Raw genomic sequence first — 55559 nt, forward strand, 5'->3', positions numbered from 1 at the left:
ATGCGCTGCTCGCGGGCGAGCGCGCGAAGTCGAACAACCCGAACGATTTCGTGATCGTCGGTGCGCCGCAATCGCATGAAGCGTACGGCTGCATGATCCGCAAGAACGATCCGGAGTTCAAGAAGGTCGTCGACGACGCGATCGCCAAGGTCGAAACCTCGGGCGAAGCGGACAAGATCTACAAGAAGTGGTTCGAAAGCCCGATTCCGCCGAAGGGTCTCAACCTCAACTTCCCCGAAAGTGAAGACATGAAGGCTCTCTACAAGAGCCCGAATGACAAGGCAATCGACTAACCGGTTCGGTAATCGAACAGACGAAACGGAAGGAGCTTGCTTCTTCCGTTTCTTTTTGGAGTGAGTCCATGTCTTATCACTGGAACTGGGGCATCCTGCTGAGTCCGGTTTCGACCGGCGAGCCCACCACCTATCTCGGCTGGCTGATTTCCGGCTTCTGGGTGACGATCACCGTGTCGCTCGCGGCCTGGGTGATCGCGCTCGTGGTCGGCTCGTTGTTCGGCATCTTGCGCACGGTCCCGAATCGCACGCTGGCGGGCATCGGCACCGTCTACGTCGCGATCTTCCGCAACATTCCGCTGATCGTGCAGTTCTTCGTCTGGTATCTCGTGATACCGGAATTGCTGCCGCCTTCCATCGGCAACTGGTTCAAGCAACTGCCGCCCACCGCGCAGTTCTTTTCGTCGTCGATCATCTGTCTCGGGCTTTTCACTGGCGCACGCGTGTGCGAGCAGGTGCGCTCGGGCATCAACGCGCTGCCGCGCGGACAGCGCAACGCGGGTCTCGCGATGGGCTTCACGCAATGGCAGACGTATCGCTACGTGCTGATGCCGGTCGCGTACCGCATCATCGTGCCGCCGCTTACGTCCGAGTTCCTCAACGTGTTCAAGAACTCGGCGGTCGCGTCGACCATCGGTCTGCTGGATCTGTCCGCTCAGGCGCGCCAGCTCGTCGATTACACGGCGCAGACGTATGAATCGTTCATCGCGGTGACGATCGCCTACATGCTCATCAACCTCGTCGTGATGCAACTGATGCGCTGGGTCGAGGCGAAGACGCGGTTGCCTGGCTACATCGGAGGCAAATAAATGCATCAGTTCAACTGGAGCGGTGTGCTCGCGTCGTGGCCCACGCTGATGACGGGCGCGAAGATCACGCTGCAGATCACCGTGCTCGCCATCGTGGTCGGCATCATCTGGGGCACGATTCTCGCGCTGTTCCGCCTTTCGGGCGTGAAGCCGCTGCAATGGTTCGCGAGCGCGTACGTCACGCTGTTCCGCTCGATTCCGCTCGTGATGGTGCTGCTGTGGTTCTTCCTTATCGTGCCGCAGCTGTTGCAAAACGTGCTCGGACTGTCGGCCGACATCGACATCCGTCTTGCCTCGGCGATGGTCGCGTTCTCGCTCTTCGAAGCCGCGTACTATTCGGAAATCATCCGCGCCGGCATTCAAGCGGTGCCGCGCGGTCAGGTGAACGCGGCGTTCGCGCTCGGCATGACCTACGGCCAGGCGATGAAGCTCGTCGTGCTGCCGCAGGCCTTCCGCGCGATGGTGCCGCTCTTGCTCACGCAGGCGATCGTCCTGTTTCAGGATACGTCGCTCGTCTACGTCATCAGTCTCGCGGACTTCTTCCGCACGGCGACGAACATCGGGGATCGAGACGGCACGTCCGTCGAAATGGTTCTGTTCGCGGGCGCGTGCTATTTCGTGATTTGCGTGGTGGCGTCGGCGCTCGTCAAAAGTCTTCAGAAAAAGGTCGCAAGATGATCTCTATCAAGAATGTTTCCAAGTGGTACGGGCAGTTCCAGGTGCTCACCGACTGCACGACCGAAGTGAAGAAGGGCGAGGTCGTCGTGGTGTGCGGCCCGTCGGGTTCGGGCAAGTCGACGCTCATCAAGACCGTGAACGGCCTGGAGCCGTTCCAGAAGGGCGAAATCACGATCAACGGCCAGTCGCTGACGGACAAGAAGACGAATCTGTCGAAGCTGCGTTCGAAGGTCGGCATGGTGTTCCAGCACTTCGAGCTGTTTCCGCATCTGACGATCACGCAGAACCTGACGCTCGCGCAGATCAAGGTGCTCGGCCGTTCGAGCGACGAAGCCACGCAGAAGGGCATGAAGCTGCTGGATCGCGTCGGCCTGCGCGCGCATGCGGACAAGTTTCCGGGCCAGTTGTCCGGCGGTCAGCAGCAGCGCGTGGCGATTGCGCGCGCGCTGTCGATGGACCCGATCGCGATGCTCTTCGACGAGCCGACGTCCGCGCTCGATCCGGAGATGATCAACGAAGTGCTCGACGTGATGGTCGAACTCGCGCAGGAAGGCATGACCATGATGTGCGTGACGCACGAAATGGGCTTTGCGAAGAAGGTGGCGAATCGCGTGATCTTCATGGATCGCGGGCTCATCGTCGAGGACGATCAGAAGGAAGCGTTCTTCGCGAATCCGAAGTCGGATCGTGCGAAGGATTTCCTCGCGAAGATCCTGCACTGAGTCTCGGCTCGGCAAAGCAAAACGGCGCTTCCGAAAAGAAGCGCCGTTTTTTATTCGATCCCGAGTTCCGATTCCATCGCCGCTGTCGTCCGTATCTCGTCGATCTTCAGCGCGGATCCGATGCACGCCTTCGCGAGCGGCTCGGCCGCTTTCCTCGCCACTTCCTCCGGCACCGGAATATTCGTCGCGCGGGCGAGATCGCCGCACTGGAACATCGCGAGATCGCCGGGGGCGAAGCGCGTCCAGATTTCGTTGTCGGTGAGCGGCGACGTCGCGATCACGGCGACGCGGTCTTCCGGCGTCGTGTACTTGGCGAAATCGATCGACATGTCGGCATCGATCAGATGCGCGGTCGAGAACGGCCAGCTACGCACCAGGTAGTACAAATGCGTCGAGCAGTGCGAGAAGAGCGCCTGCCCGTTCGACATCAGAAAGTTGAAGACGCCGTATTGCGTGATGTCGCGGGTAAGTTCGGCGAGCGCGTCGAACAGTTCGTCGAGCGGCGGCTGCGAGCACGGAAACGCGCGCCGCAAGCCTTGCAGCAGCGCGCAGAAGGCAAGCTCGCTGTCCGTCGTGCCGACCGGCTGATATACGCCGGTGAGTTCGGGTGCGTGGCCTTTGAGGTCGCCGTTGTGCGCGAAGATCCAGTGCCGGCCCCACAGTTCGCGCATGAACGGATGGCAGTTCTCGAGCAGGATATGCCCCTGCGTCGCCTTGCGGATATGCGCGATCGTGTTCTTCGACTTGATCGGATAGCGCTTCACCATGTCCGCGAGCGGCGAACTGGCGGACGACTGATGATCGATGAAAAGCCGGCAGGCCTTGTCCTCGAAAAACGCGATGCCCCAGCCGTCGGCATGATGATCGGTGACGCCGCCGCGCGCCGCGAAACCGGTGAACGAGAACGTCACGTCGGTCGGTTCGGCGCAGTTCATTCCGAGAAGTTGGCACATGATGCTGAGGCGGTCGGCTTTTGGCCTGTTGTTACAATACGTCCGACAAGCATATCACCGAGACCGAATCGAAAAAAACGCGCAAACGCTCGTCGATGCGCGCGTTGTGGAAATTCCACGGCGATTTTTTCCGGTCCTTGCGTGGACTTGCGCCATTCCAACGTTCCCCGTCATCTCGCCATGTCCGCTACTTCATCCTCGCCCAATTCGCTCACGATCGCGCGTCCCGACGACTGGCATCTGCACGTGCGCGACGGCGCGACGCTCGCGGCCGTCCTGCCGCACACGGCGCGCCAGTTCGGCCGCGCAATCATCATGCCGAATCTGAAGCCGCCCGTGACGACGACGGAAATGGCCGCGGCCTATCGCGAGCGCATTCTGGCGGCGCTTCCGAAGGGCGCGCGCTTCGAGCCGTTGATGACGCTCTATCTCACCGACAACACGCCGCCCGACGAAATCCGCCGCGCGAAGGAAAGCGGCTTCGTGCATGGCGTGAAGCTGTATCCGGCGGGCGCGACGACCAATTCCGACGCAGGCGTGACGGATCTGCTCGGCAAATGTGCGAAAACGCTCGAAGCGATGCAGGACGTCGGCATGCCCTTGCTGACTCACGGCGAAGTGACCGATAGCGACATCGACGTGTTCGATCGCGAGAAAGTGTTCATCGACCGCGTGATGACGCCGCTGCGCCGCGATTTTCCCGCGCTGAAAGTCGTGTTCGAGCACATTACGACGAAGGACGCCGCCGATTACGTGCGCGACGCGGACGGCGAGATCGGCGCGACGATCACCGCGCATCACCTGCTGTACAACCGCAACATCATGCTGGTCGGCGGCATGCGTCCGCATTACTACTGCCTGCCGGTGCTGAAGCGCGAGACGCATCGCGTGGCGCTCGTCGAAGCGGCGACGTCGGGCAATCCGCGCTTTTTCCTCGGCACGGACAGCGCGCCGCATCCGAAGGGCTTGAAGGAGCACGCGTGCGGTTGCGCGGGTTGCTACACGGCGCTGCACGCGCTCGAACTCTATGCGGAAACCTTCGACAAAGCCGGCGCGCTCGACAAGCTCGAAGGCTTCGCGAGCTTCCACGGCGCGGACTTCTACGGTCTGCCGCGCAGCAAGGAATCGGTGACGATCGAGCGCGGTACGTGGACGTTGCCCGCCGAATTCACCGCCGGCGATTCGACCGTCGTGCCGCTGCGTGGCGGCGAATCGATCGGCTGGCGTTTCGTGGACGCGCAGTAAGCACGCCGACGTGAGCGCGGGTTTCGCCGATATCGACTGGGCGCGGCCTTGGCTCGCGTCCATCGAAGCGCGCGGCAGGCGCTGGCAGACGGCGGCGCTCGCGGGTTTCGACAACTATCTCGCGGCATTGAACGACGACGCCACGGCCGCCGCGCAGGTCACGGGCCGCGGCAAGCCGCTTGCATTCATCGCGCAGGAAGCGCTGCCTTCGGGTGCGTCGTACGAAGGTCACATCGCGCAGACCGGCTGCGTGCCGACGCGCCACAATCTCCACGATTTCTTCAACGCCTCGATGTGGTTCGCGTATCCGCGCATCAAGGCGGCGCTCAACGCGCGGCAGGCCGAGCAGATCGATACGCTCGGCATCGGACCGACGCGCGGCGGCGTGCGCGACGCGCTCACGCTCTTCGATGAAAACGCGGTGTTCTTCGCCTGCGCCGATGCATCGCTTGGACGCGCGCTGCGCGGTTTCGGCTGGCGCACGCTCTTCGTCGGCGAGCGCGCGGCGTGGGGCACGCGCTGCGAGGCGCGCATTTTCGGGCACGCGTTGCTGGAAAAGCTCGTCGCGCCGTACAAGGCGTGTACGGGGCACGCGTGGATCGTCGATGTTCCCGCCGACTATTTTTCGCTCGACGATGCCGCGCGCCGCGCGTTCATCGACGGATGCGTGTCCGAACGGCTGAACGCCGCGCCGATCGACAGCCGCGCGTTCGCGCCGCTGCCGGTGATGGGCGTGCCGGGCTGGTGGGACGCGAATGCATCGCCCGATTTCTACGACGACGTTTCCGTCTTTCGACCGGGCCGCCGATCGCGCGGATGCTAAAATGACGAGTTGCAAAGCGGGCCAGGCAATCGCGGCCTCCGAGGTGAAAGCCGAAGAGGGCGAGGAAAGTCCGGACTCCACAGGGCAGGGTGATGGCTAACGGCCATCCGTGGCGACACGCGGAACAGGGCAACAGAAAGCAAACCGCCGATGGCTCCGGGCGCAAGTCCGGAGATCAGGTAAGGGTGAAACGGTGCGGTAAGAGCGCACCGCGGACGTCGCGAGACGTTCCGGCACGGTAACCTCCACCCGGAGCAATTCCAAATAGGCAGGCGCGCATCTTCGCGATGCAGGACGGGGCCCCCGTTCGTCTGCGGGTAGGAAGCTTGAGCGCGTCAGTAATGACGCGTCTAGAGGAATGATTGCCACGCGCGTCGCTTTCGGGCGGCGCGTGCACAGAATCCGGCTTATCGGCCCGCTTTGTCGTCATTCAAAAGAGAAGAGCCGGCGTCTCGCGACGTCGGCTCTTTTCGTTTTTGCTTCCGATGAAACTTACGCTTCGACGATCTCGAACGAATGCGTCAGCTCCGCCGATTTCGCCAGCATGATCGACGCCGAGCAATATTTGTCGTGCGACAGGTTGATCGCGCGCTCGACGGTCGCCGGGTTCAGGTTCTTGCCCGTCACGGTGAAGTGAAAGTGGATCTTCGTGAAGACTTTCGGGTCTTCGCTCGCGCGGTCGGCCTTCAGCGTGACCGAGCAGCCCTGGATTTCCTGACGGCTCTTTTTCAGGATCATCACGACGTCGTAGGCGGTGCATCCGCCGGTGCCGAGCAGCACCATTTCCATCGGGCGCGGCGCGAGATTGCGGCCGCCGCCTTCCGGTGCGCCGTCCATGTTTACGAGATGGCCGCTTCCCGTCTCGGCGGCGAAGGCCATGCCGTCTTGTCCCATCCAGCTAACTTTGCATTCCATGCTCAGGCTCCAGCTGTTCAGCGCGTCGTTACAGAGGCTACATTGTAGCGGTTCGGAATTTTTCCACCGGTCGCTGCTTACGAGCATCTACCGGTTGACGAAGCGTAAATCGGCGCGGCGATTCTGATCCCGGCCGTGAGCGCGCCAGTCGAGGATGAGCTCTAAAGGCTCATCGCGACGGCGTTCAGGCAGTCGCGGCCCGTAAACAACTGAAAATAAAAGGCTTTCGGGGGACATGTCCGTTGTGCTCGGATTCCAGATTATGAAATCATATTCCACCATGCAAATCTTCTTGCTTTGCAGCATGACCGTGCCTATACTCGTTTCTGTCTCCTCCACCTCCTCCTTTGGTGGATTAAGCCCGAGCCAAGCTGCTCGGGCTTTTTTTCGTCCTCGCGCCTGTCGAAGCATTCTTTTGACGCGGCGACCAAATTCCCTTTATAATTCAAAGTTCTCTTCGCCACACGCCCGCGGAGAGAGGCTTGTGAGAGCCTGCACGCGCCCGGTTTCGACCTGAGCGCACTCATATAAGCAGGGCCGAACAAGACACAGTTCAAGGGCAGATCAATTTTTTGGATCGATCATGAAGACGTTTTCCGCAAAAGCCGAAGAGGTGACGCGCGAATGGTACGTGATTGACGCGACGGATAAGGTTCTCGGCCGTGTCGCCAGCGAAGTGGCACGCCGTCTTCGCGGCAAGCACAAGCCTGAATTCACTCCGCACGTCGACACCGGTGATTTCATCATCGTCGTCAATGCCGGCAAGTTGAAGGTCACCGGCAACAAGACCACGGACAAGAAGTACTATCGTCACTCGGGCTACCCGGGCGGCATCTACGAAACGACGTTCGGCAAGATGCAAGAGCGTTTCCCGGGCCGCGCGCTCGAGAAGGCTGTCAAGGGCATGCTTCCGAAGGGTCCGCTCGGCTACGCGATGATCAAGAAGCTGAAGGTCTACGCCGAAGCAACGCATCCGCATACGGCTCAACAGCCTAAAGCGCTCGAGATCTAAGGGGAGCCCACATGATCGGTAACTGGAACTACGGTACGGGCCGCCGCAAGAGCGCCGTCGCTCGTGTCTTCATCAAGTCGGGCAAGGGCGAAATCATCGTCAATGGCAAGCCCATCGCCGACTACTTCTCGCGTGAAACGTCGCTGATGATCGTGCGCCAGCCGCTCGAACTCACGAACCACGCCACCGCGTTCGACATCAAGGTCAACGTCAACGGTGGCGGCGAGACGGGTCAAGCCGGTGCGGTTCGCCACGGCATCACCCGCGCGCTGATGGACTACGACGCTACGCTCAAGTCGCAACTGTCGAACGCAGGCTTCGTCACGCGTGACGCGCGTGAAGTGGAACGTAAGAAGGTCGGTTTCCACAAGGCACGCCGCCGCAAGCAGTTCTCGAAGCGTTAAGCGTTTCTTGCCGGACGGGTTCCGGCGAAGCTGCAAAAGCCGCCCGCACGCCCTGTGCAGGCGGCTTTTTTCGTTTTGGCGCGTTTGGGCTGGACCATGTCGAATTTTCATATAGCCCATTGATTCCATGGACATTCGGCACGATATTGAGATCAGCCCTACAATAGCGGCTAGAAGCTTAATTGGAGAATTCGAATGAGCGCTGTCAGCGACACCCCCACGACCGAAATGCCGATGCCGTTCGTCTTCACCGACGCGGCCGCGGAAAAGGTCAAGTCATTGATCGATGAAGAAGGCAATCCGGATCTGAAGCTGCGCGTGTTCGTGCAAGGCGGCGGCTGCTCGGGTTTCCAGTACGGTTTCACGTTCGACGAAGAAGTGAACGAAGACGACACCGTCATGGACAAGGCTGGCGTGCAGTTGCTCGTCGATTCGATGAGCTATCAGTATCTCGTCGGCGCGGAGATCGACTATAAGGACGACATCAACGGCGCCCAGTTCGTCATCAAGAATCCGAACGCCACGACGACTTGCGGTTGCGGTTCGTCGTTCTCGGTCTAAGCGTGCATTTCTGACGCTGAAGAAAACGGAGCCTCAGCGGCTCCGTTTTTTGTTAACGCGGATAAATCGCGCCGAGCACGCGCTCGCCCGCCGCGCCCGTCACCGCGGGCAGATTGCCCGGCTCGCGCGCGACACAGCGCATCGCGAGCCACGCGAAAGCAAGCGCTTCCACTTGTTGCGGCGGCACGCCGAGCGCCTCGGTCGTCATCACGGGAACGCCTGCGATTTTGCTGTCTTCGAGCGCCTGCTGGAGCATCTTCATCAACACAGGATTGCGTGCGCCGCCGCCGCACACGTACACGGCGCGCGTGTCCGGCGCGTGTCGCGCGATCTCGCGCGCGACGGTCGTCGCGGTGAGGGCCGTGAGCGTCGCCTGGACATCGGCGGGAGCGAGGTTCGCGAAGGCTGCGAGCTTCGCGTCCATCCACGCCGGATTGAACAGATCGCGCCCTGTGCTCTTCGGCGGCGCGAGGTCGAAAAACGGTTCGTCGAGCAGCGCGTCGAGAAGCGATTGATCGATTCGGCCTTTGGCTGCGAACTGCCCGCCGTCGTCATAGGCGCGCTGTGTGTGGCGCAAAGCCCATTCGTCGATCAGCGCGTTGGCCGGGCCGCAATCGAAGCCGCGCACGTCTCCGTTCGCCGCGAGAATCGTGATGTTGCTGATGCCGCCGAGGTTGCACACGACGCGCGTCTCGTTCTTTTCGCCGAACACGGTCGTGTGGAACGCCGGCACGAGCGGCGCGCCCTGGCCGCCCGCGGCGACATCGCGGCTGCGGAAATCGGCGACCACGTCGATGCTGGTCATCTCAGCGAGCAACGCCGGATTGTTGATCTGCCGTGTGTAGCCTTTGTCAGGCCGGTGCCGCACCGTCTGGCCGTGCACGCCGATCGCGCGCACCTTCGTCGCCGAGCACCCGCTCATGCTCTGCAGTTCGTGGCAGCAGACGGCATAGCGTGTCGCGAGCGCATTCGCGGCGAGCGCTTCGCGTTCGAGTTCGTTGTCGCCGGGCGACTGCAGTTCGAACAGCGCATCGCGCAAGCCTTTGGAAAAGGAGACATGCGCCTCGCCGAGCACGACGGGCGGCTTGCCCGTCGCGAACTGGACCGCGACACCATCGACGCCGTCCATGCTGGTTCCGGACATCAAACCGAAGTACACGCCGTCCGCCTTGCCGGTTTCGATTGCTTCGGTTTTCTTTCCCACGCTGATCTCCTCGTCGATGCCGATGTTGCCAATCAGCGGCGATTATCCGCGTTACGGGGCGAATCGTTAAGACGCGATTCCACACTCCTGAGCGCCGAATGCCGCGCAAAACCGCGCGATCAGACACGAAAGGGCGCGAATGCCCGCGTCATCGCGTAAAATCGTGAGCCTGAACAAGCAATTGCGCGCGATTTCGTCATTTTCCGCGCCCCACTTCTCGACGCGGCATCTGCGCAGGCCACGCCACCGCATCGCCGGTCATCGAACCCTTTTGACTTCACAAGCCGCAAGCATGACCACTGATTCCAACGCGCCCAGCTTCCCGATCACCGAAGATGTCAAAAGCGCGCTCGCCATCGCCAAGCGCGGCTGCGACGAACTGCTGATCGAAGACGAATTCGCGCAGAAGCTCGCGCGAAGCGCCGCGACGGGCAAGCCGCTGCGTATCAAGCTCGGCCTCGATCCGACCGCGCCCGACATTCACATCGGCCATACGGTCGTGCTGAACAAGATGCGCCAGTTGCAGGATCTCGGCCACCAGGTCATTTTTCTGATCGGCGATTTCACGTCGCTGATCGGCGATCCGTCTGGCCGCAACGCGACGCGCCCGCCGCTCACGCGCGAGCAGATCGAGATGAACGCGAAGACGTACTTCGAGCAGGCGGCGCTCGTGCTGGATCGCGAAAAGACCGAAATCCGCTACAACAGCGAATGGTCGATGCCGCTCGGCGCCGACGGCATGATCAAGCTCGCATCGCGCTACACGGTCGCGCGCATTCTTGAGCGCGAGGACTTCACGAAGCGCTTCCAGGGCGGCGTGCCCATTTCGATCCACGAATTCCTCTATCCGCTGATGCAGGGCTACGATTCCGTCGCGCTCAACGCGGATCTCGAACTCGGCGGCACGGACCAGAAGTTCAATCTGCTCGTCGGCCGCGAGTTGCAGAAGCAGTACGGCCAAGAACAGCAGTGCATTCTGACGATGCCGCTGCTCGAAGGTCTCGACGGCGTCGAAAAGATGTCGAAGTCGAAGAACAACTACGTCGGCATCAGCGAGAAGCCGACCGAGATGTTCGGCAAGCTGATGAGCATTTCGGACGTGCTCATGTGGCGTTACTTCGAACTGCTGTCGTTCCGCCCGATGAGCGAAATCGAAGGCTACAAGCGCGAAGCCGAAGGCGGCCGCAATCCGCGCGACTTCAAGGTGATGCTGGCGCAGGAAATCGTCGCGCGCTTTCACTCGCCGGCGGATGCCGAGCGGGCGCTCGAAGACTTCAATCATCGCGCGAAGGGCGGCGTGCCCGACGACATTCCGACTGTCACGCTCGCAGGCGCGCCGGTCGCGATCGGCCAGCTGCTCAAGCAGGCGGGACTCGTGCCGTCGACGAGCGAAGCGCTGCGCAACATCGAGCAGGGCGGCGTGAAGATCGACGGCGCGACGGTCTCCGACAAGGGGCTGAAGGTCGAAGCGGGCGAGTTCGTCGTGCAGGTGGGCAAGCGCCGCTTCGCGCGCGTCACGCTGACGGCGTAAGCCGATGATCGCGCTCATTCAGCGTGTGAAGCGCGCCGATGTGCGCGTGGGCGAGCGTGTGACCGGCGCGATCGACGCGGGCCTGCTCGCGCTGGTCTGCGCCGAGCGCGGCGACAGCGAAGCCGCCGCCGACAAGCTGCTCGCGAAGATGCTCGGCTACCGCGTGTTCAGCGATGCAGCGGGCAAGATGAATCTCTCGGTGCAAGGCGTTGCCGGCGGCTTGCTGCTCGTCTCGCAGTTCACGCTTGCCGCCGACACGAACAGCGGCTTGCGCCCGAGCTTCACGCCCGCCGCGCCGCCCGACGAAGGCAAGCGGCTCTTCGATTATTTCGTGACGCAAGCGCGCGCGAAGCATCCCGTCGTCGAAACGGGCGAGTTCGGCGCGGAAATGCAGGTGTCGCTCGTGAACGACGGGCCAGTCACTTTCTGGCTTCAGGTACGACCATGACGACTCAGGTTCTCTTTATTCGACACGGCGAAACCGACTGGAACCGCATCAAGCGCATTCAAGGGCATATCGACATCCCGTTGTCCGAACATGGCTTTCTGCAGGCGGAACAGCTCGGCCGGCGTCTGGCGCACGACGGGCGCATCGACGCGGTCTATTCGAGCGATCTGCAACGCGCGCAGCAGACGGCGCGTCCTTTCGCGGATGCGCTCGGGCTCGACGTGCGGTTATCGGAGAACTTGCGCGAGCGTTTCTATGGCGCGTTCCAAGGCCACGACAGCGACGAGATCAACGACAAGTTTCCCTCCGAATATATCGAATGGCAGACGCGCGACCCCGGCTTCTCGCCACCCGGCGACGGTGAATCGCAGCGCGTGTTTTATCACCGCATCGTGCATGCGATGGAACCGATCGTCGCGGCGCACGCGGGCGGGCGCATCGCGGTCGTCGCGCATGGCGGCGTGCTCGATTGTGTGTACAGGTTCGCGATGAACCTGCCGTTGCAGGAGCCGCGCAACTGGCCGCTGCTCAATTGCAGCGTGAACGTGGTGGACTATGCCGATGGCGGCGCGAAGGTCGCGTCGTGGGGCGATATCGCGCATCTGTCGACGGACACGGACGACGACAATCTGCGCAAGCGGGCCTAGCCGTTGTTCGTATCCCAAAGATCCCGAATCGGCCCCGCATCCGGCGCAGCAAGACCGAAGTGCCGATACGTGAGCATCGTCGCGACCCGTCCGCGTGGCGTGCGCTGCAAAAAGCCCTGCTGAATCAGATACGGCTCCAGCACGTCCTCGATCGTGTCGCGCTCCTCGCCGATAGCCGCAGCGAGGTTATCCACGCCGACCGGCCCGCCATCGAACTTGTGCAGGATGGCTTCGAGCAGCTTGCGGTCCATCAGATCGAAGCCGACGGGATCGACGTCGAGCATTTTCAGCGCTTTGTCGGCGACGTCGGCGGTGATCATGCCGTTCGCCTTTACTTCGGCGTAATCGCGCACGCGGCGCAGCAGCCGGTTCGCGATACGCGGCGTGCCGCGCGAGCGCTTTGCGATTTCCAGCGCGCCTTCCGGCACGATCTCCGCCTTCAACAACGACGCCGATCGCGACACGATGCGCGCCAGTTCGCTCGCGTTATAGAACTCCAGCCGCGACACGATGCCGAAGCGGTCGCGCAGCGGGTTCGTCAGCATGCCCGCGCGCGTGGTCGCGCCGACTAGCGTGAACGGCTGTAGATCCAGTTTCACGCTGCGCGCGGCCGGCCCTTCGCCGATCATGATGTCGATCTGATAATCCTCGAGCGCCGGATACAGGATTTCCTCGACGACCGGCGAAAGCCGATGAATTTCGTCGATGAACAGCACGTCGTTCGCTTCGAGATTCGTGAGCAGCGCGGCGAGATCGCCCGCGCGCTCGAGCACCGGTCCCGACGTCTGCCGCAGATTCACGCCCATTTCCCGCGCGATGATGTGCGCGAGCGTCGTCTTGCCGAGACCCGGCGGCCCGAACAGCAGCACGTGATCGAGCGCTTCGGAACGGCGCTTCGCCGCCTCGATGAAGATTTCGAGCTGGCCGCGCGCCTTTTCCTGCCCGATGTATTCATCGAGCTTGTGCGGACGCAGTGCGCGCTCGAACGCTTCCTCGTTCGGCGAGACGGGCGAGGCCGAGATGACGCGTTCGGCGGCGAGTTTGTCGGTTTCGATCATTTTTCGATTGTACAGCGAGCTTTTGCGCGACGAAGCTGGCCGAATGGCCTAGGCAATCAGCCCTTCGAAAGCGCCTTCAACGCCAGCTTGATGCCCTCGGACACGCCCGTTCCGGCCGGCACGTTCTTGACCGCGGCGAGCGCTTCCTTCTCCGAATAGCCGAGCGCGAGCAGTGCGTTGAGAATGTCGGACGCGTGATCGGACTGCGAAACCGTGCCCGCGATCGCGCCGAGATCCGCGCCGAGCTTGCCTTTCAGTTCGAGCAGCAGGCGCTCCGCCGTCTTCTTGCCGATGCCCGGCACGCGCGTGAGGCGCGCGGCGTCCTGCGTCGTCACGGTTTGCGAGAGTTCGTGCACGCTCATGCCCGAAAGCACCGCGAGCGCCATGCGCGCGCCGATCCCGCTGATCTTCAGCAACTCGCGGAACGTCGAACGCTCCTGCGCGGTGAGAAAACCGTACAGCAGATGCGCGTCCTCGCGCACGATCAACTGCGTGAGCAGCACGACCTTCTCGCCGGCATTCGGCAGGTTGTAGAACGTGCTCATCGGCACGTCGATTTCGTAGCCGACGCCGTTGCAATCGACGAGCAAATGCGGCGGATTTTTTTCCAGCAGAACGCCGGCGATGCGACCGATCATGTTTGGTATTCGTAGAGGAAATTAGCCGATGAGACGACCGCGCCGCACGCGCAAGCCCTTCTTGGCCAGCCCCGGCGCGATGCCGCCCAGGGCCGCGAGGCCGGTGCCGCCGTGCGCGTGACAGATCGCCATGCCGAGCGCATCGGCGGCGTCGGTGCCGGGCACGCCGGAAAGCGACAGCAGACGCACGACCATCTGCTGCATCTGTTCCTTGGTCGCGCGTCCGTAGCCGACGACCGCCTGCTTCAGTTGCAGCGCCGTGTATTCGGCAACCGGCACGCCGCTCGCGACGAGCCCGCAGATGGCCGCGCCGCGCGCCTGCCCGAGGAGCAGCGTCGACTGCGGATTCACGTTGACGAAGACTTTTTCGATCGCCGCCTGATCCGGATTGTGCTGCGCGATGAGCGTCGAGATGCCGCTGAAAATGGTGTTGAGGCGCGAAGGCAGATCCGCCTCGGCCGTCTTGATGACGCCGCTCGTCACGTAGTTGAGCGTGTGCCCCGTCTTCTCGATGATGCCGAAGCCCGTCACGCGCAGGCCGGGGTCGATGCCAAGGATTCTCATTCGTTCGCGTTTCGCGGCTCGTTGAAACTAAAAAGGCCTGTTTGCGCCGTTCGAAGCGCAAACAGGCCAATCTTAAATGAAGCGGCCGCGATCAATGGCGGAAATGACGCGTGCCCGTGAAAATCATCGTGATGTTGTGCTCGTCGGCGGCGGCGATCACTTCGTCATCGCGCATCGATCCGCCTGGCTGGATCACGCAGGTGGCGCCCGCGTTCACGACGACATCGAGGCCGTCGCGGAACGGGAAGAACGCATCCGATGCCACCGCCGAGCCGTTCAACGTCAGACCGGCGTTCTGCGCCTTGATGCCCGCGATGCGCGCCGAATCCACGCGGCTCATCTGGCCTGCGCCGACGCCCATCGTCATGCCGTTCGCGCAAAACACGATCGCGTTCGACTTCACGAACTTCGCGACGCGCCACGCGAACATCAGATCGTCCATTTCCTTCGGCGTCGGATGACGCTTCGTCACGACGCGCAATTCGTGCGGCTGCACGTTCTTCGCATCGAGCGATTGCACGAGCAGACCGCCGCCGACGCGCTTCAGATCGAACGCGTTGTGGCCGTCGCCGAGCGCGATCTGCAAGAGACGCACGTTCTGCTTCGCCGCGAACACGGCGCGCGCCGCCTCGCTGAACGACGGCGCGATCAGCACTTCGACGAACTGCTTCGCGACAGCCTGCGCCGCCGCTTCGTCCACTTCACGATTGAACGCGATGATGCCGCCGAACGCCGAAGTCGGGTCCGTCTGGAACGCCTTCGAATACGCTTCGGCCGCATTCGCGCCGAGCGCCACGCCGCACGGATTCGCGTGCTTGATGATGACGCACGCCGGCGCGTCGAACGTCTTCACGCACTCCCACGCGGCGTCCGAATCGGCGATGTTGTTGTACGACAGTTCCTTGCCCTGCAACTGCTCGTAGTTCGCGAGCGCGCCGGCCGGCACGCTCAGATCGCGATAAAAGGCCGCGTTCTGATGGGGATTCTCGCCGTAACGCAAATCCTGCACTTTCTCGAACGCGAGGTTGAACGTCGCCGGATACGTATTGCGGCTCGAATGCTGCAGCTCTTCGGTCAGGCTCGTCAGATAGTTCGTGATCGCGCCGTCGTACTGCGCGGTGTGCGCGAAGACTTTCGTCGCGAGACGGAAATTCGTCTTGTAGCCGACGTTGTTGCCGTTTGCGCGCATCTCGTCGAGGACGGCGGAGTAATCGGCCGGATCGACGACGACCGTCACGTCGCGATGATTCTTCGCCGCCGAGCGCAGCATCGTCGGACCGCCGATGTCGATGTTCTCGATCGCGTCTTCCAGCGAGCACTCTTCCTTCGAGACCGTCTGCACGAACGGATACAGATTCACCACCAGCAGATCGATGGTCGGAATGTCGTGCTTTTCCAGCGCGGCCATGTGCTCGGGCAGGTCGCGGCGCGCGAGAATGCCGCCGTGAACCTTCGGATGCAGCGTCTTCACGCGCCCGTCGAGCATTTCCGGAAAGCCGGTGTAATCGGCGACTTCGGTCACGGGCAGGCCCGCGTCGGCGAGCAGTTTCGCCGTGCCGCCGGTCGAGAGGAGCTTGACGCCAAGCGCCGACAGCGATTTGGCGAAATCGACGATGCCGGATTTGTCGGAAACGGAGAGGAGCGCTTGCTTGATCATGATGAACACTGAAACCGAAAAGGGAAACCAGGCCGGACCAAGGCGCGCGCCTCAGTCCGATGAATCAAATCAATCCGTGCTGCTGAAGCTTCTTGCGTAAGGTGTTGCGGTTGATGCCGAGATACTCGGCCGCGAGCGATTGGTTTCCGCCCGCCTGCTCGAGCACCACTTCGAGCATCGGTTTTTCCACGCACGAAATCACCATGTCGTACACGTCGTGCGGGTTGGAGCCGTCCAGGTCCTGAAAATAGTTGTCGAGGCTCTGGCGGACGCATTGTTCGATGTTATGTCTGCTCATGCGGCAATCAGTCGGTCTGTCGTGTTGTTGAGCCCGCCGCACGATTCTTCCCCGTCCGCGTCCTCGGCGTCACCGGCCTCGTCCACATAGACGAGACGGTCCGACAACGCCTTTTGCGCGTCAAAGAATTCGTTGACAGCGAGCAATTGTTCTTTGGTCGTGTCCAGCGTATTCATCCGGTGCCGGAAGGTGTTGGCGCCGGAAAGGCCGCGAGTGTACCAGCCGATATGCTTGCGCGCAGTCCGAACGCCCGTGAATTCCCCATAAAAGGCGTAGTGATCTTCGAGGTGCTCGTTCATCACCTGCTGGATCTCGTCGATGCGCGGCGGCGGCAGGCGCTCGCCGGTATTCAGAAAGTGTTCGATCTCGCGAAAGAGCCACGGACGGCCCTGCGCCGCGCGGCCGATCATGATGGCGTCGGCGTGCGTGGCGGCGAGCACGTCGCGGGCTTTTTCGGGCGTGGTGATGTCGCCGTTCGCGACCACCGGAATCTCCACCGACGCCTTCACTGCCGCGATGGTTTCGTACTCCGCGTCGCCCTTGTAGAGATCGGCGCGCGTGCGGCCGTGGACGGTGAGCATCGAAATGCCGGCTTCCTGCGCGATCCGCGCGATGGTCAGCGCGTTCTTGTTCTCGCGATTCCAGCCCGTGCGAATCTTGAGCGTGACCGGCACCGCGTCCGGCCCCACGCCGACCGCCTGGACGACGGCCTCCACGATGCGCGCGACCAGCGGCTCGTTCTGCAGCAGCGCGGAACCCGCGGCCACGTTGCAGACCTTCTTCGCCGGGCAGCCCATATTGATGTCGATGATCTGCGCGCCGTTCGCGACGTTGTGGCGCGCGGCCTCGGCGAGCATCTGCGGATCCGCGCCCGCGATCTGCACGGAAATCGGCTCGACCTCGCCCGCATGGTTGGCGCGGCGCATGGTCTTCTCGCTCTTCCACAACTGCGCGTTCGACGCGACCATCTCCGACACCGCGTAGCCCGCGCCCATGCGCTTGCAGAGCTGCCGGAACGGGCGGTCGGTGACGCCTGCCATCGGTGCGACGAACAGGTTATTGCGCAGGACGTGTGAACCGATTGTGGGCATGAAGGCTAAACGATCCGCGCTGTCGGTGCCGGCGAGAAGCCGCGTCAGGCGGATGCAACGTTGCTGAAGGGAAACAGCTATTTTAACGCGAAGAGCGTGCTGAAATTAAGAGCAATCGCGTGCAAGTCATTAAATCTTCTATGAAAGAACGGCCGGCCATAGAGGATAAGTTCCCGGACTTCGCCTGGACGATTGCCCTTTTTTCGTGCTCGATCAGCGCCTTTGACCGAACATCATCTGACGGGCGAGGGCCGTTTTTACCGGCGGAAGGAATTCGAGAGCGGTCAGCGCGAGGCCGCGCATCGCCGCAAACGGCGGGAAATCGACCGTGAAGATGCGCGCGAGCGTATCGGTGGCGCCGATCGTCAGGCGCCGGTCCAGCGCACGGCGCTGCGCGAAACGGGCGAGCGCGAGCGGCCGGGGGCCGTCGGCGGACAGCGCGTGGGTGAGCGCGAGCGCGTCGCGCAGGCCGAGATTCAGGCCCTGTCCGGCAACCGGATGCAGCGTCTGCGCGGCATTGCCGATCGCGACGGTGCGCCGGTCGACGAGCACGTCGAGCGCGGTCAGCCCGAGCGGAAACGCCGCGCGTGACGCGATGCGCGTGAAACGGCCCATGCGCGTGCCGAACGCAGCGCCGAGTTCGGCGAGGAAAGTGTCGTCGTCGAGCTGCATGCGGCGCGCGGCTTCGTCGGGCGAGCAGCACCAAACGAGCGAATAATCCGCGTGACGCTGGCCGCCGCACGGCAAAAGCGCGATCGGCCCTTCCGGCGTGAAGCGCTCCCACGCGACATTCGCGCGCGGATCGGACACGCTTACCGTGCCCACGATGGCCGTTTGCCCGTAATCGCGCGCGCGGCGCTCATCGGATGACTCGCCTTTCTGATAAAGACCGCCTTCCGCGTTCACGAGCACTTTCACGCGGACGGAGCGCTCGCCTTGCGCCGATTGCAGCGGCAAGGTGACGCCGTCGTTGTCCTGCAGCGGCGCGAGCGCGGACGTGTCGGTGAGCCAGTCGACCTTCGTTGCGCGCACCGCATCGGCGAGCGCGCCGACGAGCGAACCGTAGCGCACCACGTAGCCCAGTTCGGGCAACTCGTGCTCGTCGTGCTCGATCAACGTGCGGCCGAAATGCCCGCGCTGCGAGACATGGATGCGGCGGATCGGCGTGGCATCGCCCGGAAAGCCGAGCGGCTGCAGCATCACGCGGCTTCCGTGCGAAAGCGCGAGCGCGCGCGGATCGTTGGCGGCGGCTGCGGGCGTGCGCGCGTCGATCAGCGCGATGGACAGCCGTGACGTCGCGCTGCGCCGGGCAAGCCAGCCGGCGAGCGCGAGCCCGACCGGCCCCGCGCCGACGATGGCGATGTCGTAATCGAAATGCGGTTCGATGCCTTGAACGTCGCTCATGGTCAATTTGCGTTTGATTCGCGCATCAGCGCTTCGATTTCGTCGGCGGCGACGGGCACTTCGCGCGTGAGCAACTCGCAGCCGTTTTCGGTGACGATGGCGTCGTCCTCGATGCGAATGCCGATATTCCAATATTGTTCCGGCACGTCTTCGGCGGCGCGCACGTAGAGACCCGGCTCGATCGTGAGCGCCATGCCGGGCGCGAGCGCGCGCCATGGTCGTGCGCCTTGCTCGTCGAGCGGGCCGTCGGCTTCGCGGTATTCGCCCGCGTCGTGCACGTCCATGCCGATCCAGTGTCCCGTGCGATGCATATAGAAGCGCGCGTAGGCACGTTGCGCGAGGACGTCGTCGACGCTGCCGAACTTCGCCTTGTCGAGGATGCCGGTATCGAGCAGGCCTTGCGACAGCACTTTCAACGCAGCCTGATGCGGCGCGTCGAAGCTGACGCCGGCGCGTGTGGCATCGATGGCCGCGGCTTGCGCGGCGAGCACGATTTCGTACAGTTCGCGCTGCGCCGGAGTGAAACGGCCGCTAGCGGGGAACGTGCGCGTGATGTCGGATGCGTAGCCGTCCAGTTCGCACGCGGCGTCGATGAGAATCAGGTCGCCGTCGCGCGCGATCGCGTTGCCAGCCGGATAGTGCAGCACGCAGGCGTTCGCGCCCGCCGCGACGATCGATCCATACGCCGGCGACTGCGCGCCGTGGCGGCGGAACGTGTACAGCAATTCGGCTTCGATTTCGTACTCGCGCATGCCCGGGCGGCACGCGCGCATCGCGCGACGGTGCGCTTCGGCGGAGATCGATGCCGCGCGGCGCATGATCGAGATTTCGTGCGCGTCTTTCACGAGCCGCATCTCGTCGAGAACCGGCAGCAGGTTCTCCGCGCGGGCGGGAGCGCGCACGCCGGTGCGGCTTTGCGCGCGCACGGCGGCGAGCCAGGCGCGCACCCGGGCATCCAGTTCCGCCGATGTGCCGAGCGCGTAGTGAAGCGCGGGCTTGTCGGCGATCAGGCGCGGCATCTCTTGGGCGATCGAATCGATGGCAAACGCGGCGTCGAAGCCGAAAGCGTCGCGCGCGGCGTCGGGGCCGAAGCGGAAGCCTTCCCAGGTTTCGCGCTCCGCGTTCTTCTCGCGACAAAAAAGCATCGACACGGGCTCGCCATCCTGCGCGCTCGCGTTCAGCACGAGCGTCGCTTCGGGTTCGTTGAAGCCCGTCAGATAGTAGAAGTAGCTGTCGTGACGGAAAGGGTAGTCCGTGTCGCGGTTGCGCAGGACTTCCGGCGCGGTCGGCACGATGGCGACGCCGCCGCCGCGTGCACGCAACGCGGCGAGCACGCGCTCGCGACGCGCACGGTAAATGTCGACGGCGATGGGGCTGGCGAGTTCGGTCGATGAGTTCATGCGCCGATTGTAGCGCCGGCTTCACGATGCGCGCACTCGGCCATTCGACATAGGCCAAAACGACGGCGACGCGTGAATTTGCCTATGCCATTCGGCCTAGTGGCGCGGCGAGTGACCGCGCCGCATACTCATTCGCCAGCGGGACGATTGCGCACGCTGCCCGCGATCAGATCGAAGCGAAACAGGCGGCATTCGAGCGCGCCGTTGAAAAGCGGCGTTTTCGTCGATTCGCGCAGCCGCAGCAAGCCCGGCAACTTGCGGTCGGACGTGAGCACGTAGGCGCGCCATCCCGGAAAGCGCTGTTTGAGCGCGTTGCCGAAGGAGACGAAGAACTCGGTGTCGGCCGGATCGGGTTGCGCGCGGGCGAAGGCGTCCTCGTCTTCGCGGCGGGAGCGCGCCGTATCGCGAATTTCGCCGCGCGGGCCGCGTCCGCGCACTTCGATACGCTCGCCGTACGGCGGATTCGCGATCAGAATGCCGGGCGCGTCGGTCGGCGGGACCATATTGCGGGCATCGACTTGCTTGAGCGAAAGGTCGGTGATGCCCGCGCGGGTCAGGTTCGCGCGCGCTTTTTCGAGCATGTCGCCGGAAATGTCGCTGCCGAAGATGCTCAACTCGGCTTGCGACGCACGCGCGGCGCGGCGTTGTTCGAGCGCGGCCGTCTTGAGCTTCTGCCACATGCCGGGATGGAACGGCTTCAGCTTTTCGAAGCCGAAGCGCCGATCGTTGCCCGGCGCGATGTTGAGCGCCGTTTGTGCGGCTTCGGCGAGGAACGTGCCGCTGCCGCACATCGGGTCGAAGAGCGGCGTGCCGGGCGTCCATCCGGTCAGGCGCAGAATGCCCGCGGCGAGATTCTCGCGCAGCGGCGCGGCGCCCTTGTCCAGGCGCCAGCCGCGTTTGAAGAGCGGCTCGCCGGAGGTATCGAGATAGAGCGTGCACTCGTTCAGCGTGAGGAACGCGAACACGCGGACGTCGGGCTGGGCGGTGTCGATGCTCGGGCGCGCGCCGGCCACGTCGCGCAGGCGATCGCAGACGGCGTCCTTCACGCGCAGCGTCGTGAATTCGAGGCTTTTCACCGGCGATTTGATTGCGGTGAGATCGACGCGCATCGTCTGGCTGGGCGTGAACCATTGCTCCCAGCGCTGACGATGCGTGAGTTCGTAGATGTCTTGCTCGTTGCGATAGGGGCCTTGCGCGACTTTGAGAAGCACGCGGCTCGCGATGCGCGAATGCAGATTCGCCGCCATGCCCGCGACCCAGCCGCCCCGAAAGTGCACGCCGCCGGGCACTTGCGTGCCGACGATCAGCGATCCGCCGCCGGAAAGGGGCGCGTCGGCCACGTGCCTTTCCCCGATCTCCGCCAACTCGGCGGCAAGCGGTGCTTCGAGACCGCGCGGGCAGGGGACGAACCAGTCGAAGAGGGGGGAGGCCATGTGGTGCTTGATTGAATGTTCAAAGAACGTATTGTACGCGGGCAAAGGGAGCCGGTCAGACCGTACAGGTCGGGCGGCGCGGCTTGGTTGAAGGGGGGCGGCGGTTTGCGGCCGGAAGCGGCTTCTTCTAAACAGCGCAAAAAATCATCGCAAATCGAGCAAGCGCACTCGGACGGGCGTTATGCTCCGAGTTGCTTTTCAAAGGTAATTGCGTGTGAACTACCCAGATCTTCGTCGTCGGGCGTCTGGCCCTTACCGCGATTCACGCGTTCATCGCGCTGCCGAACTACTGTTTGGCGGGATCGCGAAGGCGACGATGCTCCTCGCCCTTCTGTGTGTTGTGGCGCTGGCAATCGTAGGCGGTGAAGTGCCGGACGTTGTAAGCGGGTCCACGATCCGAAGGCGGCGCTGGATCTATGTGCTCTTGCTGGCGATCGGCGTCGCGCTCGGGGTTTTCGTTTGGCTGATTCTGCGCCGTTCACGTTGAGCGCTACGCTTCAGAAGCGCAAGTGGCGATCCGGACTTTGTCCGGATCGCCACGCGATGATGGAAATCAGCAGCGTGCCTAATCCACCGCCTTCATCATCTCCTCGACCACCTTCTTCGCGTCCCCGAACACCATCATCGTCTTGTCCATATAGAACAGTTCGTTGTCGAGGCCGGCGTAACCTGCCGCCATCGACCGTTTGTTCACGATGATCGTCCGAGCCTTGTACGCTTCGAGAATCGGCATCCCCGCGATCGGCGATTTCGGATCGGTCTTCGCGGCCGGGTTGACGACGTCGTTCGCGCCGAGCACGAGCACCACGTCCGTCTGACCGAACTCGCTATTGATGTCCTCCATCTCCTGAACCATCTCGTACGGCACTTCGGCTTCCGCCAGCAGCACGTTCATGTGCCCCGGCATCCGCCCCGCGACGGGGTGAATCGCGTACCGCACATCGATGCCTTTCTCGACGAGCTTGTCGGTCAGCTCCTTCAACGCGTGCTGCGCGCGCGCGACCGCGAGGCCGTAACCCGGCACGATCACCACGCTTTCCGCGTTGCCGAGCATGAACGCGGCGTCATCGGCGGAACCGGATTTGACGGGGCGCTGCTCCGTCGATCCGCCCGCCGCCGCACCGCCCGCCTCGCCGCCGAAGCCGCCGAGAATCACGTTGAAGAACGAGCGGTTCATTGCCTTGCACATGATGTACGACAGAATCGCACCCGACGAGCCGACGAGCGAGCCGGCGATGATCAGCATCGGATTGTTCAGCGAGAAGCCGATGCCCGCCGCCGCCCAGCCCGAGTACGAGTTCAGCATCGACACGACCACGGGCATGTCCGCGCCGCCGATCGGAATGATGATGAGCACGCCCAGCGCGAACGCGATGATCGTCATGATGATGAACGGCAGCCACGATTCGGTGAGCATGAAGATCACGCCGAAGCCGATCATCGCGATGGCGAGCAGCAGGTTGATCAGATGCTGTCCCGAGTACGTGACCGGCGCGCCCTGAAAGAGCCGGAACTTGTACTTGCCCGAGAGCTTCCCGAACGCGATGACCGAGCCCGAGAACGTGATCGCGCCGACAAACGTGCCGATGAACAACTCGACCCGATTGCCATACGGAATCGGCTCGCCTAGCGGTGCGAGCCCGAACGCGGCGGGCTCCGCCACGACACCATAGGCGATGCAGACAGCCGCGAGACCGATCAGCGAGTGCATCGCCGCGACGAGCTCGGGCATCTTCGTCATCTCGACTTTTGCCGCGATGTACGCGCCCGCGCCGCCGCCGATGATCAGCGCGACGAACAGCAGCGACAGCCCGAGCGCGAGATTCGCTTCGAGAAACGCGGCCTGCTTCACGATCAGCGCGAGCGTGGTGAGAATGGCGATCGCCATGCCCGCCATGCCGAACGTATTGCCGATGCGCGCGGTCTTCGGATTCGACAAGCCCTTCAACGCCTGAATGAAGCACACCGAGGCGATGAGATACAGGAGAGTAACGACGTTAAGGCTCATTTACGCGCCCTCCTTGCTCGTGATCTTCTTGGGCTCTTTCTTCTTGAACATCTCGAGCATTCGCCGTGTGACGAGAAAGCCGCCGAACACGTTCACGGCCGCGAGCAGCACCGCGAGCGTGCCGAAGAACTTGCCCGCCGCGCCGACCGTCAGGCCGACAGCCAGCATCGCGCCGACGATGACGATCGCCGAAATCGCGTTGGTCACGGCCATGAGCGGCGTATGCAGCGCGGGCGTGACGTTCCACACGACGTGGTAGCCGACGTAAATGGCCAGCACGAAGATGATGAGGTTGATCACCGTGTGATTGATGACATCCATGTGCGTCTCCGTTCAGGCCGTGGCGCGGGCGAGTTGTCCGTCGCGGCACTGGAGCGTGGCCGCGACGATATCGTCCGCGAGATCGATGTTGAGCGTGCCTTCCTTCGTCAGGATCAGTTTCAGGAAGTCCAGGAGATTGCGGGCATAGAGCGCGGAGGCATCGGCGCCGACCATCGAAGCGAGATTCGTGTGGCCGACGATATGCACGCCGTGCTTCATCACCACCGTGTCGACTTCGGTGAGCGGACAGTTGCCGCCTTTCCTGCCCTCGAACTCGGGACCGCGTCCGGCGGCGAGATCGACGATCACGCTGCCCGGCTTCATGTGCTTCACCGTTTCGACAGAAATCAGCGTCGGGGCGGGGCGGCCGGGAATCAGCGCCGTCGAGATGACGATGTCCGCCGCCTTCGCACGTTCGTGAACCTGCGCCGATTGACGCGCGAGCCAGCTTGCGGGCATCGGGCGCGCGTAGCCGCCCACGCCTTCCGCCGCTTCCCGTTCCTCATCGGTTTCAAACGGCACGTCGACGAACTTCGCGCCGAGCGATTCGATCTGCTCCTTCACCGCCGGACGCACATCGGATGCTTCGACGACCGCGCCCAGACGCTTGGCCGTCGCGATTGCCTGCAAGCCCGCGACGCCTGCGCCGAGCACGAGCACGCGCGCCGCTTTCACGGTGCCGGCGGCGGTCATCAGCATCGGCATGAAGCGCTGGTAATACTGGCAGGCCATCAGCACGGCCTTGTATCCGGCGATGTTCGCCTGCGAAGACAGCACGTCGAGACTCTGCGCGCGCGTCGTGCGTGGCGCGGCTTCGAGCGCGAACGCAGTGACGCCCGCCGACGCGAGCCGCGCGGTGTTCTCTGTATTGAAGGGATCGAGCATGCCGATGAGCACGGCGCCCGGCTTGAGCATCGCCAGTTCGCTTTCGCTCGGCGATTGCACCTTGAGGACGATCTCGGCGGAAAAGGCCGTGGCGGCATCGACAAGGTCCGCGCCTGCTTGCGCGAACGCATCGTCGATATAGCTTGCCGGCAAGCCCGCGCCGCTCTGGACAGAAACACGATGTCCTTGCGTGACGAGCTTTTTGACCGTTTCGGGCGTGGCGGCGACGCGCGCCTCGTTCGCCCGCGTTTCAGCAGGCACTCCAATGTGCATCTTGTAATCCTCCTGTCTTTGTTGCCTTTTTCGCCCGGGCAAGGCTTAGGAAGGCTTAAGGCTGAGTTTTATTTCAAATGCTGGAACTGACGGCTATCTCAACTGTAACCGAAGATTGCACGCGCAAGAATCCGATCCGGCACCCGTTCCGTTTTGCCACAGTCAGCGCTTTCCCTTAGTCCGCGTGCGCGAGATCTGTGCGAGGACGGTAAAATATCTCACCATGAAATCAGACACTTGGGCCCCCCACGTTACGGTGGCTGCCATCATCGAAAAGGATGGTCGTTTCCTCGTCATCGAGGAGCACACGTCGGCAGGGCTGCGAATCAACCAACCGGCCGGTCATCTCGAAGCGGGCGAAACGCTCGTCGATGCCGTGGTCCGCGAGGCGCTCGAAGAAACGGCGCATCGCTTCGAGCCGGAGGCAATCGTCGGCGCGTATATGACGCACTTCGCGCGGCCGGGGCGCGACGTCACGTATTTGCGTTTCACGTTTTGCGGCAAGTCGCTCGGCGAAGAAACAGGCCGCGCGCTCGACGAAGGCATCGTGCGCGCGATGTGGCTCAGCGCGGACGAATTGCGCGCATCGGTCGACCGGCATCGGACGCCGCTCGTGATGAAGTGTGTCGACGATTATTTATCCGGGCGGCGCGTCCCGCTCGATTTCATCCATACGCATTCGGTCGCGCCGGTGGTGCGGGCGTGATATCCCTATGAGCAAGAAACGAGTAGTGGTGGGCATGTCGGGCGGCGTGGATTCGTCCGTAACGGCATGGCTTCTGAAGGAACAGGGCTACGACGTCGTCGGCCTCTTCATGAAGAACTGGGAAGACGACGACGACGGCGAATACTGTTCGACCCGTCAGGACTGGATCGACGTCGTTTCCGTCGCGGATTTGATCGGCATCGACGTCGAAGCGGTCAACTTCGCCGCCGAATACAAGGACCGCGTGTTCGCCGAGTTTCTGCGCGAATATTCGGCCGGCCGCACGCCCAATCCGGACGTGCTTTGCAACGCCGAAATCAAGTTCAAGGCGTTCCTCGATCACGCGATGTCGCTCGGCGCGGAAACCATCGCGACGGGACATTACGCGCGCGTGCGCGAGCGCGATGGACTTTTCCAGTTGCTCAAGGCAACGGATTCGACGAAGGATCAGTCGTACTTTTTGCATCGATTGAATCAGGCGCAACTGTCGAAGACGCTCTTTCCGCTCGGCGAAATCCCGAAGACGAAAGTGCGCGAGATCGCCGCGCAAATCGGCCTGCCGAACGCCAAAAAGAAGGACTCGACCGGCATCTGCTTCATCGGCGAGCGGCCGTTCCGCGAATTCCTGAACCGCTATCTGCCGACAAAGCCCGGCCCCATGAAGACGGCCGAAGGCAAGATCGTCGGCGAGCATATCGGGCTTGCGTTCTACACATTCGGGCAGAGAAAGGGCATCGGCATCGGCGGCGCGAAAGACGGCAGCGGCGAACCGTGGTTCGTCGCGGGCAAGGACATGGCGTCGAACACGCTCTATGTCGTGCAGGGGCACGATCATCCGTGGCTGCTGTCGCCGACGCTCGTGGCCGGAAACACGAGCTGGGTCGCGGGTTTCGCGCCGAAAGAGGGCGCGGCGTGCGGCGCGAAGACGCGCTATCGGCAGCAGGATGCGGCGTGCCGCTTCGCCAACGCGGACGATGGCCGTTTCGCGCTTCATTTCGACGACGCACAGTGGGCCGTGACGCCGGGACAATCCGCCGTGCTGTATCAGGAAGACGTGTGTCTGGGTGGCGGAATCATCGAACACGCGGCGGCTGGGCACGAGTCGCCGCAAGTTGCGGCGCTCGCTGCGGCGCGTTGAGCATCGCCGGCGGCAAGCGAGCGATCAGCCCCGACTTCGGTCGGGGCTTTTTTCTATCGATCCGATAAAAACTTTTTTGAAACAGTCGCTTGATCGTCTATCTAGTAGTAGATAATTAACGCACACCGAATGCAGGGACAATTGCAGAGATACGCGAAATGGACAAGAACACGGTACGCGACGCTTTACTGGATCACGCTCAGACGCTGTTGATGACGCGCGGCTATAACGGCTTCAGTTTTCGCGATTTGTCCGAACTGGTCGGCGTGAAAACGTCGAGCATTCACTATTATTTCCCGACCAAGGAAGATCTCGCGCTCGAAGCGGTGAATGCGTATAGCGCCGACGTGATGTCGACGATCTACGCGATCGACAGCTCCGCCCCGGCCGACAAGAAACTCGACCGCTATACGAAGCTATTTGGAAGGATCATCGGCGACGGCAATCAGATTTGTCTGTGCGGCATGCTTGCGTCGGATATCGAGTCGCTGCCGGAGAAAGTACGGCACGCGGTGCAATCGTTCTACAAGGCGAATGAAACCTGGCTGGCGAAAGTTCTGGCCGAAGGCGAAGCGCAAGACACGCTCGACGCTGGCGGAAAGCCTGAAGCGGCGGCACGCACCTTGTATGCAGCGTTTCAGGGGAGTTTGCTTGCATGCCGCCTGTTTCAGACGCGGTCGCGGCTTGAAGAGGTCGCAGACGCATTTCGGCGGTAGATAAGCCTGTGGATAACCTTGTGAAAAACCCCTGAACTGGGCGTTCATTATCTACCGTTGAGTAGATAGATTTTGGCGGAATAGAGCATTTCTCTGACCCGATTCGTCGTTCGAACCATGTCGCCGCACGCGGACCGATGGTTTCAGGAAGAAAAGCGGTTTGGGAGAGAATCGGTCGATCGCGCCCTTCGCCGTTGATCTATCTAGCAGTAGATAATCTTCGATCCCACTTTGCGCTTCCGAGTGCGCCGGAAGCTCCCGCCGCGCGCGGGAGCTTGGTCCAAGAAAGGAATCAGACCGGCGCGGTATCCACGAACGACTGACGCTGCGAAATACGCGCGTAATACTTGTCGAGATTCGGATGTGCGTCGCGCCAGTTCAGATCGGGCATACGGAAATCGAGATAGCCCAGTGCGCAGCCGCAGGCGATATCCGCAAGCGTAAAGCGATTCGCCGAGCACCATTGCTTCGAGCCGATGCCGCGCGCCATCGCGCGCAAGCCGTCTTCGATCTTGTGACGTTGCCGCGCGATCCATTTGTCGCTGCGATGTTCCTCTTCGCGCAACACGCCTTCGAGACGGATCAGCACGGCGGCGTCGAGCATGCCGTCGGCGAGCGCTTCCCAGCAGCGCACTTCGGTGCGCTCGCGCCGCTCCTGCGGCAGCAGCTTGCCGACCGGCGTGAGCGTGTCCACGAACTCGCAGATGACGCGCGAATCGAATACCGCTTCGCCGTCGTCGAGAATGAGGCACGGCACTTTACCGAGCGGGTTGTAGTCGTGGATCTTCGAATCGGATGCCCAGACGTCTTCGAGCACCAGTTCGCAGTCGATCTTCTTTTCCGCCATGACGATCCGCACCTTGCGGACGAATGGGCTGGGGTGCGAACCGATCAGTTTCATCATCTAATTTTCACGTTGATTCGAAATGCGGGCGTCGACGATCTTAACCGGCGCGCGCGAACCATCGGCGAATTAGAGATAGCGGCGGCCGACAATGTCGCCTGCCGACAACATGAAGCGCGCCCGGCGCGCGCCGGGCGTCATGGATCACTGCGCGCTGGCAGTGGTTGCCGCGCCCATTGGCGGACACGGCAGCACCGGCGCCGCGGCGGGTTTGGAACTGGCGCCGCTCTTGCCCTTCGCGGATGCCGAAGGCGCGCTCGCCGTCGCGTGCGGCAAGGAACCGAGGCTGCGCACACCTGCGGAGATCGCGGCGGCGAGTTCGTCGACCGCCTTGCGATGGCCGTCGACGAGCGCGTCGTAACCGGAGCCGACGCGTTCCTGCGCGAGCGTCCGGCATGTCAGCACCGTATCGGATCCGGCGGCGCGCACGCTCCACACGGCGTCGATCACCGCTTGCGCGCCCGGCCACGATTCGAAGCGCTGCACGTTCACCTTCACGCGATATACCGGCACCGATTCCGGATGCGGCGTGCCGTAGACGTCGATCGCACCGAGCTGCTGCGTGAGATCGGCGGAGAGTGCGCGCCGCACTTCGTCGCCCGGCAGCGATGCCCAGCGCTCCTCTTCGAGCACGCGCACCTGCGCGGGACTCGTCTGCACCACCAACTGATTCTTCGCGACCTGCTGCGGCATGTCGACGGGCGCAAGCTCGAAATAGAACGAAGCCTGCGTCGACGGCACGGGCCGCGCGTCGCCGCCGCCGAGCGTGTAGAAACGGCTCGTCGGCGAGGCGCAGGCAGCGAGCATCGCCGCTGCGCTCAGAGTCAACATCAACGAGCCGAACTTCATGGTTTATCTCCCGATTTTCCGCGCAAGAGCGATTCCGGATGGCGCTCCAGATAATCCGCGAGCGAGTTGAGCGATTGCAGCGTGCGCGTGAGTTCCTGCAGCGCCTGATGCACGTCCGACTGAAGCGGCGAATCCGACTGCAACGTCGATTGCGCCTGACCGAACGTCTGCTTGGCCTGCGTGAGCGTGTCGCGCATTTCCGGCAGGACTTCCTTGTCCATCTTGTCGAAGAGCGCGTTGGCGTTCTTGAGCGAGCCGTTCAGATTCGTGCCGATCTCGTCGAACGGAATCTTGTCGATCTTGCGCGCGATGTCGGCGATCTGCAGCTGCAGCTCGTCGAGCGTGTTCGGCACGGTCGGCAGTTCGATCGGATCGTTGCCAACGCTGACCTTCGCGGGCGGCGCTTTCGGGAAGAAGTCGAGCGCGACATACAACTGGCTCGTCAGCAGGTTGCCGGTGCGCAACTGTCCGCGCAGCCCGCGCTTCACGAGCAGTTGCAGCATGTCCTGGCTCGCCACCGAACCTTGCTCCGGCAGCGCCTGACGCGCGCGCTTGCCGAGGCGATCCGGGTAGAGGTCGATCGTGACCGGCATCATGAACGAATGCGACTTCTGATCGTATTGCACGCCGATCCCCGTGACCTGCCCCAGCACGATGCCGCGGAAATCGACCGGCGCGCCGACCGACAGGCCGCGCAGCGACTGATTGAAGTTCATCACGACGTGCACGGCCTCGCCGTCCGGATCGCGCATCGCGTCGGACTGATCGCCGGCCAGGCGGAAGGTCGCGTTGTTTTGCGCCTGCGGGCCGGATTGCTGGTTCGGCGGCGTCTGGAACGCGATGCCGCCGAGCACGACCGTTGCGAGCGATTGCGTGTTGAGCGTGAAGCCGCTCGAATCGAGCCGCAGATCGACGCCGCTCGCATGCCACCAGCGCGAGTTGGTGCCGACGTACTGATCGTAAGGCGCGGTGACGAATACCTGCAGCGTGACGCCGGTGCCGTCCTTGTCGAGCGAGAACGCGACGACCTGGCCGACCTGCACGCGCCGGTAATAGACGGGCGAGCCGATATCGAGCGAGCCGAGCGATTCGCCGTGCAGCGTGAAGGTATGGCCTTTCTGATCGCCGGTGACGGCGGGTGGCGTTTCGAGCCCGACGAAATAAGTCTCATCGTCGGTCGACTTGCCCGCATCGACGCCGATATACGCGCCGGACAAAAGCGTCGACAGGCCGGTCACGCCGCTTGCCGCAACGCGCGGACGCACGATCCAGAAGCGCGTGTCCTTGACGGCGAAATCGGTGGCTTCCTTGGTGAGCTGCACGTCGACGAGCACGCGCGCGTGATCCTTCGACAGCGTGATCGTCTTCACCGTGCCGATATCCACGTCCTTGAACTTCACTTTCGTCTTGCCGGGCTCGAGGCCTTCCGCGGAAACGAAGCTGATCGTCACGGTCGGTCCGCGGCTCGACACCGTCTTCACGACGAGAATCACGCCGATCAGCGCCGCGACGAGCGGAATCACCCACACGAGCGAGGGCAGCCAGCGGCTGCGCGGCTCGATCACGGGTTCGGGGAGGTTCGGCGGGAGGCCGCCCTTGTCCCCGTTACCGCTGCCGGCGTTGCTGGCGGGCGGCGCGGGCTGCTTCGGGTCGTTCGGACCTTGGGCACTAGTCATGTTTCTTTCCTGACGGTTCGATGTTGTCCCACATGAGGCGCGGGTCGAATTGCATGGACGCGATCATCGTCAGCACGACCACCGACGCGAACGCGAGCGCGCCCGGTCCCGGCGTGATGACGGCGAGCGATTTGAAGCGCACGAGCGCGATGGTGAGCGTGATGACGAAGACGTCGAGCATCGACCAGCGCCCGATGCCCTCGACGATGCGAAAGAGCGTCGTGCGCTGACGCGGCTGCCATGTGGAGCGCCGCTGCACGCTGATGGTAAGAAAGGCGAGCGTGACGAGCTTGAGCATCGGCACGAGAATGCTGGCGATGAAAATCACCGCCGCGAGCGGATAGTCGCCGTCGTTCCAGAAGAGCGCGACACCGCTCATGATGGTGTCGTCCTCGGAACCGAGAATCGACGACGTATGCATGATCGGAAAGAGGTTCGCCGGAATGTAGAGAATCGCCGCGCTGATGAGCAGTGCCCACGTACGCGCGATGCTGTCCGGATGACGCCGGTGCACGACGGCGTCGCAGCGCGTGCAGCGCTGTTTCTCGACGGTGTGCGCGAGCGGCTGCACGAGTCCGCACGCATGACACGACACGACATTCGCGTGCGACGCCGTGATGAACTGCGTTTCGCGCGCCGCTTCGCCGGTTTTCGGATCGATGGAATCGCTCACGATTTTTGCCTCGCCGTGGTTGTGACGCGCTTCGATTCGAGCGGACGGAGCCTTGCCGCGATGTCCCACAACGCGCGCGGATCGAAGCTCACGACGACGGCGAACATGAGCGTCAGCGCGCCGAACGCGAAGAGCGCCGCTTCGGGAATCACGCGCGCGATGCTCACCATCTTCACGAGCGTGACGAGCACGCCGAGCATGAAGACTTCGATCATGCCCCACGGACGCACGAGCTGAATGCCCCGCAGGATTGCGTTGAAGCCAGGCGGCACGTAACCGGAACGCAGCGGAAGCAGCACGTAGAGCAGGGCAACGAGTTCGCACAACGGAAACAGGATGGTCGAGCAGAAGACGAGCACCGCCATGATTTCCATCTGTTCGTTCCACAACGCGACGATCGCGCCGATGAGCGTCGTCTCCGACGTGAGGCCGTTCGCCTCCAGCTCGACGATGGGAAAGCCTTGCGCGATCAGGAACGTGAAGAGCGCGGCGAGCGTCATCGCCGAGATCTTGTCGAGGTTCGACGAGATGCTTCGATAGAGCAGCGATCCGCAGCGAGGGCATTTCGCCGAGGTGCGTCGAGGCAATGCACGTTTATGGAAGAGCGCGTCGCATTCGTGACACGCGATCAGGTCATCGGATTCGTTCGCGTTCATTCGCGTTCATGGTCGAGGCCCGAGGCTTGTCGAGCGTATTGGTCGGGCGCCGCGAGACCGGCTCCGACCGGGCATAGCAAACGGCGGGCCAGCGAGATTGGTAGCAGCATGGTATCAAATGGCGCGGGGCGGGCGAATTTGGACAGAACGCTTCTTTACAAGCGGAATTAAACTGCCTGGCCGCCCGTTAATACGTCGATGCCGGAATCGGTCGCGGTTCGCGCCTTCATCGACCGTTGCACGCATGGAATAGTTCGTTGCATGGGCGGCACACGAGGCTCGCCGAGCCGGCTCGAAAGCCCGCAAAGCCGCGTCGGGACTGGGTTTGCCGGTTCGGCGCGGGCCTTTTTGCGCGCGCTGGCAATTCGTTATCGTTGAGGTAGCATGGCGGCCTTGAACACTTGTCGTCAGGCGGCGGCAGGCCGTGCGACATCGAACACTTGGGTGAGAGCAATATGGAAAGCACCGCTGGCATCACGGCGAGCGCGCCGGCGCAACGATACAGCGCCACGGCGATCGGCCTGCACTGGCTGATCGCGTTGTTGATCGTGGGCGGCTTCTGGCTCGGCTGGATCATGACGGACATTCCGGGCTTCACGCCGACGAAGCTCAAATACTTCTCGTGGCACAAGTGGATCGGCGTAACGGTGTTCGCGCTCGCGCTGCTGCGCGTCGTCTGGCGCGCCACGCACCAGGCGCCGTCGATGCCCGATGGCATGCCGCGCTGGCAACAGGGCGCGGCGCATCTCACGCATATTCTGCTTTACGCGCTGATGCTCGTCATTCCCGTGTCGGGTTATCTGTACAGCTCGGCGGCCGGCATTCAGGTCGTGTATCTCGGCGTGCTGCCGCTGCCGACGATCATCGGACCGGACAAGGCGCTGAAGGCGACGCTGCGCATCGTGCACATCGCGTTGAACTACACGTTGCTGTTCTTCGTCGTGATGCACGTTCTGGCTGCGCTGAAGCATCATTTCGTCGATCGCGACGGCCTGCTCGGCCGCATGCTGCCGTTTCTCAGATGAACGCGTGTCATTGTTTCCCCGCCGTTGGCAAGGCGTTTCCCGGCGGCTGATTGTGATCGCGTACTTATGATTTCCAATACCGGTTTGTTCGTTCGAACCGTTTGAATAGGGCACACATGAAAGTGAAACTCAACCGTTGGATGGCAGCCGCTGCTTCGTTCGCGATGATCGCGGGCGCGCATGCGCAGGTAGACATGAGCAAGAGCACGGTGACAGCCACGTCGAAGCAGATGAACGTGCCCACCGACGGCAAGTTCAACAAGTTCAGCGCGCAGATTGCGTTCGATCCGGCGAAGCCGACGGCGGGCTCGGCGAACATCACGATCGACACCGGCAGCTACGACCTCGGCGACGACGATTACAACAAGCAGGTGCGCGGCGCGGAATGGTTCGACGCGGGCAAGTATCCGAGCGCGACGTTCGTCTCCAGCGCGATCGCCCCGGCGGGCGGCAACAAGTACAACGTGACCGGCAAGATCACGATCAAGGGCAAGTCGCAGACGGTCACGGTGCCGGTGACGGTCACGCAGCAGGGCGCGACGGAAACCTTCGACGGCGCGCTGCCGATCAAGCGCACCCAGTTCGATGTCGGAACGGGCGAATGGAAAGATACGTCGATCGTCGCGGACGACGTCGTCATCAAGTTTCACATCGTTGCCGCGAAGAAGTGAGCGGCGTTTTTGTCACACACGACGCATAGTCAGCGTATCTGGTTAGTCAGGAGAAGAACTTGAAAAAGCTTTCGATCATTGCCGCGAGCGCGCTCGCATTGGGACTGTCGTTCGGCGCCTCGGTGAGCGCATTCGCCGCCGACACGTACAAGCTCGACCCGAACCACACTTATCCGAGCTTCGAGGCGGACCACTTCGGTGGCGTGTCGACGTGGCGCGGCAAGTTCAACAAGAGCAGCGGTGAAGTCACGCTCGACCGCGCGGCGAAGACCGGCACGGTGAACGTGACGATCGACATCGCTTCGGTCAACACCGGCAATGCGAAGCTGGACGAGCATCTGCAAAAGGCCGAGTTCTTCGACGTCGCGAAGTATCCGACAGCCGAGTACAAGGGCACGTCGATCAAATTCGACGGCGACAAGCCTTCCGAAGTGATCGGCACGTTGACGATGCACGGCGTGACGAAGCCGATGAACCTGAAGATCGAGAGCTTCAAGTGCTTCATGAACCCGATGATGAAGAAGGAAGTGTGCGGCGTCGAAGCGACGGCGACCTTCGATCGCGGCGACTTCGGGATGGATTACGGCAAGTCGTACGGTTTCAGCCTGACGACGGTGCTGCATATTCAGGCTGAGGGCGTGAAGCAGTAACTCGCGCTCCATTTCTGCTTCGAGAAGGCTTCGCGTGTCATGCGCGAAGCCTTTTTTGTGGATCGAGTTTTGGGTTTGGCAACGTCGCCGATCGATTCTCATACGAAAACACCCAGCCGAGCGGACCGACATTCGGTTTTCACTCGCCACACAATATGCACCGCTATATCAGCGAGGCGGAATTGATCGAACTGCTTCAGATCGCGCATCCGAGCACGATTTCGGGGCGGGCCATGATCGCGCTATATGGCAACTATGTTGGCACCCGTAACGTCGCGACGGCGCAGATCCTGTATGCCCGCATGCGGGAGACGGTAAGCGCGGAACATATCAGGGATACGTTGACTGACTGCGGCTTTTCCGCCGCGGTGTCGCAACTGTGCATCTCATTTTGCGAAGATCGATTGCGCGAGGCGGCGCGATGGGCGGAGGCTCCTGAGCGCTTCATCGCCTGAAATGAAAACGGGCCTGTCCGCGAAGACAGGCCCGGTCGTTCTTATCGGCTCGACGTATTTCACGCATCGCTTCGATACTCGGGGAAAGACGTTTCCTCACGAACCCAATGTGCGGACGACAGCGACATCGCATGAGAAAAGTAAATGGTTGTTCTCTCTGTCGACTGCAGGCAGCGGAAACGCGGCATGGTATGGCGCGCTAGAACTTCGTCCGAAAAGACGTGGTTGAACTCGGGATTGCTCAGGTCGGCGGACAGCGCCGTCGCGAACGGCAAGGTGAACGCCATCGAAGCGCTCATTCCGCCCGTGGCGTGAATGTCCTTGAATAAAGCATGCGGTAGGTACTCGTATTTCTCCGAACGGGAAATAAGGATGCCGCAATGTTTTGAGATCCTGAAGTCGTAGCCGCTATCGAGTTCGGCGACGCAGGTTTCGATGTGATTGGTGAGATAGATGTCGTCGTGATCCATCCAGAAAAAATGAGTGCAGTCCTCCTGGATGAGATGATTCAACGGAATCCGATACCAGTCGTTTTGGGGAATGCTCTGGGGCGTGTACATCCATACTACGGGCGCGCCGAGATCCATGACGCACCATGCGTAGTTGTCTCCGGCTCCGTTCTGATGCACGCAAATGATATCCGGGCGTCGCGTTTGGGCGAGCAATTGCAGGACACAACTCCGTAGCAATTCCGGGCGATTGTAAGTCGGGATGAAAATCCCGATTTTGCTTTTCTGTGAGGACGACATAACGTACGGTTGGAACGGACTGATTTGCTCGGCAGCGCATCGCGTGCGGATTCGAGCCTAGTCGAAGTCGAGGTTGTCTTTTGTTCTTGCGTCGAAATTTGATGAAATTCAGGAGCCGGAAAAGCAAACGGGCCAGTCACGATGACTGGCCCGTTTTGGTTTCAGCTTTCAGTGCGCCGCAACGCTCAAACCTGCGCACCCGCATTCGGATCGTTCGGATCGTACTTGTCTTTCTTGTCCTTCACGAGATCCTCGCGCTTCACGCCGAACCACATCGCGAGCGCCGCCGCGACGAACACCGACGAGTAAATGCCGAACAGAATACCGACGGTCAGCGCCAGCGCGAAGTAATGCAGCGTCGGGCCGCCGAAGAAGAACATCGACAGCACCATCATTTCCGTACAGCCGTGGGTGATGATGGTTCGCGACATCGTGCTCGTGATCGCGTGGTCGATCACTTCCTTCACGCTCATCTTGCGTTGCTTGCGGAACGTTTCGCGGATCCGGTCGAAGATAACCACCGACTCGTTCACCGAATAGCCGAGCACCGCGAGAATCGCCGCCAGAACGGACAGCGAGAACTCCCACTGGAAATAGGCGAAGAAGCCGAGAATGATGACCACGTCGTGCAGGTTCGCGATGATGCCCGCGACCGCGTACTTCCACTCGAAGCGGAACGACAGGTAAATCACGATGCCGATAACCACGCACGCGAGCGCGAGCAGGCCGTTCGTCACGAGTTCCTTGCCGACCTGCGGACCGACGAACTCGACGCGCTGCAGCTTCACGGCAGCGTTGTCGGCCTTGAGCGCGGTCATCACCTGATCGCTTTGCTGCGCGGACGTCAAACCCTGCTTGAGCGGCAGACGGATCAACACGTCCTGCGACGTGCCGAAGTTCTGCACCTGCGCGTCGGGATAGCCGAGCTTCGACATCGACGCGCGCACCGGTTCGAGTTGCGCGGCTTGCGGATACTGCACCTCGACGACCGTGCCGCCGGTGAATTCCACCGACAGATGCAGCCCGCGATGCACGAGGAAAAATACGGCCACGAGGAACGTCACGAGCGAAATCACGTTGAAAATCAACGCGCGCTCCATGAACGGCAAATCGCGGCGAATGCGGAAGAATTCCATTGTCTATTGCTCCGGACTCAGCGGATTCAGCGGGACTCGCCCGGTTTCTGTTGATCGATGCCGGGGCCCGAACGACGGCGCACCGTCGGCTTGCCCGTGCGCGCCGGCGCTTGTTCGGTCTGGCGCGGCGCGGCCACTGCGGTCTTCGTCTTGCCCTTGGCCGTTTTCACGATTTCGTCGACGGGCGATTCATCGCCGCGTTGCGCCGCGAGATAAGCCGCCGCGGCCGCTTCGGCATTCGTGCCTTCCGGACGCCACACCTGACCGATCGCGAGCGACTTCAGCTTCTTCTTGCCGCCGTACCACAGGTTCACGAGGCCGCGCGAGAAGAACACCGCCGAGAACATCGACGTCAGAATGCCGATACAGTGCACCACCGCGAAGCCGCGCACCGGACCCGAACCGAACGCGAGCAGCGCGAGGCCGGCGATCAGTGTCGTGACGTTCGAGTCGAGAATCGTCGCCCACGCGTGCTTGAAGCCTTCCTGAATCGCGGTCTGCGGCGGCGCGCCGTTACGCAGTTCCTCGCGGATACGTTCGTTGATCAGCACGTTCGCGTCGATCGCCATACCGAGCGCGAGCGCGATAGCCGCGATACCCGGCAAGGTCAGCGTAGCCTGAAGCAACGACAGCACGGCGACGAGCAGCAGCAGGTTCACCGACAGCGCCAGCATGGAGAACACGCCGAAGAGCAGGTAGTACGCGATCATGAAGACGGCGATCGCGGCGAAACCGTACGTGACCGAATCGAAGCCCTTCTTGATGTTGTCCGCGCCGAGGCTCGGGCCGACCGTGCGTTCCTCGATGATGTCCATCGGCGCGGCGAGCGAACCCGCGCGCAGGAGCAGCGCGAGATCGGTTGCGGCTTGCGGCGTCGGCTGGCCGGTGATCGAGAAGCGGTCGCCGAGTTCGGACTGAATGGTCGCGACCGTCAGCACTTCGCCCTTGCCCTTTTCGAACAGCACCATCGCCATCGGCTTGCCGATGTTGTCGCGCGACACGGACGACACCGCGCGTCCGCCCGCAGAATCCAGACGGATATTGACCGAAGGTCGTTGATGGTCGTCGAAGCCCGCGGACGCGTCGATGATGCGGTCGCCGGTGAAGATCACCTGCTTGCGCAGCAGCACGATGCGATCGCCCTGCTTGAACGCTTCGTCGCCGGGCGGCACCGCGTCGTTCGGGCCGATATAGGTGTTGACCGGATCCGCGAGACGCGCTTCGAGCGTCGCCGTGCGGCCGATGATGTCCTTCGCCTTCGCCGTGTCCTGCACGCCCGGCAGCTCGACCACGATGCGGTCGGAGCCTTGCTGCTGGATCACCGGCTCCGCGACGCCGAGTTCGTTCACGCGGTTATGCAGCGTGGTGATGTTCTGCTTGAGCGCGCTGTCCTCGACGACTTTCTGCGCGGCGGGCGAGAACGTGCCGACGACCTGAAAGCCATCACCGCCCTGGCGCGTCGTCCATTGCAGTTCGGACACGCCCGTCTGGAGCAGCGTGCGGGCGTTGTCCGCGCCCGCCTGATCCGAGAAACTCACGACGACCGATTGCCCGACCCGGTTCACGCCGCCATCGCGGATATTGCGGTCGCGCAGATAGGTGCGCGCATCGGCGGCGTCGGAGTCGAGCTTCTTGTTGAGCGCGCCGGCCATGTCGACCTGCAGCAGGAAGTGCACGCCGCCGCGCAGATCGAGACCGAGGTACATCGGCAGTGCGTGCAGGGCCGTCAGCCAGCGCGGCGAGGCGCTCTGCAGATTCAGCGCGACGATGTACTGCGGATCGCTCGGATCGGTGTTCAGCGCCTTCGAAAGCAGATCCTTCACATGCAGCTGCGTGTCCGTGTCTTTCAGACGCACGCGGATGTTCGCGTTCAGCTGCGAATTGTCGAAGGTGACTTCGTCGGCCTTGATGTTGCTCGCGGCGAGCGCGGCTTCGACGTTCGAAAGCGTGGTCGAGTCGAGCTTGACCGTCGCCTTGCCGCTCGATACCTGAACTGCGGGCGCTTCGCCGAAGAAGTTGGGGAGCGTGTACACGAGGCCGATGACGAGCGCCACCAGCATCACGACATACTTCCAGAGGGGATAACGATTCATGGGAATGGCCGACCGGAAAGTTGGCTTCGGAGGAGAGGGCGTCCGGCGATATGCGCGACGAGCCGGTCTGAAGACCCGGATGGCTCGGTGAGCGAGGCCGCGCCGGACGCGGTGGAACGAGTGGCCTTACAGCGACTTGATCGTGCCCTTCGGGAGAATGGTCGTCACTGCCGCCTTCTGGATGGTGATTTCCGTGCCTTCGGCGATTTCCACGCCGACGTAGGCGTCCGTCACCTTCGTGATCTTGCCGACGATGCCGCCATTCGTCACCACTTCGTCGCCCTTGGCCATGGCGGCGAGCATGTTGCGATGCTCCTTCTGACGCTTCATCTGCGGACGGATCATGATGAAGTACAGCACCGCGAACATCAGGATCAGCGGCAGGAAGCTCATCAGGCTCGATTCCGCGCCACCGGTTGCGCCTTGTGCAAAGGCATTGGAAATGAACGACACGTTGGTCTCTCCGTTGTTACATCGAAATAATTGACTGGAAGTCAGCCCGGCATTCTACCACCCGCACCTGCCCGAAAATGCCCGAATGCGCTTTGCCATCAAGCCGTTACGGACGATTCGCGGGCCTTATCGCAAGCAGTAGAAAGCAGATTGTAAAGCTTGGCGCAACGAAGCCGCGCGTTTTCAATCCACGCCGCGCGCGCGATTCTCCGCGAACGTCTTGCGAAACGCCTCGAACGTATGATTTTCGATCGATTCGCGCACTTCGCCAATGAGTTGCAGGTAATAGTGCAGGTTGTGAATCGTGTTCAATTGCGCGCCGAGAATCTCGCCGACGCGATGCAGATGATGCAGATAGCCGCGCGTGAAGTTCCGGCACGTGTAGCAGCCGCAGGATTCGTCGAGCGGCTTCATTGAGTTCTTGTGCGTCGCGTTCTTGATCTTCAGATCGCCGAAACGCGTGAAGAGCCAGCCGTTGCGCGCGTTGCGCGTGGGCATCACGCAGTCGAACATGTCGACGCCCGCCGCGACGCCCGCGACGAGATCCTCCGGCGTGCCGACGCCCATCAGGTAATGCGGCTTGTCGGCGGGCAGCTTCGGGCCGATGTGATTCAGCACGCGCATCATGTCTTCCTTCGGCTCGCCGACCGACAGCCCGCCGATCGCGAGGCCGTGGAAACCGATGTCCGAGAGGCCTGCGAGCGATTCGTCGCGCAGGTCTTCGAACATGCCGCCCTGCACGATGCCGAAGAGCGCGTTCGGATTGCCTAGCCGGTTGAACTCGTCGATGGAGCGCTTCGCCCAGCGCATCGACATGCGCATGGAATCGGCGGCGTCCTTGTGCGAGGTGGGAATGCCATTGGTCGAGTAGGGCGTGCATTCGTCGAACTGCATGACGATGTCGGAGTTCAGCACCTTCTGAATCTGCATCGATACTTCCGGCGACAGGAAGAGTTTGTCGCCATTGATCGGCGACGCGAACGTGACGCCATCTTCGGTGATCTTGCGCAGATCGCCGAGCGAAAATACCTGGAAGCCGCCGGAGTCAGTCAAGATCGGCCGGTTCCATCCCATGAACTTGTGCAGGCCGCCGTGCGCGCCGATCACTTCGAGACCGGGACGCAGCCACAAATGGAATGTGTTGCCGAGGATGATCTGCGCGCGGATTTCTTCGAGTTCGCGCGGCTGGATTGCCTTGACGGTGCCGTAAGTGCCGACCGGCATGAAGATCGGCGTTTCGACAACGCCGTGATTGAGCGTCAGACGGCCACGGCGCGCCTGGCCATCGGTCGTCAGCAGTTCGAACTTGAGCCCGTTGTCGGGCGGAGTGTGGGTTGCGGTCATTTGAGTTCCTGCCACTGGAAAACAGTCCAGCGCATCGGTTGAGAAAACTAGTCGCGGCGAGTCAGAAGCATTGCGTCGCCGTAGCTGAAGAAACGGTACTTTTGCTCGATTGCGTGACGATATGCATCGCGAATCGTATCCATGCCGGCGAACGCGGAGACGAGCATCAGCAGCGTCGACTTCGGCAGATGGAAATTCGTCACGAGCCGGTCGACGACGCGAAACGCGTAGCCCGGCGTGATGAAGATATCGGTTTCGGCCTGCGTCGCCGAGAGCGGGCGGTTCGCTTGCGCGGCGTCGCGCGCGGCGGCTTCGAGCGCGCGCATCGACGTCGTGCCGACCGCGACCACCTTGTTGCCGCGCGCCTTCACCGCCGCGATGCGATCGACGAGCGATTGCGGCAGGTCGTACCACTCGCTATGCATCTTGTGCTCCGCGATGTTCTCGACGCGCACCGGCTGGAACGTGCCCGCGCCGACGTGCAGCGTCAGCGTCGCGCGCTCGAGGCCGCGTTTTTCGAGTTCGGCGAACAGCGCGTCGTCGAAGTGCAGGCCGGCGGTCGGCGCGGCGACCGCGCCCGGATTTGCCGCATAAACGGTCTGATAGCGCGTTTCGTCGTAGGCGTCGGCGTCGTGCTCGATGTACGGCGGCAGCGGCAAGCGCCCGTATTGCTCGATGAGCGTCAGGCATTCGGCAGGGAAGTGCAGCGTGTAGAACGGCTCGACGCGTTCGCCGACGGTCACGTCGAACGCATCCGCGAGGCGGATCGTCGTGCCTTCGGCCGGGCTCTTGCTCGCGCGGATCTGCGCGAGCGCCGTGGTCGCGCCGGTCAGCCGCTCGACCAGCACCTCGACGCGCCCGCCGCTGGCCTTCTGGCCTGGAAAGCGCGCCTTCAGGACTTTGGTATCGTTGAACACCAGCAGATCGCCGGGTGCGAGCAGGTTCGGCAGCTCGGAGAATCGGCGGTCGACGAGCGCGCCATCGGACACCTCGAGCAGACGGCTCGCGCTGCGCTCGGCGAGCGCGTTCTGCGCGATCAGCTCGGGCGGCAGATTAAAATCGAAATCGGAAAGCGTGAACATGGCTTGAACCTAGCGCGAACGGGCGCGAACGAAGTGCAATCGCGCCGAACAAACCTCATATTGTACTTGCGAAGAGAGTCAATGCCCTTGTCCGACCGCCGCGCCGCCGCCACGACCGATCCGCTGACCCTGGAGGAAAGGGACGCGCCGCGTGCCGCCGCGCCGGCGAAAAAGAAGGCGAAAGCGGACGAAAAGCCGAAAACCGTCGTCAAGACGGCGGACAAGCTCGCCAAGCTCGGCCTGAAATCCGACATCGATCTCGTCCTTCATCTGCCGATGCGCTATGAGGACGAAACGCAGATCACGCCCATCGGCGAGCTGATTCCGGGCGACATCGCGCAGACCGAAGGCGTCGTTTTCGACAACGAGATCGCGTATCGGCCGCGCCGTCAGTTGCTCGTGAAAATCCACGACGATTCCGGCGACGAACTCACGCTGCGCTTTCTCAACTTCTACGGCTCGCAGGTCAAGCAAATGGCGATCGGCGTGCGTCTGCGCGTACGCGGCGATGTGCGCGGCGGCTTTTTCGGGCTGGAGATGGTGCATCCGGCGGTACGTCCCGTCGATGACGACACGCCGCTGCCGCAAGCGCTGACGCCGGTTTATCCGTCGACGGCGGGAATTTCGCAGGCGTATTTGCGCAAGGCGATCGACAACGCGATCACGCGGGTCGATCTGCCCGAACTGCTGCCGGCGCCGATCGCGAAAGCGCATTTGCAGCCGCTCAACGTGCCCGGTCTGCTCGACGCCGTGAAGACGCTCCATCATCCGCGCGCCGATTCCGACGAAACCGCGCTGATCGACGGCACGCATCCGGCGTGGACGCGCATCAAGTTCGAGGAACTGCTCGCGCAGCAGTTGTCGCTCAAGCGCGCGCACGAAGAGCGCCGCACGCGCGCCGCGCCCGCGATGCCGCGCCGTGCGCCGGACGACGACGCGTCGCTCGTCGTGCGTCTGTTGCGCGCGCTGCCGTTCGCGCTGACTGGCGCGCAGCAGCGCGTGGTCGCGGAAATCGCGGGCGAACTGACGCTCGCGCATCCGATGCAGCGTCTGCTTCAGGGCGATGTCGGCAGCGGCAAGACGATCGTCGCGGCACTCGCGGCGGCGCAGGCCATCGACGCGGGTTATCAGGCCGCGCTCATGGCGCCGACCGAAATTCTCGCGGAGCAGCACGCGCGCAAGCTGCGCGGCTGGCTAGAGCCGCTCGGGGTCACGGTCGCGTGGCTCGCGGGCAGTCTCAAGGCGAAGGACAAGCGTTCCGCGCTCGAAGCAGCGGCGCTCGGCACGGCGAAACTCGTCATCGGCACGCACGCGATCATTCAGGACGCGGTCGAATTCGCGCGCCTCGGGCTCGTGATCGTCGACGAGCAGCATCGCTTCGGCGTCGCGCAGCGGCTCGCGTTGCGCGCGAAGGCGCTGAACGCGGCTGACGGAAAAGCCGATTTCCAGCCGCATCAACTGATGATGTCCGCGACGCCGATCCCGCGCACGCTCGCCATGACGTACTACGCCGATCTCGATGTCTCGACCATCGACGAACTGCCGCCCGGCCGCACGCCGATTCTCACCAAAGTGGTGTCCGACGGACGGCGCGACGAGATCATCGGCCGCGTGCGCGAGGCGGCGCTGACCGGAAGGCAAGTGTATTGGGTCTGTCCGCTGATCGAAGAAAGCGAGACACTTCAGCTTCAGACGGCCGTTGAAACTTACGAGACGCTCGTCGCCGCGCTGCCGGAACTGCGCGTCGGGCTGGTTCATGGCCGGCTCGCACCCGCCGAAAAAGCCGCCGTGATGGACGCGTTCTCGCGCAACGAAGTGCAATTGCTCGTCGCGACGACGGTGATCGAAGTCGGCGTGGACGTGCCGAACGCATCGCTGATGGTGATCGAGCATGCCGAGCGCTTCGGCCTCGCGCAGTTGCATCAGTTGCGCGGACGCGTGGGGCGGGGCAGCGCGGCGTCCATCTGCGTGCTGATGTACTCGAATCCGTTGTCGCAGACGGCGCGTGCGCGGCTGCAAACGATGCGCGAAACGACCGATGGCTTCGAGATCGCCCGGCGCGACCTGGAAATTCGCGGTCCCGGCGAGTTTCTCGGCGCGCGGCAATCGGGCGAAGCGATGCTGCGATTCGCGAGTCTTGAAAACGACGGCTGGCTGATCGAACCGGCGCGCGCCGCCGCCGATCAGATGCTTGCGCAGTTTCCCGACGCCGTCACGCGCCATCTGGCGCGCTGGCTCGGCGCGCGGGAGCACTATTTGAAGGCTTGACTGAACTCGCGCGGGCCATGTCGGTCCCTATTTAACCTGCGCGGACCGGCGAATCGGCAAAAGTTGTCGAACGGCAGCCGGCGGGTGTATAACTCAAACCTATCGAATCAATGTATTTCATTGGCCTCCAATGACCCTCACCGAATTGAAGTACATCGTCGCGGTCGCGCGTGAACGGCATTTCGGCCGCGCGGCCGAGGCGTGCTTCGTCAGCCAGCCGACCTTGTCGGTGGCAATCAAGAAGCTCGAAGACGAACTGAACGTGCAGATCTTCGAGCGCGGCACGAGCGAAGTCAGCGTAACGCCGATCGGCGAGCAGATCGTGACGCAGGCGCAGCGCGTGCTCGAACAGACGCTCGCCATCAAGGAAATCGCCAAGCAGGGCAAGGATCCGCTCGTCGGACCGCTGCGTCTGGGCGTGATCTATACGATCGGACCGTACCTTCTGCCGACGCTCGTCAAGCAGATGATCAAGTCCGTTCCGCAGATGCCGCTCATGCTCCAGGAGAACTACACGCTCAAACTGATCGAGCTTCTGAAGCAAGGCGAAATCGATGTCGCGATCATGGCGCTGCCGTTCCCTGAAACCGGCCTGATGGTGCGCGCGCTCTACGACGAGCCGTTCGTCGTCGCGATGCCGTCGGGGCACGCGTGGGAGAACCGTGCGAAGATCGATCCGGACGATCTCAAGCAGGAAACCATGCTGCTGCTCGGCAGCGGCCATTGCTTCCGCGATCACGTCCTCGGCGTGTGCCCGGAACTGATGCGCTTCTCGCAGAACGCGGACGGCATCCAGAAGACGTTCGAAGGCTCGTCGCTGGAAACGATCCGTCATATGGTCGCGAGCGGCGTCGGCATTACCGTGTTGCCGCGCATGTCGGTGAGCGAGGTGAAGCCGCACGCGGCGGGCATCGATTCGGGTCTGCTCAGCTACGTACCGTTCGACGAACCCGTGCCGGACCGGCGCGTCGTGCTCGCGTGGCGCAAGAGCTTCACGCGCATGCCCGCGATCGACGCCATCTGCGACGCAATCGCCAATTGCGATCTGCCGGGCGTGAAAAAGCTCGATATGCCGGTCGCCGTGAACTGACTCGGCTGTCCCCACGAAACGCCGCGCTCTGGCAACGGAGCGCGGCGTTTTCTTTTTTGCGGTAGCGCGCGCAAGCGAAACCGGCACTTCGCTTGATCTATCGCATATATAAATTTAATCGAATTATAAAAACCGATAGCTTGCGTTACGATGCTTCTCAGATGACGACACAGAGAGGATTTCATGACCGCCGCGACCTTCTTCGACCGCTGGAGTGACCTTCGCCAGATGGCGGTCTCGATCCTCGCCGATTTCGCAAGCGCCGCATGACGCGCGGCCGATCCGCATTCATCTCACGCCGAACCTCAAAAACAGGAGCATCACGATGACGACTCAACGACTCACGACCGCAGCAGGCGCACCCGTCGGCGACAACCAGAACTCGCAGACCGCAGGTCCGCGCGGACCGGTCACGCTGCAAGACTTCTGGCTCGTCGAAAAGCTCGCGCACTTCGACCGCGAAGTGATTCCCGAGCGCCGCGTGCACGCGAAGGGCTCGGGCGCTTTCGGCACGTTCCGCGTCACCCACGATATCTCGCGCTACACGAAGGCGAAGCTGTTCGCCGACATCGGCAAGGAAACGCCGATCTTCATGCGCTTTTCCACGGTCGCGGGCGAGCGCGGCGCCGCGGACGCCGAACGCGACGTGCGCGGCTTCTCGATCAAGTTCTACACGGAAGAGGGCAACTGGGACGTCGTCGGCAACAACACGCCGGTGTTTTTCATCCGCGATCCGCTGAAGTTTCCCGACTTCATCCACACGCAAAAGCGCGATCCGTACACGAATATGCGCAGCAATGTCGCGGCGTGGGACTTCTGGTCGCGTCATCCGGAATCGCTGCATCAGGTGACGATTCTCATGAGCGACCGCGGCATCCCGAAGAACTACCGTCAAATGCACGGCTTCGGATCGCACACGTTCTCGTTCATCAATGCCGACGGTGAGCGCTTCTATGTGAAGTTCCATTTCAAGTCGCAGCAGCCGCTCGAGAACTATACCGACGCCGAAGCCGCCGCCGTGATCGCCGCCGATCGCGAGAGCGCGCAGCGCGATCTCGTCGACAACATCGACAAAGGCAATTTCCCGCGCTGGAATTTCCGCATTCAGGTGATGACGGAAGACGAGGCTGCGAAGTCGAAGGTGAATCCGTTCGACATCACGAAAGTGTGGTCGCACAAGGACTATCCGCTGATCGACGTCGGCGTGATCGAGCTGAATCGCAATGCGCAGAACTACTTCGCGGACGTCGAGCAGGCCGCCTTCACGCCGGCGAACGTGGTGCCGGGCATTGGCTTCTCGCCGGACCGGCTGTTGCAGGGGCGTCTTTTCTCCTATGGCGACACGCAGCGCTATCGGCTCGGCGTCAACCATCATCAGATTCCGGTGAATGCGCCGCGTACGCCGGTCGCGAACACGTTTCATCGCGATGGCGCGATGCGGACCGACGGCAACCTCGGCGGCCGCGTGAACTACGAGCCGAACCGTTACGGCGAATTCGCGCAGGACGTGAACGCAAACGAGCCGCCGCAAGCGGGCGGGATGGTGCATCGCTACGACCATCGCGAGGACGACGATTACTACAGCCAGCCGGCAGCGCTTTTCAGACTCTTCGACGAAGCCCAGCGCGAACGCTTCTTCGGCAACATCGCGCGGCACATTCATGGCGTGCCGAACGAGATCGTCGCGCGGCAGATCGGGCATTTCCGCCGTATCGATCCGGCGTATGCGCAAGGCGTGATCGATGCGCTCGCGAAGCTCGGGCAGACGATCGAAGAGCAGGACACCGCAGCCGTCTGACGGCGGCGCTTTCGGAAACACGGGAGAACACATCATGTCTCAGGCGTTGCATCACATCGCACAGGCCGTCGAGCAGATCGACGCAACGAGCGTTCGGGCATCGCGCGGCGTGCGCGTCGCGATCGCGTTCGGGATCGTCGCGGCGGGATACGGGCTGATCGTCGCGGGCGGTGTCGCGGGCGCGTGATAGCGTCGCCGTGCAATGAATCGTTCCCCGTTTATACGATAAACTGTCGAACGCTCGAAACGCCGCGCGGCAAGCTCTTGCGCGCGGCGTTCGCACCTTTCGAATCAACTCTCTCTCGGAGTCATCATGGCGAAGAAAGGCATTGCACCCGCCGTCAATATCGGCATCAGCGACAAAGACCGCAAGAAGATCGCCGACGGGCTGTCCCGCCTGCTGGCCGACACGTACACGCTGTATCTGAAGACCCACAACTTTCACTGGAACGTCACGGGTCCGATGTTCAACACGCTGCATCTGATGTTCGAGACCCAGTACAACGAACTGGCGCTCGCCGTCGATTCGATCGCCGAACGCATTCGCGCACTGGGCGTGCACGCGCCGGGCAGCTACAAGGACTTCGCGAAGCTGTCGTCGATTCCGGAAGCGGACGGCGTGCCGGCCGCCGAAGACATGATCCGCCAACTCGTGGAAGGCCAGGAAGCCGTCGTCCGCACCGCGCGCGAGATCTTCCCGGCGACGGAAGCCGCGAACGACGAGCCGACCGCCGACCTGCTCACGCAACGCATGCAGACGCACGAGAAGACCGCGTGGATGCTGCGCGCGATGCTGGCCTGAAGCGCTCGGCCTCGACATGACGAAACCCCGCTTTCACGCGGGGTTTTTGCTTTTCGGGCTGATCTAAAATAGCTCGTCGTGAATCTCGCTCCCAGGGTCCGCCATGTTCGCCCGTTTTCCGCTCTACATGCGCCTCGTGCGCCTCGACAAGCCTATCGGCAGCCTGCTGCTCTTGTGGCCGACGCTCAATGCGTTGTGGATCGCGTCGAGCGGCCATCCGTCGCCGATGCTGCTCGTCATTTTCATCGTCGGCACGATATTGATGCGCTCGGCGGGCTGCGCGATCAACGACTACGCGGATCGCGATTTCGACCGCTACGTGAAGCGCACGGCGGAGCGGCCGATCACATCGGGCAAGATCAAGGCGTGGGAAGCCGTGGCGCTCGCGGCGGCGCTCTCGCTCGTCGCGTTCCTGCTGATCCTGCCGCTCAACACGCTCACGAAGGAACTGTCGGTGTTCGCGCTGTTCGTGGCGGGTTCGTATCCGTTCACCAAGCGTTTCTTCGCGATCCCGCAGGCGTATCTGGGCATCGCGTTCGGCTTCGGCATTCCGATGGCCTTCGCCGCCGTGCAGAACCAGGTGCCGATGCTCGCGTGGATCATGCTCGCGGCGAACGTGTTTTGGTCGGTCGCGTACGACACCGAATACGCGATGGTCGATCGCGACGACGACATCAAGATCGGCATTCGCACGTCCGCGCTCACCTTCGGGCGATACGACGTGCTTGCCGTCATGCTCTGCTACGCGATAACGCTCGCGATTTACGTGGGCATCGGCGTCGCGCTGGGCTTCGGCTGGCTCTACTGGCTCGGCTGGCTCGCAGCGGCGGGCTGCGCGGTTTATCACTACGGGCTGATCCGCAATCGTGAGCGCATGGCGTGCTTCGCCGCGTTCAGGCATAACAACTGGCTCGGCGGGATGTTGTTTGCCGGGATTGCGTTGCAGTATGCACTGTCGAACTGATCCCGTTCGCATGGATCGGGTGCCGCAACGTGTGCAACGCACGTTGCGACATCGCGCCGCCCGCTGTTTTATTCCGGCCTGCGAAATGGTCTGAGAACGACAAATTTGTTCACATTGAAGTCTCGCGGTCTTATCTTTTGATAAGTTCGCCAGGTTGGGCAACTAGCTAATCCTTTGGGCGCGTCTGAAAGACGCGTTATACACCGCCCGGCAATTCGATTGCGAACGCGCCGGCCTTCCTTCGACAAGCCAACCGAACGCCGCGGGGTATTTCCGCGCGGCTGCATTCGTTCGTTTGCTTTACTTCCAATGTGTCAGTCATGGGTTTTCTCGCTCGCTTCGATCTAGCCGGACTCGCATCCCGAAACGGAGTCACGTATCTCATCGAGACCGGCTATGGACGAGGCGACTCGTGCCGTGCCGCCTTGGGCAGGGGTTTCGCGAAAGCGCTGTCCTGCGAAATCTTCGAACCGCTCTTCGCCGAAGCGGAACAAAGCGAGCGGCTCAATGTGGTGAACGCGGACAGTCTCACCTTCCTGCGCTCCGATTCGGTGACCGGCGTGCTCGCCGAACAGCGCTGCCTCGTGTTTCTCGACGCACACTATCCGGGCGCGGACCATGGCGGCAAGAGTTACATGAGTCAGGAACACTCTCCGACCGAGCGCCTGCCGTTGCTCGCGGAACTTGAACTCATGCGCGGGCGGGCCAGTGACGCGCTTATCGTGCTGGACGATGTACGCATCTACCGGCGCGAGTTTCAGACAAGCTGCGGGACGCTTCCGGATTGGGCCGAAAACGGCTTCGATCAGGAAGCGGCGTTTCTCGAATTGCTTGCGTCGTTCGACTCCTCGCACACGCTGCACTGGCATTCCGAGGATACGGGCTACGCGGTCCTGTGGCCGCGCGCTTGGGGCGAATACGCGCTGAAAAAATGGGTGCTGCCCGGCGACCAGACGCAGCCGTTCGCGCTCACCCTAGGCGTTCCCGGCACGACCTGCATCTCGCTCAACCGCCGCTTGCTCGACGCTCGTTTCAGCAATCGCTGGCTCGTGGGCAATGGGCTCGATATCGGCGGCGGCAATGACAGCATCGCGCTGTATCGATCGTTGTTTCCGCGTATCGACAGGGTGACGGTCTACGAGTGGGAGCAGGGCGACGCGCAATATCTCGAGAACGTTCAGGACGACAGCTTCGATTTCGTCTATTCCGGGCACTGCCTCGAACACATGATCGACCCGCGTGTCGCGATGCGCCACTGGTTGCGCGTGCTCAAGCCGGGCGGCCATCTCGTCATCACCGTGCCGGACGAGGATCTCTACGAGCAGGGCATGTGGCCGTCGACGTTCAACGGCGACCACAAGCACACGTTCACCCTATACAAGCGGGAAAGCTGGTCGCCCGTTTCGATCAACGTTGTGGATTTGCCGCGCAGTTTCGAGCGCGAAGTCAGCATCAAGAAGGTCGAGCTTCTGGATCACAGTTTCCTGCACGGCATGGAGCGCTACGATCAGACGCGCACCGCATTCTCGGAATGCGGCATAGAATTCGTCGTGCAGAAACTTTGAGAGCGCGGCGCCCTCAAGCCCCGCCCAACTCATCCCCCATCTCTCTCGCCCGCGCTTCTGCCGCGAGCGCGCCGCGCACGATCGCATCCTTCACGCCTTGCGCCTCGAACGATGCGAGCGCCGCCGCCGTCGTGCCGCCCTTCGACGTCACGCGCTCGCGCAGCACGCTCGCCGGCTCGCCCGATTGCGCGGCCAGTTGCGCCGCGCCGGTGAAGGTCGCGACCGCGAGCGCGCGCCCTTGCTCCTCATCCATACCGAGCTGGCGCGCGGCTTCCTGCATCGCTTCGATGAAATAGAACACGTAGGCCGGGCCGCTGCCGGAGATCGCGGTGACGGCGTCGAGCTTCGCTTCGTCGTCGAACCAGACGGCCGTGCCGACCGCTTCCAGCACTTGCGACGCGAGCGCCTTCGCCGCATCGGTGACGCCAGGCAGCGCGGCGAGCCCCGTCACGCCCATGCCGATCAGCGCGGGCGTGTTCGGCATCGTGCGCACGATCTGCGCGTAGCCGTTCAGCCAGCGCGAAAGATCCGTCGCGCGAATGCCGGCCGCGATGCTGATGATCGTCTGCTTCGACAGATGCGGCGCGAGCGCTTCGGCCACGCTCTTGAGCACTTGCGGCTTCACCGCGAGCACGATCGCGTCGTAGCCGGCGAGCGCTTCGTCGACAGCCGCGCCCGTCGCGATGCCGAACTGCTTCGCCGTGCGCGCGCGCGCTTCGTCGTTGATGTCGATGGCATAGATGTCAGCGGGCGCCGTGCCGCGCTTGATGAGACCGCCGATGAGCGCCGCGGCCATGTTGCCGCCGCCGATGAATGCAATTTTCATGGTTGATGGTGAAGTCAGTTGGTGTAATTGCGCGCGCCGAAAATCGCGGTGCCGATGCGGACCATCGTCGCGCCTTCGAGCACGGCCGCTTCGAGATCGGCGGACATGCCCATCGAGAGCGTGTCGAGATCGAGGCCGTCGGCGCGCAGCGCGTTCATCAGTTCGCGCAGGCGCGCGTGCGGTTCGCGTTGCGCGTCGAGTGTTTCGGCGGGTTCGGGAATCGCCATCAGGCCGCGCAGACGCAAGCCCGGCAGGGCGGCGACCGCATGCGCGAGCGCGGCGGCCCCATCCGGTTCGACGCCGCTCTTCGATGCCTCGCCGCTCACGTTCACCTGCACGCATACGTTGAGCACGGGCGCGCTTGGCGGACGTTGTGCGGAAAGACGTTCGGCGATCTTCAGGCGATCGATGGAATGCACCCAGTCGAACTGCTCGGCGACGACCTTCGTCTTGTTCGATTGCAGCGGCCCGATGAAATGCCATTCGATTTCGCCGCGCAGATCCGCGAGCTCGGCGATCTTCGCGATGCCTTCCTGCACGTAGTTCTCGCCGAACGCGCGCTGGCCGGCTTCGAAGGCGGCGCGCACGTCGTCGGCGGGAAAGGTCTTGGACACGGCGAGCAGCTTGACGGAATCCGCATCGCGCGACGCTTCGTGCGCCGCCTTCGCGATGCGTTGCCGGACTTCTTCGAGATGTTGGGCGATGGACATGCTTGAGGCTCGGGACGGTCGAGCCGCTCATTATACGAAGCGGCCTCAACCGTACAGCAGATGTTCCAGCAGTTGAATCCAGTGCGTGACGGGCGTCGACGTGCCGCTTTGCAGATGCGCGATGCAGCCGACATTCGCCGACACGATCATCTGCGGTTCCAGCTTTTCCAGCCGGTCGAGCTTCTGATTGCGCAGCGTGTACGAGAGCTTCGGCTGCAAGACCGAATACGTGCCAGCCGATCCGCAGCACAGATGGCTGTCCGCAGGCAGGCGCACTTCGAGGCCGAGCGCGGTCAGCAGATGCTCGACGCGTCCGCGAATCTGCTGCCCGTGCTGCAGCGTGCACGGCGGATGAAATGCGACCGTATGCACGCCGCGCCGCCGCGCGAGCGCGACCAGCTCTTCTTCGTACATCGGCAGGATTTCGGCGAGATCGCGCGTGAGATCGACGATCTTTTGCGCCTTCGCCGAGTACGCCGGATCGTTGCGCAGCAGATGCGCGTATTCCTTGACGGTCGCGCCGCAGCCCGACGCGTTCATCACGATCGCCTCGACGCCGTTTTCGACATACGGCCACCATGCGTCGATGTTGTTGCGCACGTCGTCGAGCGCGTCGTCGTTGTAGCCGAGATGCAGGCGGATCGCGCCGCAGCAGCCCGCGCCCGGCGCCGTGACGATCTCGATGCCGAGCGCGTCGAACACGCGCGCCGTCGCCGTGTTGACGTTGGGCATCATCGCCGGCTGGACGCATCCGGCGAGCATCAGCATCTTGCGTTCGTGCTTGTTGGTCGGCGCGGCGAGCGGGCGCTCGGGCAGCGGAATCTTCGCGCGCAGCTTGCGCGGAAGAATGCCGCGGAACTGCTGACCGAGCTTCATCGCGGGCGTGAAGAGCGTGCTGTTCGGCAGGAAGCTTGCGAGCAGACGCCGTTGCAGACGCTGACGCATCGGCCGCTCGACCTTTTCTTCGACGACCTTGCGCCCGATCTCGACGAGCTTGCCGTATTGCACGCCGGACGGACACGTGCTTTCGCAATTGCGGCAGGTGAGGCAGCGGTCCAGATGCAGTTGCGTGCTGCGCGTGACGGGCGCGCCTTCGAACATCTGCTTCATCAGATAGATGCGCCCGCGCGGCCCGTCGAGCTCGTCGCCGAGCAACTGATACGTCGGGCAGGTCGCCGTGCAGAAGCCGCAGTGCACGCACTTGCGCAGAATGGCGTCGGCTTCGTCGCCATCGGCCGTGCCGCGGATGAAATCGGCGAGATTGGTTTGCATCGATGCGCCTAGAAGTCTGGATACAAACGCGCGCGATTGAAGATGCGCGCCGGATCGAACGCAACTTTCAATCCACGGTGAATTTTCATGAGCGGCGCCGGCAGCGGCGTGAAAACGCCTGCATTGCGATCGTAGGCGGAGCCGGCGCGGAAGATCGTCGCGTGGCCGCCCGCCTGTTTCGCGCTGATGCGCACGGTTTGCGGATCGGTGTCGGTGATCCACCAGCGTTGCGCGCCGCCCCATTCCATCAGTTGCGCGCCCGGCAGATGCAGCGGCTCGGCGATCGACGGCAAAGCGAGCCGCCACAGCGCCGAACGCGGTTCGATGACAGCGAAGAACGGATCGGTCTGTTCGCGCATGCCGATCCAGAATCGGTCGGCTTCGACCGCATCGACGACCTCGCCGCCGAGCGTGTTGCGCGCGGTTTTCACGGCTGCTTCGGCGCCCGCGAGACGCAGCGCGAGCGTGCCGTCGCGCCACGCGCTGCCGCAGATCGGCAGCGGATGCCCGCCCCATTCGTTGAGCTTGCGCACGCCGTCTGTCGCGTGCATGTCGAATTTCAGCGTGGCTTCGGCGACGGGGCGCGGCAGCACCTTGATCGACAGTTCGAGAATCAGGCCAAGCGTGCCGAGCGATCCGGCGAGCAGGCGCGACACGTCATAGCCCGCGACATTCTTCACGACTTGCCCGCCGAAGTGCAGCACTTGTCCGTGGCCGTTCATGACGACCGCGCCGAGCACGAAGTCGCGCGGCGCGCCGGTCCATGCGCGTCGCGGGCCCGCAAGCCCCGCGGCGATGCAGCCGCCGAGCGTCGCGTTGCGCCCGAAATGCGGCGGCTCGAACGGCAGCATCTGATTATGCTCACGCAGCGCCGCTTCGATTTCGGCGAGCGGCGTGCCGCTTCGAGCGGTGATGACGAGCTCCGCCGGATCGTACGCGATGATGCCGCGATACGCCCGCGTGTCGAGGATCTCTCCCTGGAGCGTCTGACCGTACCAGTCCTTCGTGCCGCCGCCGCGGATACGCAGCAGCGTGCCGGTTTCTGTGGCGCGGGCGATCCTCTCCGACCAGCCGGCGACGACGTCGTCCTGTTCCATGGGTGTTCCGCTCTCGAATTCTGGTTTTCTATGGCAGTCCGGTCGATTGTACCGGCCGCTTAACGGCGCCACACGCGGGGAAACGTGGATAGCGGAACGCGTTCTCCCGGCTAGAAGCGCGGCAACTCGGGGTGCGGCAACAGGCCGCCGCGCACGTGCATCTTGCCGTATTCGGCGCAGCGCGCGCGCGTCGGAATGCCCTTGTCGGGGTTGAGCAGACCCGGCGGATCGAACGCGCGCTTCACGGCGAAGAACGCGTCGCGCTCTTCGGGCGAGAATTGCACGCACATCGAATTGATCTTCTCGATGCCGACGCCATGCTCGCCCGTCACCGTGCCGCCGAGTTCGACGCACGCCTCCAGGATGTCGCAGCCGAACGCTTCCGCGCGATGCCACTCGTCGAGATCGTTGCCGTTGAAGAGAATCAGCGGATGCATGTTGCCGTCGCCCGCATGGAACACGTTGATGCAACGCAGCGCGTACTTCTTCTCCATCTCTTCGATGCGCGCGAGCAGCGGCCCGATCGCGCGGCGCGGCACGGTGCCGTCCATGCAGTAATAGTCCGGCGAGATGCGGCCCGCCGCCGGAAAGGCGTTCTTGCGGCCCGACCAGAACTTGAGGCGCTCGGCTTCTGAACGCGAGATCTGGATGCGCGATGCGCCGTGTTCGCGCAGCACCGCCGTCATGCGGACGATTTCCTCGGCGACTTCATCGTGCGTGCCGTCGGATTCGCATAGCAGGATCGCGGCGGCGTCGAGATCGTAGCCCGCGTTGACGAATTCCTCGACGGCGCGCGTCGCGGGCTTGTCCATCATTTCGAGTCCGGCCGGGATGATGCCCGCCGCGATGATCGCGGCAACCGCGTTGCCGCCTTTCACGACATCGTCGAAGCTCGCCATGATGACTTGCGCGGTCT

At 62.8% G+C, this 55559-nt stretch carries 58 protein-coding genes and 1 other RNA gene (2 of these 59 only partly in view); 27 read left to right on the forward strand and 32 right to left on the reverse strand.

From position 1 onward, the window contains the following. From QCE58_RS02985 to QCE58_RS03000, 4 genes are all read left to right on the forward strand, one after another. On the forward strand, positions 1-293 hold the 3' end of the coding sequence (locus QCE58_RS02985) for a glutamate/aspartate ABC transporter substrate-binding protein (protein WP_008351588.1). Its footprint begins 601 nt before the window's first position; the window shows 293 of its 894 coding nt (coding positions 602-894); its start codon lies off the left edge, out of view; its stop codon occupies positions 291-293. A 68-nt stretch (positions 294-361) separates the two neighbouring features. Next, positions 362-1102 (forward strand): amino acid ABC transporter permease, encoded by a 741-nt coding sequence (locus QCE58_RS02990; RefSeq protein ID WP_008351587.1) that lies wholly within the window; start codon positions 362-364, stop codon positions 1100-1102. Beyond that, positions 1103-1780 (forward strand): glutamate/aspartate ABC transporter permease GltK, encoded by a 678-nt coding sequence (gltK, locus tag QCE58_RS02995; protein ID WP_008351586.1) that lies wholly within the window; start codon positions 1103-1105, stop codon positions 1778-1780. After that, positions 1777-2502 (forward strand): amino acid ABC transporter ATP-binding protein, encoded by a 726-nt coding sequence (locus tag QCE58_RS03000; RefSeq protein ID WP_033536539.1) that lies wholly within the window; start codon positions 1777-1779, stop codon positions 2500-2502. Before gltK ends, QCE58_RS03000 begins: the two co-directional genes overlap by 4 nt. A 50-nt stretch (positions 2503-2552) precedes the next feature. Here the strand turns inward: QCE58_RS03000 and QCE58_RS03005 are convergent, their stop codons facing one another. Next, entirely contained in the window at positions 2553-3455 is a 903-nt protein-coding gene (locus tag QCE58_RS03005; RefSeq protein ID WP_075583487.1) for a class II glutamine amidotransferase, read from the reverse strand. Between the two features lie 180 nt (positions 3456-3635). Here QCE58_RS03005 and pyrC point away from each other — a divergent pair, with 180 nt between their 5' ends. The 3 genes from pyrC to rnpB all read left to right on the forward strand — a co-directional run bounded on the left by pyrC (position 3636) and on the right by rnpB (position 5949). After that, positions 3636-4700 (forward strand): dihydroorotase, encoded by a 1065-nt coding sequence (gene pyrC / locus QCE58_RS03010; RefSeq protein WP_250520914.1) that lies wholly within the window; start codon positions 3636-3638, stop codon positions 4698-4700. 10 nt (positions 4701-4710) lie between these two features. Continuing rightward, complete coding sequence (locus QCE58_RS03015) at positions 4711-5523, forward strand: DUF3025 domain-containing protein (RefSeq protein ID WP_250520915.1); 813 nt, start codon at positions 4711-4713, stop codon at positions 5521-5523. A 13-nt stretch (positions 5524-5536) separates the two neighbouring features. Beyond that, an RNA gene (rnpB, locus tag QCE58_RS03020) (RNase P RNA component class A) lies at positions 5537-5949 on the forward strand. A 66-nt stretch (positions 5950-6015) separates the two neighbouring features. Here the strand turns inward: rnpB and QCE58_RS03025 are convergent. Then, positions 6016-6438, reverse strand: coding sequence for an OsmC family protein (locus tag QCE58_RS03025; protein WP_014190403.1), 423 nt, complete (start codon positions 6436-6438; stop codon positions 6016-6018). Positions 6439-6525: 87 nt separating this feature from the next. Next, positions 6526-6744 carry a hypothetical protein gene (locus QCE58_RS03030; RefSeq protein WP_250480265.1) on the reverse strand — a complete coding sequence of 73 codons (219 nt, stop codon included), beginning with the start codon at positions 6742-6744 and terminating at the stop codon, positions 6526-6528. 277 nt (positions 6745-7021) lie between these two features. Here QCE58_RS03030 and rplM point away from each other — a divergent pair, with 277 nt between their 5' ends. The 3 genes from rplM to erpA all read left to right on the forward strand — a co-directional run bounded on the left by rplM (position 7022) and on the right by erpA (position 8415). Further along, positions 7022-7450: a 50S ribosomal protein L13 gene (gene rplM / locus QCE58_RS03035; protein WP_008351572.1), complete on the forward strand. Its 429-nt coding sequence runs from the start codon at positions 7022-7024 to the stop codon at positions 7448-7450. 11 nt (positions 7451-7461) lie between these two features. After that, positions 7462-7854 (forward strand): 30S ribosomal protein S9, encoded by a 393-nt coding sequence (rpsI, locus tag QCE58_RS03040; protein ID WP_250520916.1) that lies wholly within the window; start codon positions 7462-7464, stop codon positions 7852-7854. 195 nt (positions 7855-8049) lie between these two features. Beyond that, the gene (gene erpA, locus QCE58_RS03045; RefSeq protein WP_008351567.1) at positions 8050-8415 is read left to right on the forward strand and encodes an iron-sulfur cluster insertion protein ErpA; all 366 of its coding nucleotides are present in this window, start codon (positions 8050-8052) and stop codon (positions 8413-8415) included. Between the two features lie 52 nt (positions 8416-8467). Here erpA and QCE58_RS03050 read toward each other — a convergent pair whose 3' ends face one another. Then, a complete protein-coding gene (locus QCE58_RS03050) occupies positions 8468-9598 on the reverse strand; it encodes an anhydro-N-acetylmuramic acid kinase (protein WP_033536581.1) in 1131 nt (376 codons plus the stop codon). 313 nt (positions 9599-9911) lie between these two features. On the opposite strand from QCE58_RS03050, the gene tyrS reads away from it, so the two are divergent. From tyrS to QCE58_RS03065, 3 genes are read left to right on the forward strand one after another with little or no spacing between them, the layout of a single operon-like run. Continuing rightward, a complete protein-coding gene (gene tyrS, locus QCE58_RS03055; RefSeq protein ID WP_008351563.1) occupies positions 9912-11150 on the forward strand; it encodes a tyrosine--tRNA ligase in 1239 nt (412 codons plus the stop codon). A gap of 4 nt (positions 11151-11154) precedes the next feature. Beyond that, complete coding sequence (gene dtd, locus QCE58_RS03060) at positions 11155-11598, forward strand: D-aminoacyl-tRNA deacylase (protein WP_008351561.1); 444 nt, start codon at positions 11155-11157, stop codon at positions 11596-11598. Then, the gene (locus QCE58_RS03065; RefSeq protein WP_250480266.1) at positions 11595-12245 is read left to right on the forward strand and encodes a histidine phosphatase family protein; all 651 of its coding nucleotides are present in this window, start codon (positions 11595-11597) and stop codon (positions 12243-12245) included. Before dtd ends, QCE58_RS03065 begins: the two co-directional genes overlap by 4 nt. Here the strand turns inward: QCE58_RS03065 and ruvB are convergent. The 12 genes from ruvB to QCE58_RS03125 all read right to left on the reverse strand — a co-directional run bounded on the left by ruvB (position 12242) and on the right by QCE58_RS03125 (position 25275). After that, positions 12242-13303, reverse strand: coding sequence for a Holliday junction branch migration DNA helicase RuvB (gene ruvB / locus QCE58_RS03070; RefSeq protein ID WP_008351556.1), 1062 nt, complete (start codon positions 13301-13303; stop codon positions 12242-12244). The two genes, QCE58_RS03065 and ruvB, sit on opposite strands and share 4 nt — an antisense overlap. 56 nt (positions 13304-13359) lie before the next feature. Beyond that, complete coding sequence (gene ruvA / locus QCE58_RS03075) at positions 13360-13941, reverse strand: Holliday junction branch migration protein RuvA (RefSeq protein WP_008351554.1); 582 nt, start codon at positions 13939-13941, stop codon at positions 13360-13362. 21 nt (positions 13942-13962) lie between these two features. Continuing rightward, entirely contained in the window at positions 13963-14505 is a 543-nt protein-coding gene (ruvC, locus tag QCE58_RS03080; RefSeq protein ID WP_008351552.1) for a crossover junction endodeoxyribonuclease RuvC, read from the reverse strand. Between the two features lie 91 nt (positions 14506-14596). Beyond that, positions 14597-16162, reverse strand: coding sequence for a bifunctional phosphoribosylaminoimidazolecarboxamide formyltransferase/IMP cyclohydrolase (gene purH / locus QCE58_RS03085; protein ID WP_250518047.1), 1566 nt, complete (start codon positions 16160-16162; stop codon positions 14597-14599). A 64-nt stretch (positions 16163-16226) separates the two neighbouring features. After that, entirely contained in the window at positions 16227-16460 is a 234-nt protein-coding gene (locus QCE58_RS03090; RefSeq protein WP_008351548.1) for a Fis family transcriptional regulator, read from the reverse strand. Then, positions 16457-17551, reverse strand: coding sequence for a tRNA dihydrouridine synthase DusB (dusB, locus tag QCE58_RS03095; RefSeq protein WP_250520917.1), 1095 nt, complete (start codon positions 17549-17551; stop codon positions 16457-16459). Before dusB ends, QCE58_RS03090 begins: the two co-directional genes overlap by 4 nt. A 213-nt stretch (positions 17552-17764) precedes the next feature. After that, the gene (locus QCE58_RS03100; protein ID WP_250520918.1) at positions 17765-18955 is read right to left on the reverse strand and encodes a UbiH/UbiF/VisC/COQ6 family ubiquinone biosynthesis hydroxylase; all 1191 of its coding nucleotides are present in this window, start codon (positions 18953-18955) and stop codon (positions 17765-17767) included. 2 nt (positions 18956-18957) lie between these two features. Beyond that, positions 18958-20355 carry an aminopeptidase P N-terminal domain-containing protein gene (locus tag QCE58_RS03105; RefSeq protein ID WP_250520919.1) on the reverse strand — a complete coding sequence of 466 codons (1398 nt, stop codon included), beginning with the start codon at positions 20353-20355 and terminating at the stop codon, positions 18958-18960. A 128-nt stretch (positions 20356-20483) separates the two neighbouring features. After that, positions 20484-21788 (reverse strand): class I SAM-dependent RNA methyltransferase, encoded by a 1305-nt coding sequence (locus tag QCE58_RS03110; protein ID WP_033536536.1) that lies wholly within the window; start codon positions 21786-21788, stop codon positions 20484-20486. A gap of 565 nt (positions 21789-22353) precedes the next feature. Continuing rightward, positions 22354-23796 (reverse strand): NAD(P)(+) transhydrogenase (Re/Si-specific) subunit beta, encoded by a 1443-nt coding sequence (locus QCE58_RS03115; protein WP_008351540.1) that lies wholly within the window; start codon positions 23794-23796, stop codon positions 22354-22356. Next, on the reverse strand, positions 23797-24117 hold the full coding sequence (locus QCE58_RS03120) for an NAD(P) transhydrogenase subunit alpha (protein ID WP_008351539.1): 321 nt from the start codon (positions 24115-24117) through the stop codon (positions 23797-23799). It lies immediately after the preceding gene. A gap of 12 nt (positions 24118-24129) precedes the next feature. Continuing rightward, positions 24130-25275 (reverse strand): Re/Si-specific NAD(P)(+) transhydrogenase subunit alpha, encoded by a 1146-nt coding sequence (locus tag QCE58_RS03125; RefSeq protein ID WP_250520925.1) that lies wholly within the window; start codon positions 25273-25275, stop codon positions 24130-24132. Positions 25276-25498: 223 nt separating this feature from the next. On the opposite strand from QCE58_RS03125, the gene QCE58_RS03130 reads away from it, so the two are divergent. The 3 genes from QCE58_RS03130 to QCE58_RS03140 all read left to right on the forward strand — a co-directional run bounded on the left by QCE58_RS03130 (position 25499) and on the right by QCE58_RS03140 (position 27835). Further along, on the forward strand, positions 25499-25981 hold the full coding sequence (locus QCE58_RS03130; protein ID WP_250433670.1) for an NUDIX hydrolase: 483 nt from the start codon (positions 25499-25501) through the stop codon (positions 25979-25981). Between the two features lie 7 nt (positions 25982-25988). Next, positions 25989-27119, forward strand: a complete 1131-nt coding sequence (gene mnmA, locus QCE58_RS03135) for a tRNA 2-thiouridine(34) synthase MnmA (RefSeq protein ID WP_250501709.1) — start codon at positions 25989-25991, stop codon at positions 27117-27119. A gap of 158 nt (positions 27120-27277) precedes the next feature. Next, positions 27278-27835, forward strand: a complete 558-nt coding sequence (locus tag QCE58_RS03140) for a TetR/AcrR family transcriptional regulator (protein ID WP_034470623.1) — start codon at positions 27278-27280, stop codon at positions 27833-27835. A 292-nt stretch (positions 27836-28127) separates the two neighbouring features. Here the strand turns inward: QCE58_RS03140 and QCE58_RS03145 are convergent, their stop codons facing one another. The 5 genes from QCE58_RS03145 to QCE58_RS03165 form a co-directional block, all read right to left on the reverse strand. Next, entirely contained in the window at positions 28128-28739 is a 612-nt protein-coding gene (locus tag QCE58_RS03145; protein WP_174447708.1) for a glutathione S-transferase C-terminal domain-containing protein, read from the reverse strand. A 144-nt stretch (positions 28740-28883) separates the two neighbouring features. Next, entirely contained in the window at positions 28884-29588 is a 705-nt protein-coding gene (locus QCE58_RS03150) for a PqiC family protein (protein WP_008351532.1), read from the reverse strand. Continuing rightward, positions 29585-31264, reverse strand: a complete 1680-nt coding sequence (locus QCE58_RS03155) for an intermembrane transport protein PqiB (protein WP_250518049.1) — start codon at positions 31262-31264, stop codon at positions 29585-29587. Before QCE58_RS03155 ends, QCE58_RS03150 begins: the two co-directional genes overlap by 4 nt. Further along, positions 31257-31937: a paraquat-inducible protein A gene (locus QCE58_RS03160; RefSeq protein WP_008351528.1), complete on the reverse strand. Its 681-nt coding sequence runs from the start codon at positions 31935-31937 to the stop codon at positions 31257-31259. Before QCE58_RS03160 ends, QCE58_RS03155 begins: the two co-directional genes overlap by 8 nt. Further along, positions 31934-32593 carry a paraquat-inducible protein A gene (locus tag QCE58_RS03165; RefSeq protein ID WP_250456598.1) on the reverse strand — a complete coding sequence of 220 codons (660 nt, stop codon included), beginning with the start codon at positions 32591-32593 and terminating at the stop codon, positions 31934-31936. Before QCE58_RS03165 ends, QCE58_RS03160 begins: the two co-directional genes overlap by 4 nt. A 455-nt stretch (positions 32594-33048) precedes the next feature. On the opposite strand from QCE58_RS03165, the gene QCE58_RS03170 reads away from it, so the two are divergent. The 4 genes from QCE58_RS03170 (at position 33049) to QCE58_RS03185 (ending at position 35394) form a co-directional block, all read left to right on the forward strand. Next, positions 33049-33618, forward strand: a complete 570-nt coding sequence (locus QCE58_RS03170; RefSeq protein WP_008351524.1) for a cytochrome b — start codon at positions 33049-33051, stop codon at positions 33616-33618. A gap of 116 nt (positions 33619-33734) precedes the next feature. Beyond that, positions 33735-34289: a YceI family protein gene (locus QCE58_RS03175; protein ID WP_008351522.1), complete on the forward strand. Its 555-nt coding sequence runs from the start codon at positions 33735-33737 to the stop codon at positions 34287-34289. A gap of 59 nt (positions 34290-34348) precedes the next feature. Then, positions 34349-34939 (forward strand): YceI family protein, encoded by a 591-nt coding sequence (locus tag QCE58_RS03180; protein WP_008351520.1) that lies wholly within the window; start codon positions 34349-34351, stop codon positions 34937-34939. A gap of 155 nt (positions 34940-35094) precedes the next feature. Beyond that, positions 35095-35394, forward strand: coding sequence for a hypothetical protein (locus QCE58_RS03185; protein ID WP_250480272.1), 300 nt, complete (start codon positions 35095-35097; stop codon positions 35392-35394). Between the two features lie 59 nt (positions 35395-35453). Here QCE58_RS03185 and QCE58_RS03190 read toward each other — a convergent pair whose 3' ends face one another. From QCE58_RS03190 to queA, 6 genes are all read right to left on the reverse strand, one after another. Then, positions 35454-35981, reverse strand: a complete 528-nt coding sequence (locus QCE58_RS03190) for a hypothetical protein (RefSeq protein ID WP_008351515.1) — start codon at positions 35979-35981, stop codon at positions 35454-35456. A gap of 347 nt (positions 35982-36328) precedes the next feature. Further along, a complete protein-coding gene (gene secF, locus QCE58_RS03195; RefSeq protein WP_008351514.1) occupies positions 36329-37279 on the reverse strand; it encodes a protein translocase subunit SecF in 951 nt (316 codons plus the stop codon). Positions 37280-37305: 26 nt separating this feature from the next. Continuing rightward, complete coding sequence (secD, locus tag QCE58_RS03200; RefSeq protein WP_008351512.1) at positions 37306-39372, reverse strand: protein translocase subunit SecD; 2067 nt, start codon at positions 39370-39372, stop codon at positions 37306-37308. Between the two features lie 126 nt (positions 39373-39498). After that, positions 39499-39825 (reverse strand): preprotein translocase subunit YajC, encoded by a 327-nt coding sequence (gene yajC / locus QCE58_RS03205; protein WP_008351510.1) that lies wholly within the window; start codon positions 39823-39825, stop codon positions 39499-39501. A 183-nt stretch (positions 39826-40008) separates the two neighbouring features. Continuing rightward, positions 40009-41169 (reverse strand): tRNA guanosine(34) transglycosylase Tgt, encoded by a 1161-nt coding sequence (gene tgt, locus QCE58_RS03210; RefSeq protein WP_034470631.1) that lies wholly within the window; start codon positions 41167-41169, stop codon positions 40009-40011. Between the two features lie 47 nt (positions 41170-41216). Next, entirely contained in the window at positions 41217-42251 is a 1035-nt protein-coding gene (queA, locus tag QCE58_RS03215) for a tRNA preQ1(34) S-adenosylmethionine ribosyltransferase-isomerase QueA (RefSeq protein WP_250501715.1), read from the reverse strand. Between the two features lie 81 nt (positions 42252-42332). Between queA and recG the strand changes: the two genes are divergently transcribed. The 7 genes from recG (at position 42333) to QCE58_RS03250 (ending at position 50738) form a co-directional block, all read left to right on the forward strand. Then, positions 42333-44519 (forward strand): ATP-dependent DNA helicase RecG, encoded by a 2187-nt coding sequence (gene recG, locus QCE58_RS03220; RefSeq protein WP_034470637.1) that lies wholly within the window; start codon positions 42333-42335, stop codon positions 44517-44519. Between the two features lie 130 nt (positions 44520-44649). Then, positions 44650-45609, forward strand: a complete 960-nt coding sequence (locus QCE58_RS03225) for a hydrogen peroxide-inducible genes activator (protein ID WP_008351503.1) — start codon at positions 44650-44652, stop codon at positions 45607-45609. A 325-nt stretch (positions 45610-45934) separates the two neighbouring features. Then, entirely contained in the window at positions 45935-47407 is a 1473-nt protein-coding gene (locus QCE58_RS03230; RefSeq protein WP_250520926.1) for a catalase, read from the forward strand. Positions 47408-47441: 34 nt separating this feature from the next. Continuing rightward, the gene (locus QCE58_RS03235) at positions 47442-47594 is read left to right on the forward strand and encodes a hypothetical protein (protein WP_160172877.1); all 153 of its coding nucleotides are present in this window, start codon (positions 47442-47444) and stop codon (positions 47592-47594) included. Between the two features lie 126 nt (positions 47595-47720). Then, complete coding sequence (locus tag QCE58_RS03240; protein WP_008351500.1) at positions 47721-48209, forward strand: Dps family protein; 489 nt, start codon at positions 47721-47723, stop codon at positions 48207-48209. A gap of 103 nt (positions 48210-48312) precedes the next feature. Beyond that, entirely contained in the window at positions 48313-49173 is an 861-nt protein-coding gene (ubiA, locus tag QCE58_RS03245; protein ID WP_250501717.1) for a 4-hydroxybenzoate octaprenyltransferase, read from the forward strand. 320 nt (positions 49174-49493) lie between these two features. Beyond that, positions 49494-50738 (forward strand): class I SAM-dependent methyltransferase, encoded by a 1245-nt coding sequence (locus QCE58_RS03250; protein ID WP_250520927.1) that lies wholly within the window; start codon positions 49494-49496, stop codon positions 50736-50738. A gap of 13 nt (positions 50739-50751) precedes the next feature. Here QCE58_RS03250 and proC read toward each other — a convergent pair whose 3' ends face one another. From proC to QCE58_RS03275, 5 genes are all read right to left on the reverse strand, one after another. Then, the gene (gene proC, locus QCE58_RS03255; protein WP_250456592.1) at positions 50752-51564 is read right to left on the reverse strand and encodes a pyrroline-5-carboxylate reductase; all 813 of its coding nucleotides are present in this window, start codon (positions 51562-51564) and stop codon (positions 50752-50754) included. Between the two features lie 14 nt (positions 51565-51578). Beyond that, positions 51579-52274, reverse strand: a complete 696-nt coding sequence (locus QCE58_RS03260) for a YggS family pyridoxal phosphate-dependent enzyme (protein WP_250480277.1) — start codon at positions 52272-52274, stop codon at positions 51579-51581. A gap of 45 nt (positions 52275-52319) precedes the next feature. Beyond that, complete coding sequence (gene glcF / locus QCE58_RS03265; protein ID WP_008351491.1) at positions 52320-53546, reverse strand: glycolate oxidase subunit GlcF; 1227 nt, start codon at positions 53544-53546, stop codon at positions 52320-52322. A gap of 8 nt (positions 53547-53554) precedes the next feature. Beyond that, positions 53555-54643 carry a glycolate oxidase subunit GlcE gene (gene glcE, locus QCE58_RS03270; RefSeq protein ID WP_008351489.1) on the reverse strand — a complete coding sequence of 363 codons (1089 nt, stop codon included), beginning with the start codon at positions 54641-54643 and terminating at the stop codon, positions 53555-53557. Between the two features lie 110 nt (positions 54644-54753). Then, positions 54754-55559, reverse strand: the 3' portion of a protein-coding gene (locus QCE58_RS03275) for an FAD-linked oxidase C-terminal domain-containing protein (protein ID WP_033536577.1). It continues 706 nt past the right edge of the window; only the last 806 of its 1512 coding nucleotides appear in the window; its start codon lies beyond the right edge, outside the window; it ends in the stop codon at positions 54754-54756.

Origin of the sequence: Caballeronia sp. LZ028 (assembly GCF_031451415.1) — a bacterium.
Taxonomy (GTDB): Bacteria; Pseudomonadota; Gammaproteobacteria; order Burkholderiales; family Burkholderiaceae; genus Caballeronia; species Caballeronia zhejiangensis.

Coding starts and splice junctions, on each gene's coding strand:
- dusB (WP_250520917.1), bottom strand. CDS start 17,551: ATGCCCACAATCGGTTCACACGTCCTGCGCAATAACCTGTTCGTCGCA.
- QCE58_RS03230 (WP_250520926.1), top strand. CDS start 45,935: ATGACGACTCAACGACTCACGACCGCAGCAGGCGCACCCGTCGGCGAC.
- dtd (WP_008351561.1), top strand. CDS start 11,155: ATGATCGCGCTCATTCAGCGTGTGAAGCGCGCCGATGTGCGCGTGGGC.
- QCE58_RS03235 (WP_160172877.1), top strand. CDS start 47,442: ATGTCTCAGGCGTTGCATCACATCGCACAGGCCGTCGAGCAGATCGAC.
- tgt (WP_034470631.1), bottom strand. CDS start 41,169: ATGACCGCAACCCACACTCCGCCCGACAACGGGCTCAAGTTCGAACTG.
- tyrS (WP_008351563.1), top strand. CDS start 9,912: ATGACCACTGATTCCAACGCGCCCAGCTTCCCGATCACCGAAGATGTC.
- QCE58_RS03165 (WP_250456598.1), bottom strand. CDS start 32,593: ATGAACGCGAACGAATCCGATGACCTGATCGCGTGTCACGAATGCGAC.
- glcF (WP_008351491.1), bottom strand. CDS start 53,546: ATGCAAACCAATCTCGCCGATTTCATCCGCGGCACGGCCGATGGCGAC.
- QCE58_RS03000 (WP_033536539.1), top strand. CDS start 1,777: ATGATCTCTATCAAGAATGTTTCCAAGTGGTACGGGCAGTTCCAGGTG.
- secF (WP_008351514.1), bottom strand. CDS start 37,279: ATGGAATTCTTCCGCATTCGCCGCGATTTGCCGTTCATGGAGCGCGCG.
- QCE58_RS03260 (WP_250480277.1), bottom strand. CDS start 52,274: ATGTCCATCGCCCAACATCTCGAAGAAGTCCGGCAACGCATCGCGAAG.
- QCE58_RS03110 (WP_033536536.1), bottom strand. CDS start 21,788: ATGGCCTCCCCCCTCTTCGACTGGTTCGTCCCCTGCCCGCGCGGTCTC.
- QCE58_RS03170 (WP_008351524.1), top strand. CDS start 33,049: ATGGAAAGCACCGCTGGCATCACGGCGAGCGCGCCGGCGCAACGATAC.
- erpA (WP_008351567.1), top strand. CDS start 8,050: ATGAGCGCTGTCAGCGACACCCCCACGACCGAAATGCCGATGCCGTTC.
- QCE58_RS03105 (WP_250520919.1), bottom strand. CDS start 20,355: ATGAACTCATCGACCGAACTCGCCAGCCCCATCGCCGTCGACATTTAC.
- QCE58_RS02990 (WP_008351587.1), top strand. CDS start 362: ATGTCTTATCACTGGAACTGGGGCATCCTGCTGAGTCCGGTTTCGACC.
- recG (WP_034470637.1), top strand. CDS start 42,333: ATGCCCTTGTCCGACCGCCGCGCCGCCGCCACGACCGATCCGCTGACC.
- QCE58_RS03100 (WP_250520918.1), bottom strand. CDS start 18,955: ATGAGCGACGTTCAAGGCATCGAACCGCATTTCGATTACGACATCGCC.
- ubiA (WP_250501717.1), top strand. CDS start 48,313: ATGTTCGCCCGTTTTCCGCTCTACATGCGCCTCGTGCGCCTCGACAAG.
- QCE58_RS03190 (WP_008351515.1), bottom strand. CDS start 35,981: ATGGATCTCGGCGCGCCCGTAGTATGGATGTACACGCCCCAGAGCATT.
- secD (WP_008351512.1), bottom strand. CDS start 39,372: ATGAATCGTTATCCCCTCTGGAAGTATGTCGTGATGCTGGTGGCGCTC.
- QCE58_RS03155 (WP_250518049.1), bottom strand. CDS start 31,264: ATGACTAGTGCCCAAGGTCCGAACGACCCGAAGCAGCCCGCGCCGCCC.
- QCE58_RS03030 (WP_250480265.1), bottom strand. CDS start 6,744: ATGCTGCAAAGCAAGAAGATTTGCATGGTGGAATATGATTTCATAATC.
- QCE58_RS03005 (WP_075583487.1), bottom strand. CDS start 3,455: ATGTGCCAACTTCTCGGAATGAACTGCGCCGAACCGACCGACGTGACG.
- proC (WP_250456592.1), bottom strand. CDS start 51,564: ATGAAAATTGCATTCATCGGCGGCGGCAACATGGCCGCGGCGCTCATC.
- QCE58_RS03225 (WP_008351503.1), top strand. CDS start 44,650: ATGACCCTCACCGAATTGAAGTACATCGTCGCGGTCGCGCGTGAACGG.
- gltK (WP_008351586.1), top strand. CDS start 1,103: ATGCATCAGTTCAACTGGAGCGGTGTGCTCGCGTCGTGGCCCACGCTG.
- QCE58_RS03025 (WP_014190403.1), bottom strand. CDS start 6,438: ATGGAATGCAAAGTTAGCTGGATGGGACAAGACGGCATGGCCTTCGCC.
- rpsI (WP_250520916.1), top strand. CDS start 7,462: ATGATCGGTAACTGGAACTACGGTACGGGCCGCCGCAAGAGCGCCGTC.
- rplM (WP_008351572.1), top strand. CDS start 7,022: ATGAAGACGTTTTCCGCAAAAGCCGAAGAGGTGACGCGCGAATGGTAC.
- QCE58_RS03130 (WP_250433670.1), top strand. CDS start 25,499: ATGAAATCAGACACTTGGGCCCCCCACGTTACGGTGGCTGCCATCATC.
- ruvC (WP_008351552.1), bottom strand. CDS start 14,505: ATGAGAATCCTTGGCATCGACCCCGGCCTGCGCGTGACGGGCTTCGGC.
- mnmA (WP_250501709.1), top strand. CDS start 25,989: ATGAGCAAGAAACGAGTAGTGGTGGGCATGTCGGGCGGCGTGGATTCG.
- QCE58_RS03090 (WP_008351548.1), bottom strand. CDS start 16,460: ATGAGCAGACATAACATCGAACAATGCGTCCGCCAGAGCCTCGACAAC.
- QCE58_RS03150 (WP_008351532.1), bottom strand. CDS start 29,588: ATGAAGTTCGGCTCGTTGATGTTGACTCTGAGCGCAGCGGCGATGCTC.
- ruvA (WP_008351554.1), bottom strand. CDS start 13,941: ATGATCGGTCGCATCGCCGGCGTTCTGCTGGAAAAAAATCCGCCGCAT.
- QCE58_RS03115 (WP_008351540.1), bottom strand. CDS start 23,796: ATGAGCCTTAACGTCGTTACTCTCCTGTATCTCATCGCCTCGGTGTGC.
- glcE (WP_008351489.1), bottom strand. CDS start 54,643: ATGGAACAGGACGACGTCGTCGCCGGCTGGTCGGAGAGGATCGCCCGC.
- purH (WP_250518047.1), bottom strand. CDS start 16,162: ATGATCAAGCAAGCGCTCCTCTCCGTTTCCGACAAATCCGGCATCGTC.
- QCE58_RS03250 (WP_250520927.1), top strand. CDS start 49,494: ATGGGTTTTCTCGCTCGCTTCGATCTAGCCGGACTCGCATCCCGAAAC.
- QCE58_RS03175 (WP_008351522.1), top strand. CDS start 33,735: ATGAAAGTGAAACTCAACCGTTGGATGGCAGCCGCTGCTTCGTTCGCG.
- pyrC (WP_250520914.1), top strand. CDS start 3,636: ATGTCCGCTACTTCATCCTCGCCCAATTCGCTCACGATCGCGCGTCCC.
- QCE58_RS03140 (WP_034470623.1), top strand. CDS start 27,278: ATGGACAAGAACACGGTACGCGACGCTTTACTGGATCACGCTCAGACG.
- queA (WP_250501715.1), bottom strand. CDS start 42,251: ATGTTCACGCTTTCCGATTTCGATTTTAATCTGCCGCCCGAGCTGATC.
- QCE58_RS03120 (WP_008351539.1), bottom strand. CDS start 24,117: ATGGATGTCATCAATCACACGGTGATCAACCTCATCATCTTCGTGCTG.
- QCE58_RS03125 (WP_250520925.1), bottom strand. CDS start 25,275: ATGCACATTGGAGTGCCTGCTGAAACGCGGGCGAACGAGGCGCGCGTC.
- QCE58_RS03185 (WP_250480272.1), top strand. CDS start 35,095: ATGCACCGCTATATCAGCGAGGCGGAATTGATCGAACTGCTTCAGATC.
- QCE58_RS03240 (WP_008351500.1), top strand. CDS start 47,721: ATGGCGAAGAAAGGCATTGCACCCGCCGTCAATATCGGCATCAGCGAC.
- ruvB (WP_008351556.1), bottom strand. CDS start 13,303: ATGATCGAAACCGACAAACTCGCCGCCGAACGCGTCATCTCGGCCTCG.
- QCE58_RS03065 (WP_250480266.1), top strand. CDS start 11,595: ATGACGACTCAGGTTCTCTTTATTCGACACGGCGAAACCGACTGGAAC.
- QCE58_RS03145 (WP_174447708.1), bottom strand. CDS start 28,739: ATGATGAAACTGATCGGTTCGCACCCCAGCCCATTCGTCCGCAAGGTG.